This is a genomic window from Cupriavidus sp., assembly GCF_057315035.1.
Genome location: NZ_DBHKYV010000044.1, coordinates 1 through 57,004, shown reverse-complemented (window position 1 = coordinate 57,004; position 57,004 = coordinate 1). Strand labels below are relative to the sequence as shown.

Annotated in this window: 51 protein-coding genes and 1 pseudogene (1 of these 52 cut by a window edge); 28 read left to right on the top strand and 24 right to left on the bottom strand. The window is 64.0% G+C overall.

From position 1 onward, the window contains the following. Both ACO550_RS33585 and ACO550_RS33580 read left to right on the top strand, forming a co-directional pair. Positions 1-148: pseudogene (locus ACO550_RS33585) on the top strand (hemerythrin domain-containing protein); its annotated part reaches 308 nt to the left of the window's first position; the annotation flags it as partial. 25 nt (positions 149-173) lie between these two features. Next, positions 174-2,459, top strand: coding sequence for a cbb3-type cytochrome c oxidase subunit I (locus tag ACO550_RS33580; RefSeq protein WP_315596855.1), 2,286 nt, complete (start codon positions 174-176; stop codon positions 2,457-2,459). 82 nt (positions 2,460-2,541) lie between these two features. Here the strand turns inward: ACO550_RS33580 and cobA are convergent, their stop codons facing one another. Both cobA and mltA read right to left on the bottom strand, forming a co-directional pair. Then, the gene (cobA, locus tag ACO550_RS33575) at positions 2,542-3,345 is read right to left on the bottom strand and encodes a uroporphyrinogen-III C-methyltransferase (RefSeq protein WP_315596854.1); all 804 of its coding nucleotides are present in this window, start codon (positions 3,343-3,345) and stop codon (positions 2,542-2,544) included. Positions 3,346-3,510: 165 nt separating this feature from the next. Then, entirely contained in the window at positions 3,511-4,650 is a 1,140-nt protein-coding gene (mltA, locus tag ACO550_RS33570) for a murein transglycosylase A (RefSeq protein ID WP_315596853.1), read from the bottom strand. Between the two features lie 53 nt (positions 4,651-4,703). Here mltA and ACO550_RS33565 point away from each other — a divergent pair, with 53 nt between their 5' ends. Further along, positions 4,704-4,901 carry a hypothetical protein gene (locus ACO550_RS33565; protein WP_315596852.1) on the top strand — a complete coding sequence of 66 codons (198 nt, stop codon included), beginning with the start codon at positions 4,704-4,706 and terminating at the stop codon, positions 4,899-4,901. 48 nt (positions 4,902-4,949) lie between these two features. Here ACO550_RS33565 and apaG read toward each other — a convergent pair whose 3' ends face one another. Then, a complete protein-coding gene (gene apaG, locus ACO550_RS33560; protein WP_315596851.1) occupies positions 4,950-5,324 on the bottom strand; it encodes a Co2+/Mg2+ efflux protein ApaG in 375 nt (124 codons plus the stop codon). Positions 5,325-5,516: 192 nt separating this feature from the next. Here apaG and rpe point away from each other — a divergent pair, with 192 nt between their 5' ends. From rpe to ACO550_RS33520, 8 genes are all read left to right on the top strand, one after another. Next, positions 5,517-6,218, top strand: coding sequence for a ribulose-phosphate 3-epimerase (gene rpe / locus ACO550_RS33555; RefSeq protein ID WP_315596850.1), 702 nt, complete (start codon positions 5,517-5,519; stop codon positions 6,216-6,218). A 10-nt stretch (positions 6,219-6,228) separates the two neighbouring features. Continuing rightward, entirely contained in the window at positions 6,229-6,969 is a 741-nt protein-coding gene (gene gph, locus ACO550_RS33550; RefSeq protein ID WP_315596849.1) for a phosphoglycolate phosphatase, read from the top strand. A 493-nt stretch (positions 6,970-7,462) separates the two neighbouring features. Then, entirely contained in the window at positions 7,463-8,983 is a 1,521-nt protein-coding gene (gene trpE, locus ACO550_RS33545; protein ID WP_315596848.1) for an anthranilate synthase component I, read from the top strand. 17 nt (positions 8,984-9,000) lie between these two features. After that, positions 9,001-9,570: an aminodeoxychorismate/anthranilate synthase component II gene (locus tag ACO550_RS33540; protein ID WP_315596847.1), complete on the top strand. Its 570-nt coding sequence runs from the start codon at positions 9,001-9,003 to the stop codon at positions 9,568-9,570. A gap of 62 nt (positions 9,571-9,632) precedes the next feature. Continuing rightward, positions 9,633-10,661, top strand: a complete 1,029-nt coding sequence (gene trpD / locus ACO550_RS33535; protein ID WP_315596846.1) for an anthranilate phosphoribosyltransferase — start codon at positions 9,633-9,635, stop codon at positions 10,659-10,661. A gap of 6 nt (positions 10,662-10,667) precedes the next feature. Beyond that, complete coding sequence (gene trpC / locus ACO550_RS33530) at positions 10,668-11,471, top strand: indole-3-glycerol phosphate synthase TrpC (protein ID WP_315596845.1); 804 nt, start codon at positions 10,668-10,670, stop codon at positions 11,469-11,471. An 18-nt stretch (positions 11,472-11,489) separates the two neighbouring features. Then, the gene (locus tag ACO550_RS33525; protein WP_315596844.1) at positions 11,490-12,125 is read left to right on the top strand and encodes a CYTH domain-containing protein; all 636 of its coding nucleotides are present in this window, start codon (positions 11,490-11,492) and stop codon (positions 12,123-12,125) included. Then, positions 12,125-12,895: a uracil-DNA glycosylase gene (locus tag ACO550_RS33520; RefSeq protein WP_315596843.1), complete on the top strand. Its 771-nt coding sequence runs from the start codon at positions 12,125-12,127 to the stop codon at positions 12,893-12,895. Before ACO550_RS33525 ends, ACO550_RS33520 begins: the two co-directional genes overlap by 1 nt. Here the strand turns inward: ACO550_RS33520 and ACO550_RS33515 are convergent. Further along, positions 12,892-13,179, bottom strand: a complete 288-nt coding sequence (locus ACO550_RS33515; protein WP_315596842.1) for an acylphosphatase — start codon at positions 13,177-13,179, stop codon at positions 12,892-12,894. The two genes, ACO550_RS33520 and ACO550_RS33515, sit on opposite strands and share 4 nt — an antisense overlap. 229 nt (positions 13,180-13,408) lie before the next feature. Between ACO550_RS33515 and ACO550_RS33510 the strand changes: the two genes are divergently transcribed. Further along, positions 13,409-15,154, top strand: coding sequence for an ABC transporter permease subunit (locus ACO550_RS33510; RefSeq protein ID WP_315596841.1), 1,746 nt, complete (start codon positions 13,409-13,411; stop codon positions 15,152-15,154). Positions 15,155-15,164: 10 nt separating this feature from the next. Continuing rightward, the gene (locus ACO550_RS33505) at positions 15,165-16,511 is read left to right on the top strand and encodes an ABC transporter ATP-binding protein (RefSeq protein WP_315596840.1); all 1,347 of its coding nucleotides are present in this window, start codon (positions 15,165-15,167) and stop codon (positions 16,509-16,511) included. A 160-nt stretch (positions 16,512-16,671) separates the two neighbouring features. Here ACO550_RS33505 and ACO550_RS33500 read toward each other — a convergent pair whose 3' ends face one another. The 5 genes from ACO550_RS33500 to ACO550_RS33480 all read right to left on the bottom strand — a co-directional run bounded on the left by ACO550_RS33500 (position 16,672) and on the right by ACO550_RS33480 (position 24,254). Continuing rightward, entirely contained in the window at positions 16,672-19,041 is a 2,370-nt protein-coding gene (locus ACO550_RS33500; protein WP_315596839.1) for an FUSC family protein, read from the bottom strand. Positions 19,042-19,122: 81 nt separating this feature from the next. Next, entirely contained in the window at positions 19,123-20,937 is a 1,815-nt protein-coding gene (locus ACO550_RS33495; RefSeq protein WP_315596857.1) for a M61 family metallopeptidase, read from the bottom strand. Between the two features lie 64 nt (positions 20,938-21,001). Continuing rightward, entirely contained in the window at positions 21,002-22,003 is a 1,002-nt protein-coding gene (gene acuI, locus ACO550_RS33490) for an acrylyl-CoA reductase (NADPH) (RefSeq protein ID WP_315596838.1), read from the bottom strand. 102 nt (positions 22,004-22,105) lie between these two features. Beyond that, positions 22,106-22,864 carry a thioredoxin fold domain-containing protein gene (locus tag ACO550_RS33485; protein WP_315596837.1) on the bottom strand — a complete coding sequence of 253 codons (759 nt, stop codon included), beginning with the start codon at positions 22,862-22,864 and terminating at the stop codon, positions 22,106-22,108. Positions 22,865-22,982: 118 nt separating this feature from the next. After that, positions 22,983-24,254 (bottom strand): UbiH/UbiF family hydroxylase, encoded by a 1,272-nt coding sequence (locus tag ACO550_RS33480; protein ID WP_315596836.1) that lies wholly within the window; start codon positions 24,252-24,254, stop codon positions 22,983-22,985. 185 nt (positions 24,255-24,439) lie between these two features. Between ACO550_RS33480 and ychF the strand changes: the two genes are divergently transcribed. Next, positions 24,440-25,531: a redox-regulated ATPase YchF gene (gene ychF, locus ACO550_RS33475; RefSeq protein ID WP_315596835.1), complete on the top strand. Its 1,092-nt coding sequence runs from the start codon at positions 24,440-24,442 to the stop codon at positions 25,529-25,531. A gap of 433 nt (positions 25,532-25,964) precedes the next feature. Here the strand turns inward: ychF and ACO550_RS33470 are convergent, their stop codons facing one another. From ACO550_RS33470 to ACO550_RS33460, 3 genes are read right to left on the bottom strand one after another with little or no spacing between them, the layout of a single operon-like run. Continuing rightward, positions 25,965-26,465, bottom strand: a complete 501-nt coding sequence (locus tag ACO550_RS33470; protein ID WP_315596834.1) for a GDYXXLXY domain-containing protein — start codon at positions 26,463-26,465, stop codon at positions 25,965-25,967. Next, positions 26,462-27,589 (bottom strand): DUF4401 domain-containing protein, encoded by a 1,128-nt coding sequence (locus ACO550_RS33465; protein ID WP_315596833.1) that lies wholly within the window; start codon positions 27,587-27,589, stop codon positions 26,462-26,464. The genes ACO550_RS33470 and ACO550_RS33465 overlap by 4 nt, the downstream gene beginning before the upstream one ends. Next, positions 27,586-28,599: a DUF2157 domain-containing protein gene (locus ACO550_RS33460; protein WP_315596832.1), complete on the bottom strand. Its 1,014-nt coding sequence runs from the start codon at positions 28,597-28,599 to the stop codon at positions 27,586-27,588. The genes ACO550_RS33465 and ACO550_RS33460 overlap by 4 nt, the downstream gene beginning before the upstream one ends. Positions 28,600-28,780: 181 nt before the next feature. Between ACO550_RS33460 and ACO550_RS33455 the strand changes: the two genes are divergently transcribed. Continuing rightward, positions 28,781-29,548: a 5'-methylthioadenosine/adenosylhomocysteine nucleosidase gene (locus ACO550_RS33455; protein ID WP_315596831.1), complete on the top strand. Its 768-nt coding sequence runs from the start codon at positions 28,781-28,783 to the stop codon at positions 29,546-29,548. A gap of 50 nt (positions 29,549-29,598) precedes the next feature. Here the strand turns inward: ACO550_RS33455 and ACO550_RS33450 are convergent, their stop codons facing one another. Beyond that, entirely contained in the window at positions 29,599-29,841 is a 243-nt protein-coding gene (locus ACO550_RS33450) for a hypothetical protein (RefSeq protein WP_315596830.1), read from the bottom strand. Positions 29,842-29,996: 155 nt separating this feature from the next. Between ACO550_RS33450 and hemA the strand changes: the two genes are divergently transcribed. The 6 genes from hemA (at position 29,997) to ACO550_RS33420 (ending at position 35,059) form a co-directional block, all read left to right on the top strand. Next, positions 29,997-31,301: a glutamyl-tRNA reductase gene (hemA, locus tag ACO550_RS33445; protein WP_315596829.1), complete on the top strand. Its 1,305-nt coding sequence runs from the start codon at positions 29,997-29,999 to the stop codon at positions 31,299-31,301. A 115-nt stretch (positions 31,302-31,416) separates the two neighbouring features. After that, positions 31,417-32,499, top strand: a complete 1,083-nt coding sequence (prfA, locus tag ACO550_RS33440) for a peptide chain release factor 1 (protein WP_315596828.1) — start codon at positions 31,417-31,419, stop codon at positions 32,497-32,499. 170 nt (positions 32,500-32,669) lie between these two features. Continuing rightward, positions 32,670-32,993, top strand: a complete 324-nt coding sequence (locus ACO550_RS33435) for a hypothetical protein (RefSeq protein ID WP_315596827.1) — start codon at positions 32,670-32,672, stop codon at positions 32,991-32,993. A gap of 147 nt (positions 32,994-33,140) precedes the next feature. Next, complete coding sequence (gene prmC, locus ACO550_RS33430) at positions 33,141-34,004, top strand: peptide chain release factor N(5)-glutamine methyltransferase (RefSeq protein WP_315596826.1); 864 nt, start codon at positions 33,141-33,143, stop codon at positions 34,002-34,004. Between the two features lie 114 nt (positions 34,005-34,118). Next, entirely contained in the window at positions 34,119-34,430 is a 312-nt protein-coding gene (grxD, locus tag ACO550_RS33425) for a Grx4 family monothiol glutaredoxin (RefSeq protein ID WP_061953372.1), read from the top strand. 14 nt (positions 34,431-34,444) lie between these two features. Next, positions 34,445-35,059 carry a UbiX family flavin prenyltransferase gene (locus ACO550_RS33420; protein WP_315596825.1) on the top strand — a complete coding sequence of 205 codons (615 nt, stop codon included), beginning with the start codon at positions 34,445-34,447 and terminating at the stop codon, positions 35,057-35,059. A 129-nt stretch (positions 35,060-35,188) separates the two neighbouring features. On the opposite strand, the gene ACO550_RS33415 is transcribed toward ACO550_RS33420, so the two are convergent. The 3 genes from ACO550_RS33415 to ACO550_RS33405 all read right to left on the bottom strand — a co-directional run bounded on the left by ACO550_RS33415 (position 35,189) and on the right by ACO550_RS33405 (position 38,278). Beyond that, positions 35,189-35,419, bottom strand: a complete 231-nt coding sequence (locus ACO550_RS33415) for a hypothetical protein (RefSeq protein WP_315596824.1) — start codon at positions 35,417-35,419, stop codon at positions 35,189-35,191. A 145-nt stretch (positions 35,420-35,564) separates the two neighbouring features. Continuing rightward, the gene (gene amaB / locus ACO550_RS33410; protein WP_315596823.1) at positions 35,565-37,088 is read right to left on the bottom strand and encodes an L-piperidine-6-carboxylate dehydrogenase; all 1,524 of its coding nucleotides are present in this window, start codon (positions 37,086-37,088) and stop codon (positions 35,565-35,567) included. Further along, complete coding sequence (locus ACO550_RS33405; RefSeq protein ID WP_315596822.1) at positions 37,085-38,278, bottom strand: saccharopine dehydrogenase family protein; 1,194 nt, start codon at positions 38,276-38,278, stop codon at positions 37,085-37,087. Before ACO550_RS33405 ends, amaB begins: the two co-directional genes overlap by 4 nt. Before the next feature lie 140 nt (positions 38,279-38,418). Here ACO550_RS33405 and ACO550_RS33400 point away from each other — a divergent pair, with 140 nt between their 5' ends. Together ACO550_RS33400 and dapB are read left to right on the top strand one after the other, a co-directional pair. Continuing rightward, positions 38,419-38,868 (top strand): Lrp/AsnC ligand binding domain-containing protein, encoded by a 450-nt coding sequence (locus ACO550_RS33400; RefSeq protein WP_315596821.1) that lies wholly within the window; start codon positions 38,419-38,421, stop codon positions 38,866-38,868. 127 nt (positions 38,869-38,995) lie between these two features. After that, complete coding sequence (dapB, locus tag ACO550_RS33395) at positions 38,996-39,805, top strand: 4-hydroxy-tetrahydrodipicolinate reductase (protein WP_315596820.1); 810 nt, start codon at positions 38,996-38,998, stop codon at positions 39,803-39,805. Positions 39,806-39,832: 27 nt separating this feature from the next. Here the strand turns inward: dapB and ACO550_RS33390 are convergent, their stop codons facing one another. From ACO550_RS33390 to ACO550_RS33370, 5 genes are all read right to left on the bottom strand, one after another. Continuing rightward, positions 39,833-40,603, bottom strand: a complete 771-nt coding sequence (locus ACO550_RS33390; protein WP_315596819.1) for a hypothetical protein — start codon at positions 40,601-40,603, stop codon at positions 39,833-39,835. A gap of 101 nt (positions 40,604-40,704) precedes the next feature. Continuing rightward, complete coding sequence (locus ACO550_RS33385; protein ID WP_315596818.1) at positions 40,705-40,965, bottom strand: hypothetical protein; 261 nt, start codon at positions 40,963-40,965, stop codon at positions 40,705-40,707. 227 nt (positions 40,966-41,192) lie between these two features. Further along, the gene (locus ACO550_RS33380; RefSeq protein ID WP_315596817.1) at positions 41,193-42,644 is read right to left on the bottom strand and encodes a chloride channel protein; all 1,452 of its coding nucleotides are present in this window, start codon (positions 42,642-42,644) and stop codon (positions 41,193-41,195) included. Positions 42,645-42,768: 124 nt separating this feature from the next. Further along, entirely contained in the window at positions 42,769-43,740 is a 972-nt protein-coding gene (locus ACO550_RS33375) for a tripartite tricarboxylate transporter substrate-binding protein (RefSeq protein WP_315596816.1), read from the bottom strand. Positions 43,741-43,862: 122 nt separating this feature from the next. Then, positions 43,863-45,356, bottom strand: coding sequence for an acyl-CoA synthetase (locus tag ACO550_RS33370; protein ID WP_315596815.1), 1,494 nt, complete (start codon positions 45,354-45,356; stop codon positions 43,863-43,865). A gap of 136 nt (positions 45,357-45,492) precedes the next feature. Here ACO550_RS33370 and ACO550_RS33365 point away from each other — a divergent pair, with 136 nt between their 5' ends. The 5 genes from ACO550_RS33365 (at position 45,493) to ACO550_RS33345 (ending at position 50,953) form a co-directional block, all read left to right on the top strand. After that, positions 45,493-46,413 carry a LysR substrate-binding domain-containing protein gene (locus ACO550_RS33365; protein ID WP_315596814.1) on the top strand — a complete coding sequence of 307 codons (921 nt, stop codon included), beginning with the start codon at positions 45,493-45,495 and terminating at the stop codon, positions 46,411-46,413. A gap of 173 nt (positions 46,414-46,586) precedes the next feature. Beyond that, the gene (locus tag ACO550_RS33360) at positions 46,587-47,537 is read left to right on the top strand and encodes a hypothetical protein (RefSeq protein ID WP_315596813.1); all 951 of its coding nucleotides are present in this window, start codon (positions 46,587-46,589) and stop codon (positions 47,535-47,537) included. 818 nt (positions 47,538-48,355) lie between these two features. Further along, entirely contained in the window at positions 48,356-49,012 is a 657-nt protein-coding gene (locus tag ACO550_RS33355; RefSeq protein ID WP_315596812.1) for a C39 family peptidase, read from the top strand. 74 nt (positions 49,013-49,086) lie between these two features. Next, a complete protein-coding gene (locus ACO550_RS33350) occupies positions 49,087-49,599 on the top strand; it encodes a winged helix-turn-helix transcriptional regulator (protein ID WP_315596811.1) in 513 nt (170 codons plus the stop codon). Continuing rightward, positions 49,586-50,953, top strand: coding sequence for an MATE family efflux transporter (locus ACO550_RS33345; RefSeq protein WP_315596810.1), 1,368 nt, complete (start codon positions 49,586-49,588; stop codon positions 50,951-50,953). The genes ACO550_RS33350 and ACO550_RS33345 overlap by 14 nt, the downstream gene beginning before the upstream one ends. Here the strand turns inward: ACO550_RS33345 and ACO550_RS33340 are convergent. From ACO550_RS33340 to ACO550_RS33330, 3 genes are read right to left on the bottom strand one after another with little or no spacing between them, the layout of a single operon-like run. Next, positions 50,939-52,417 carry an efflux transporter outer membrane subunit gene (locus ACO550_RS33340; RefSeq protein ID WP_315596809.1) on the bottom strand — a complete coding sequence of 493 codons (1,479 nt, stop codon included), beginning with the start codon at positions 52,415-52,417 and terminating at the stop codon, positions 50,939-50,941. The genes ACO550_RS33345 and ACO550_RS33340 overlap by 15 nt on opposite strands. Continuing rightward, positions 52,414-55,581 (bottom strand): multidrug efflux RND transporter permease subunit, encoded by a 3,168-nt coding sequence (locus ACO550_RS33335; protein ID WP_315596808.1) that lies wholly within the window; start codon positions 55,579-55,581, stop codon positions 52,414-52,416. Before ACO550_RS33335 ends, ACO550_RS33340 begins: the two co-directional genes overlap by 4 nt. Positions 55,582-55,594: 13 nt before the next feature. Next, positions 55,595-56,788 carry an efflux RND transporter periplasmic adaptor subunit gene (locus tag ACO550_RS33330; protein ID WP_315596807.1) on the bottom strand — a complete coding sequence of 398 codons (1,194 nt, stop codon included), beginning with the start codon at positions 56,786-56,788 and terminating at the stop codon, positions 55,595-55,597. Positions 56,789-57,004: the final 216 nt, after the last annotated feature.

Below are 57,004 nucleotides of genomic sequence, written 5' to 3'. Positions count from 1 at the left end.
TCTCGCGCTGCCGCAATCGGCCTGCAACACGTGGCGCACGCTCTACCTGGGCCTGCGCACGTTCCGCGATGACCTCAGGGAACACATCCAGTTGGAAAACGACGTGCTGTTCGAGAACGCCGTGCGCCCCACCGCGCGCACCCACTGACCCCACTGTCTGCTGAGCCACCATCATGGGCCCCTACAAGAAACTATGGTTCACATTGATCGCCGTGCTGGCGATCACGTTCTCACTGCTTGGCTACTACGGTTCCGAGGTCTACCGACAGCAGCCGCCAATTCCGGCAAAGGTCGTTACCACCGACGGCACCACGCTCTTCACATCCGAAGACATCCTCGACGGACAGACCGCATGGCAGTCCGTCGGCGGCATGCAGCTTGGCTCGATCTGGGGTCACGGTGCCTATCAGGCGCCGGACTGGACCGCTGACTGGCTGCATCGCGAACTGACCGCGTGGCTGGACCTCGCCGCGCACGAGCAGCATGGCAAGGATTTCACCGCGCTCGATTCCGGCGAGCAAGCCGCACTGCGCGCGCATCTGAAGGACGAATATCGCGGCAACCACACCGATGCGGCTGCCAACGTGCTGACAGTATCGCCACGGCGTGCCAGGGCTATCGAGATCACGGCCGACTATTACCGGCGCCTGTTCTCCGATGCCCCTGAACTGCATAAGAGCCGCGAGAATTTCGCGATGAAGGAGAACACGCTGCCCTCGTTCGAACGGCGTACGCAGCTCACGCATTTCTTCTTCTGGACCGCCTGGGCGGCCGCCACGGAGCGGCCCGGATACCTTGCCACCTACACCAACAACTGGCCGCATGAACCGCTGATCGGCAACCATCCCACCGCGGAAAACGTGGTCTGGTCGATTGCCAGCGTGGTGGTATTGCTGGCAGGCGTGGGCCTGCTGATCTGGGCGTGGGCATTCCTGCGCGGCAAGGAAGAACCTCTGCCGCCCGCACCGGCGCGCGACCCGTTGTCGACGTTCGCGCTCACGCCATCGCAGCGTGCGCTTGGCAAGTACCTGTTCCTGGTGGTGGCGCTGTTCGCGTTCCAGGTGCTGATCGGCGGTTTCACCGCGCACTACACGGTTGAAGGACAGAAGTTCTACGGCATCGATTTATCGCAGTGGTTCCCGTACGCACTGGTGCGCACTTGGCATATCCAGAGCGCCCTGTTCTGGATCGCCACGGGCTTCCTGGCCGCCGGCCTGTTCCTGGCACCGCTGATCCACGGTGGCAAGGACCCGAAGTATCAGAAGCTTGGTGTCGATGTCCTGTTCTGGGCGCTGGTGGTGGTCGTGGTCGGGTCCTTCGCGGGCAACTACCTGGCCATTGCGCAGAAGATGCCGCCACACCTGAACTTCTGGCTCGGCCACCAGGGTTATGAATATGTCGACCTGGGGCGCCTGTGGCAAATCGGCAAGTTCGCCGGCATCGTGATCTGGCTGGTGCTGATGATGCGCGGCATTGCTCCGGCGCTGCGCGCACGCGGTGCCGGTGACAAGAACCTGCTGGCACTGCTGACATCGTCGGTGGTGGCCATCGGCCTGTTCTACGGCGCGGGCCTGTTCTATGGCGAACGCACCAGCCTGACCGTGATGGAGTACTGGCGCTGGTGGGTGGTGCACCTGTGGGTGGAAGGCTTCTTCGAAGTATTTGCCACTACGGCGCTCGCCTTCATCTTCTCCACCTTGGGACTGGTGTCACGACCCATGGCCACCGCCGCCAGCCTGGCATCCGCGTCGCTGTTCATGCTCGGCGGTATTCCGGGAACGTTCCACCACCTGTACTTCGCCGGCACCACCACGCCCGTGATGGCCATTGGCGCCACGTTCTCCGCGCTGGAGGTCATGCCGCTGATCGTGCTCGGCCATGAAGCCTGGGAGAACTGGCGTCTGAAGACCCGCGCACCATGGATGGCCAATTTGCGCTGGCCGCTGATGTGCTTTACCGCCGTCGCGTTCTGGAACATGCTCGGCGCCGGGGTATTCGGCTTCATGATCAATCCACCGATCTCGCTCTACTACGTACAAGGCCTCAACACCACCCCGGTTCATGCGCATGCCGCGCTGTTCGGCGTCTATGGCTTCCTGGCGCTGGGCTTTACGCTGCTGGTGCTGCGCTATGTTCGTCCCGCCCATGCGTTGAATCCGCGCCTGATGTCGATCGCGTTCTGGGGACTCAATGGTGGCCTGGTGCTGATGATCGGTACGAGCCTGCTGCCGGTGGGCATCATCCAGGCGCTGGCCAGTATCAGCGAAGGCCTCTGGTATGCCCGCAGCGAAGCGTTCGTGCAGCAACCGCTGCTGCAGACGCTGCGCTGGGTACGCACGTTCGGCGACATTGTTTTCCTGGTAGGCGCGCTGACGTTTGCATGGCAGGTGGTGCTGGGACTGTTCACGCGTGGTCCGGCAAGGGAGGTTCGGGAGGGTCGTGCGGCAATGCCCTCTTGATTCACCGCTGCCTGGCTCCCCTCTCCCGCAGCGCGGGAGAGGGGTTGGGGGTGAGGGCATGAGGTTCGAGTTGCGACCTGTCTCAGTTTGAACCGCTGGCCCTCTCCCCCGCCCCTCTCCCGCCATGCGGGAGAGGGGAGACAACCGACGGCATGCAAACGGTCCCGACGACTTCGCCGATCAGGATGATTGACGGGCTGCACAAGCCTTCGGCGACGGCGTCGGTCAAGGTGGCCAACGTGCCGGTCCAGTGACGCTCATCGGCACAACTCGCATGCATCACCACGCCGGCCGGCATGTCCGGACGCATACCGGCCCGCAACAGCGCATCACGTATCGCCGCGATACGGCGCATGCCCATGTAGATCACGAGCGTGGTGCCGCCGGCGGCCAGTGCATGCCAGTCCGGATCGCCGTCGTCACACGTATGCGCGGTCACGAAGGTCACGCCGTGGCAATGCGCGCGATGCGTCAACGCGATGCCCAGCGCCTGCGCCGCGGCCATGCCACTGCTGATGCCATTGACCACTTCGACTTCAAGCCCGTGTGCGCGCAGAAACGATGCTTCCTCGCCACCGCGCCCGAACAGCAACGGATCGCCGCCTTTCACGCGCGCCACGCAGCGCCCCGCGCGCGCATGGGCCAGCGCCTGCGCGTCGATGCTGGACTGACTTGTGGAAAGGTGTCCGCCGCGCTTGCCGACGGAAATCATCTCCGTACCGGGACGCGCATGGCGCTGCATGGTGGCGGGCACCAGATCATCGATCAGCCAAACCTGGGCCTCGGCCAGTGCGCGCGCAGCCTTGACCGTCACCAGGTCCGGATCGCCAGGTCCCACGCCTACCAGCCACACCTTGCCCAGCCGCCGCATGTCGTGGTGTTCCATCGTCTCACCTGTCAGTTCGATAGCGCGTACCCAAGGAATGCGTAGTCAGAACTTCGGGTTGCCATCATCGTGAAGAACCACGATTTTGCACTTGACGACAGTCAACCGTTGCGAGATCGCATAGAACTTTTCCGATGCGGCGTGGAAGCAGTCCGTGAGCAAGACTCAGCTGCGTGGCATCAGCACCCACATGCGGCCGCCCTGCTTCATGCGGCCAGCCGTTTCACCGGCCGCGTCGCCAGCGCCCCAGAAGAAGTCGGCACGCACGCCGCCCTTGATGGCGGAGCCCGTGTCCTGCGCAAACATCAGGCGCTGGATTGGCTCGGTCGACAACGGGCGCGTGGTGGACAGGAACACCGGCACACCCAGCGGGATCGTGGCCGGGTCGACGGCAATCGAGCGTTCCGCCGTGAGCGGTACTCCAAGCGCACCGACCGGTCCGTCGTTATTGGGCGGCAGTTCGCGGAAGAACACGAAGCGCGGGTTCACGTTGAGCATCTCGTCCACGCGGCCCGGGTTGTTGCGCGCCCAGGCCTTGATGCCCTGCATGGTGGCCTGCGCCGACGTGAGCTCGCCACGATCGAGCAGCCATTTGCCGAACGAGCGGAACGGCTGGTCATTGGTACCGCCAAACCCGACCCGCATCAGCGTGCCATCGGGCAGGCGAATACGCCCCGACCCCTGGATCTGCAGGAAGGCTGCCTCCACCGCGTCATCCACATAGACCAGTTCGTTGCCGCGCATCGCAGGGTTCTGCAGCAGTTCGGCACGCGCCGGCAGCGCGCCACGCCCCAGCTGGGCCGGACGGCGATACAGCGGCACCTGGTATTGCCCCTGCCGGGTACGCGACCCGTGCAGGATCGGCTCGTAGTAGCCCGTGATCAGGCCGCTATCGGTACCGTCCACGTTGATCACGCGATACGGCTGGAAATTGCTTTCGAAGTAGCTGCGCATGGCGCCGAGGTCGCCGGCATCGACCATCAGGCCGACCGCGCAAACCCGGTTCCATTCCGGCTTTTTCTTCAATGCCTGGCAGCTGGCCTGCAGCGCCGGCCACGCCGCGCGCACATCGTCCTGGCTCCAGCCACCGATCTCGGCCCAGCTGGCCGGTTGCAGGCGCCCTGCGGTGGGCGAAGTGGAAGGCGCGGTGGTGCCAGTGGTACCTGGACCCTGGATGCGCGGCGGCGGCCCGCTCATGCAACCGGCCAGCAACGCGGCGCCCACTGCCGATGACGCGAGCGCCAGCCAGCCGTGCGAATTCTCGCGGGGCGCGCGGCGCGCGCGCATGAAGTCCTGATATGCCATCTTGTCCGTTTTCTCTACAATCTCAAGCCGATCCGTCGACTGCCCCCATCGCGATGAGCCAGTTCTTCGAAAACCATCCCACCCTGCTGCTGGCCGCCGAGGCCGGCGTGGCGCTGTTGCTGTTGATCTTTATCGTGGTCTGGACCATGGGCACGGCAAAAAAGCATCCGCGGCCCACGCGCGCACCGCAAGACCACCCGTCGCGCGCCGGTGAGGCTCCGAAGGACGCAGACCGCCCGCCGGAGGCGTAGGTTCCCCGGCCCGCGCGCTACAGGCGCGACGGTTGGGTGACCAATGGCTCAATGCAGCATGCGAGGCAGTACCAGCGCGAATTCGGGGATCGGTACCTCGAAGCGATGGCCGTCTTCGGCCACGCAGAAGTAATCGCCCTTCATTGATCCAACCGGGGTCGAGATCGTGGCCCAGCTCGAGTATTCGAAATGCTCGCCCGGCTTGAGCAGCGGCTGATGGCCCACCACGCCAAGCCCCGCAACCTCCTGCGTGGCATTTTCGCTGTCGGTGATGACCCAGTGGCGCGAAATCAGCTGCGCGGCCACTTCGCCGGTATTGTGGATGGTGATGGTGTAGGCAAACGCGTAGCGCCCGCGGTCCGGGTCCGACTGGTCGGCCATGTACTGGGTGCGCACTGCCACGGAAAAAGCGTACTCGCTCATTTTTCGACGGATGAGGATGGTCGGCGGACCGCGCCCCGCTGAGGGGGCGCGGCCGGGGTGTCCGCATTGTGCGGCAAGCCCTTGGCAGCGGCAAGCGGGCAATCCGGGATTGCCCGGCACACGACAGGGGTAAAATACGCGCCATTCCTGAGGAATCACCCCGCATCCGCCGCCTTCAGAGCCTGAAACGCCATGAGCCAGCCCACCTACCGCATCGCCCCGTCCATCCTGTCCGCCGACTTTGCCCGCCTGGGCGAGGAAGTGCGCCGTGTCACCGAAGCCGGCGCCGACTGGATCCACTTCGACGTGATGGACAACCACTACGTGCCCAACCTGACCGTGGGCCCGCTGGTCTGCGAGGCGATCCGCCCGCACGTGACGGCCCCGATCGACGTGCACCTGATGGTGCGCCCGGTGGACCGCATCATCCCCGACTTCGCCAAGGCTGGCGCCAATATCATTACGTTCCACCCGGAAGCCAGCGACCACGTCGACCGCTCGCTGGCACTGATCCGCGACCACGGCTGCCAGGCCGGGCTGGTGTTCAACCCGGCCACGTCGCTGCATCACCTGGACCATGTGATGGACCGTCTGGACGTGATCCTGCTGATGTCGGTGAATCCCGGTTTTGGCGGACAGTCGTTCATTCCCGAGACGCTGAACAAGCTGCGCGCCGTGCGCCAGCGCATCGATGCCTACACGGCGCGCACCGGCCGCCAGATCCTGCTGGAAGTGGATGGCGGCGTGAAGGTGGACAACATCGCCGAGATTGCCGCCGCCGGCGCCGATACGTTCGTGGCTGGCTCGGCCGTGTTCGGCAAGCCTGACGCCGATGGCGGCTACAAGGGCATCATCGGCGCGCTGCGCGGCGAGCTGGCCAAGGCTGGCAAGTAAGGACCGGCCGATGAGCAACGAAATCCTGCGCCGCACGGACTGGAGCGGCATCCAGGCGGTGATCGTCGACCTGGACGGCACCATGGTGGATACGGCCGGCGACTTCCATGCGTCGGTCAATGCAATGCTGCTGGCACTGGTCCACCAGCATCCGAACCTGGGTCCGGTGGAGCCGATGTCCGCGCAGGAGATCGTCAACTTCGTCGGCAAGGGTTCGGAAAACCTGATCCGCCGCGTGCTGGACGCCCGTTTCAGCCCGCTGCACGCCAACGGGCTGTTTGCCGACGCCTATGCGCTCTACGACCGCGAATATGTGCGCATCAACGGCCAGTTCTCGAATGTCTACCCGAACGTGCGCGAAGGACTGGCGGCGCTGAAGGGCCTGGGACTGCGCATGGCCTGCGTGACCAACAAGCCCTGGAACTTCACGGAACCGCTGCTGGCCAAGACCGGCCTGGGGCAATACTTCGAGCTGGTCTACGGCGGCGATGCGTTTGCGCTGCGCAAGCCCGACCCGCACCCGCTGCTCAAGGTGGCCGAGGCATTCCACCTCGATCCGGCGGCGGTGCTGGCCATCGGCGACTCCGAAAACGACGCCCGCGCGGCCCGCGCGGCCGGCATGGGAGTGCTGCTGATGCCCTATGGCTACAACCATGGCAACCCTGTACAAGCCGTCGACGCCGATGGTATAGTCGCCGACATTGCCCGCGTGGCGGCACTTCTTGCCGCATCCCGGTCAAAACCACGTTGAAACACGCTGAACAACGCTGAATCCACAAAAACTCAGCCGAACACCATCAATGTTCCTCAACCGCAAACGCATCTTTTCTGGCAGTGATCGGCAGGCTTGGCCCTGGCGTCGCTGGCGCGCCTCTGAACAGGCGTAAAGTGCGTTCGCGAGTTTCCTGACGGGCTTGCCGGGATACCGGATTTCGCAATCTTCCGCGGAACCCTTCCCCCAAGCTCCGCCGGACCGGTCCCGACGACCGGTTTCCCGGCAGATCCTTCCGCCAGCGCCGTAGCTCCGGTTGCAGCTGATTGCCGCTGTGCTACGGTTAGCCTCATGAACGTGCCGCACGCCACCCTCTGGCCGTGTGCGCGCTTGTGCGCAAACTCCGCAGATCCTGCGTGACACGGTCCGCCTTCGGGGCGGGTTGCCGCAACATAGCGCCCTCCCCCGCCGACGACATCACGGTGCCGCCTGACCCGACCATACTGGCCGGCACCGCAAGAAGAGAATCGACATGACCGAACTGGAATTCAAATCGCTGGCCGACCAGGGCTACAACCGCATTCCGATCATGGCCGAGGCACTGGCCGATCTGGAAACGCCGCTGTCGCTGTACCTGAAGCTGGCCCAGTCGCAAACGCGTGGCGTGAACACGTTCCTGCTGGAATCGGTGGTGGGCGGCGAACGCTTTGGCCGCTATTCGTTCATCGGCCTGCACGCCCGCACGCTGATCCGCGCCTACGGCCAGCGCGCCGAGGTGGTGACCGACGGCAAGGTCGTGGAAACCCACGAGGGCAACCCGCTCGACTTTATCGCCAGCTTCGAGAAGCGCTTCAAGGTGGCGCTGCGCCCGGGCCTGCCGCGTTTCTGCGGTGGCCTGGCTGGGTATTTCGGCTATGACGCGGTGCGTTATATCGAGAAGAAGCTCGCCGACACGCAGATGCCGGATGACCTGGGCCTGCCCGATATCCAGTTGCTGCTGTGCGAAGAACTGGCCGTGATCGACAACCTGTCCGGCAAGTTGTACCTGATCGTCTACGCCGACCCGACCACCCCGGAAGCCTACTCCCGTGCCCGCCAGCGCCTGCGCGAACTGCGCATGAAGCTGCGCCAGCCCGTGGATGTGCCGGTGACGAGCCCGTCGGTACAGACCGACGTCTACCGCGAGTTCGCCAAGGCCGACTACCTGACCGCCGTGCACAAGGCCAAGGAGTACATCATGGCCGGCGACATGATGCAGGTGCAGGTGGGCCAGCGCCTGATGAAGCCGTATCGCGACTCGCCGCTGTCGCTGTACCGTGCACTGCGCTCGCTGAATCCGTCGCCGTACATGTACTTCTACAATTTCGGTGACTTCCAGGTGGTAGGCGCCTCGCCCGAGATCCTGGTGCGCCAGGAAACCCGCAAGGTCGGCGGCACCAATGGCGACGCCGAAACCGCCCGCATCGTCACGATTCGCCCGCTGGCCGGTACCCGCCCGCGCGGCAGCACGCCCGAGCGTGACGCCCAGTTGGCTACCGAACTGCTCAGCGATCCGAAGGAGATTGCCGAGCACGTGATGCTGATCGACCTGGCACGCAACGACATCGGCCGGATTGCCGAGACCGGCTCGGTCAAGGTCACCGACAAGATGGTGATCGAGAAATACTCGCACGTGCAGCATATTGTCAGTTCCGTGGAAGGCACGCTGCGCGAGGGCATCAGCAACCTCGACGTGCTGCGCGCCACGTTCCCCGCCGGCACGCTGTCCGGTGCTCCCAAGGTGCACGCGATGGAAATCATCGACGAACTGGAACCGCGCAAGCGCGGCATCTACGGTGGCGCGGTGGGCTACCTGTCGTTCGGCGGCGAGATGGACCTGGCCATTGCCATTCGCACCGGTGTGATCAAGGACGGCAATCTCTACGTGCAGGCCGCCGCCGGCATCGTTGCGGATTCGGACCCCGAATCCGAATGGAAGGAAACCGAGGCGAAGGCGCGCGCCGTGATCCGTGCCGCCGAACAGGTCCAGGACGGCCTGGATGCCGACCTCTGAGCCCCGGGAGAGATGACATGCTGCTGATGATCGACAACTACGACTCGTTCACCTACAACCTCGTGCAGTACTTCGGCGAGCTCGGCGCGGACGTGCGGACCTATCGCAACGACGAGATCACGATCGACGAGATCGAGGCGCTCAAGCCCGACCATATCTGCGTCTCGCCGGGGCCATGCAGCCCGCGCGAGGCCGGCGTTTCGGTCGACGTGCTCAAGCATTTCGCGGGCAAGATCCCGCTGCTGGGCGTGTGCCTGGGCCACCAGGCCATTGGCGAGGCCTTTGGCGGCAAGGTGATCCGCGCCAGGCAGGTGATGCACGGCAAGGTCAGCACGATCGAGACCACGCAGGAAGGTGTGTTCGCCGGTCTGCCGAAGCACTTCGACGTGACGCGCTATCATTCCCTGGCCATCGAGCGCGAGACGCTGCCCGAATGCCTGGCAGTCACGGCCTGGACGCCGGACGGAGAAATCATGGGGGTGCGCCACAAGACGCTGAATGTGGAAGGCGTGCAGTTCCACCCCGAGTCGATCCTGTCCGAGCATGGCCATGCGCTGCTGGCCAATTTCATCCGGTCGCCACGATGAGGCGCGCCGATTTTTCAGCCTACGCCGCCCACCATACCGAACGTTCCGCCGAAGAGACCGCCATGTCCATCACGCCGCAGGAAGCGCTGACGCGCTGCATCGAACACCGCGAGATCTTCCATGACGAGATGCTGCACCTGATGCGGCAGATCATGCAGGGGCAGATCAGCCCGGTCATGGCAGCCGCCATCCTGACTGGCCTGCGCGTGAAGAAGGAAACGATTGGCGAGATCTCGGCCGCCGCACAAGTGATGCGCGAGTTCGCCAACCACGTGACCGTGCAGGACCGCGCGAATTTCGTCGATATCGTGGGTACCGGCGGCGATGGTTCGCACACCTTCAATATCTCGACCGCATCGATGTTCGTGGCTGCCGCCGCTGGCGCGAAGATCGCCAAGCACGGCAATCGCGGCGTGTCGTCGAAGTCTGGCAGTGCCGACGTGCTGGAAGCGCTGGGTGTGAACATCATGCTGACGCCCGAACAGGTGGGCCAGTGCATCGAACAGACCGGCATCGGCTTCATGTTCGCGCCGACCCACCACCCGGCCATGAAAAACGTGGCGCCGATCCGCAAGGAAATGGGCGTACGCACGATCTTCAATATCCTGGGCCCGCTGACCAACCCGGCCGATGCGCCGAACATCCTGATGGGCGTGTTCCATCCGGACCTCGTTGGTATCCAGGTACGCGTGATGCAGCGCCTTGGTGCGCAGCATGCGATCGTGGTCTATGGCAAGGACGGCATGGACGAGGTCTCGCTGGGCGCCGCCACGCTGGTGGGCGAGCTCAAGGACGGTGAAGTACGCGAGTACGAGATCCATCCGGAAGACTTCGGCCTGTCGATGATTTCCAACCGTGGCCTGAAGGTGGCTGACGCCGCCGAATCGAAGGAGATGCTGCTCGAAGCACTGGGCAATGTCGCCGGCACGCCGCGCGAGATCGTCTCGCTCAATGCCGGTACCGCCCTCTACGCGGCCAATGTGGCCAGCTCGATCGAAGATGGCATCCGCCGCGCGCGCGAAGCCATCGCCAGCGGCGCCGCGCGCGAGAAGCTCGACCAGTTCGTGCGCGCCACGCAGCAATTCAGGTAACCAGTCATGTCCGACATTCTCGAAAAGATCATGGCCGTAAAGGCCGATGAAGTGGCCGCCGCTCGCAAGAAGCGCGACCTGCCCAGCCTGCGGGCCGAAGCCGAAAGCCTGCGCAGCGAGCCCGGCCTGGCGCCGCGCGGCTTTGAACGCGCGCTGCGCGAGAAGCTGGCTGCCGGGCACGCAGGCGTGATTGCCGAGGTCAAGAAGGCATCGCCATCGAAGGGCGTGCTGCGCGAGAACTTCGTTCCCGAAGCTATCGCCGAAAGCTACGCCACGCATGGCGCGGCCTGCCTGTCGGTGCTGACCGACGTGAACTTCTTCCAGGGCCACGCCGACTACCTGAAGCGTGCGCGCGGCGCCTGCCCGTTGCCGGCACTGCGCAAGGACTTCATGATGGACCTGTACCAGGTCTATGAAGCGCGCACCTGGGGTGCGGACTGCATCCTGCTGATCGTGGCCGCACTCGATCACGGCCTGATGGGCGAGCTCGAGGCGTGCGCGCATGAGCTGGGCATGGACGTACTGGTCGAAGTGCATGGCGACGACGAACTCGACGCGGCACTGCGCCTGAAGACGCCGCTGGTGGGCGTGAACAACCGCAACCTGCGCACGTTCGAAGTCTCGCTCGACAATACGCTGAACCTGTTGCCGCACATGCCTGCGGAACGCCTGGTGGTCACTGAATCGGGCATCCGTGGACCGGACGACATCAAGCGCATGCGCGATGCCAACGTCAACGCCTTCCTGGTTGGCGAAGCGTTCATGCGCGCGCCCGAACCGGGCGTGGAGCTGGCGCGGCTGTTCGGCTGACCAGCGCCCCGAGACACCATGGCGAAAGAAATCGAACTGAAGCTGGCCGTACCCGACGCCGCACTCGCGGCGGTGGCGGCGTGGCTTGATGCCAATGGCGAGGCGCGCGGCGAAACTACGCTGCTGAACGTCTACCTCGATACGCCTGCGCGCGATCTGGCGCAGGCGCGTGCCGCGCTGCGCTTGCGCAAACGCGGCGCGCAATGGCTGCAGACGCTGAAGACCGCTGGCAAGAGCGCCGGCGGCCTGGCAGCGCGCCATGAGTGGGAAACCGAAGTGGCGGGAGAAGCCATCGAGTTGAAGCGCTTCGCCGACGATGCCCGTGCGGTGCTGGCCCCGCTGGCTGACCGCCTCGGCCCGGTGTTCCGGACCGATTTCGTGCGCCGCACGTGGATCGTCGAGCAGGATGGTGAAACGATCGAGGCCGCGCTGGATATCGGCACGATCAGCGCGCCGGGCACCTCGATGACCGAGCGCATCCAGGAACTCGAACTCGAATGGCTGCCGCATGAAGGTACCAATGAGGGTGCCAGCGAAGCCGTTGCCGAAGCGGCGCTGCGCGCGTTCGGCAAGCGCATTGCGCATGTGGCGCCACTGACACCATCCGATCTCAGCAAGGCCGCTCGCGGCTACCGACTCACCAGTGCCACCTGATGCAAGCCGACCTGTTCGCCCCTGAAGTCCCCCAAGCCACCCAAGCCACCCGATCGATCGATACCCTGCAAGCGCAGGTCGATGCCCTGCCCGCCGCGTGGCGCGAGTTGCTGGCGCCCTGCCTTGGCAATGCCGACTGGGATTCGCTCTGTGCATTCGTCGACGGCGAACGCGCCGCCGGCAAGCCGGTGTTTCCGCACACGGTGTTCCACGCGCTGCACCTGACGCCGCCAGACGCCGTGCAGGTCGTGATTCTTGGCCAGGACCCGTATCACGGTACCGGCGTGGTCGGCGGCGCCGAGATCCCGCAGGCGCACGGCCTCGCATTCTCGGTACCCGACGGCGTCAAGGTACCGCCCAGCTTGCGCAATATCTTCAAGGAAATCGGCGCCGAGTATGGTGCCGAGCCGGTGCGTGCCTCGGGCAATCTCGAAGGCTGGGCCCGTCAGGGCGTACTGCTGCTGAATACCGTACTGACCGTCGAGCAGGCCAATGCGGCCAGCCACGCCAAACGCGGTTGGGAAGCGGTGACCGATTGCCTGATCCACGCACTGGCCATGTCGCGTCCCAATCTGGTCTTCATGCTCTGGGGCAGCCATGCGCAGGCCAAGCGGGCGCTACTGGAAGGCCAGACCCATTGCGTGCTCGAGGCGCCGCATCCGTCGCCGCTGTCGGCCCATCGTGGATTCCTGGGTTGCGGGCATTTCAGGCAGGCCAATGACTGGCTGGAGCGGCATGGGCGCACCGGTATCGACTGGATCGGCAACTAGGCGGTCGGACGCCACTCGAACTGGCTGAATTGCTCGGGCGGGGCTGCGCTCACTTCCACCTTCGATACGTGAGCGGCAGGCGGGCCGGCCTCCATCCATTCCCTTAGCGCTTCCAACTGCGCAGACGAGCCGCTGGCCAGGACTTCGACCGTTCCGTCGACGCGGTTCCTTACCCAGCCACCCAAGCCCAGCGCAGTGGCCTGATCTGCACATGCAGCGCGGTACCCGACGCCCTGTACGCGGCCATGGGCAAGCAGATGCCAGGTTTCGGTCGGTACGGTCATGAATTTCTCCCTTACTAGGTAAACTACCTAGCCCGTTCGGGCGTTACTTCGGCGTTAGGTTGTCAGCATACGATGCCTTTGCCCTCTCCCCCGCCCCTCTCCCGCACGCGGGAGAGGGGAGAACACCACGAGCATTTCAAACCCTGACGGTTTGCTCCCCTCGCCCGCATCGCGGGAGAGGGGCCGGGGGAGAGGGCGCGGCGTATCAAATTAACCGGAGGTCGCGCCCATGCCACCAACGCCCTTCCAGAAGCAAGCGCCCGGCTATGTCGGCCCGCTGCTCACCGCACCGCCGAACCGGTTCGACTTCGCGCTATTGCCGATCATCCTGGCTGCCATTGTGATCGTGGCCTATGCCGCGCGCCAGATGCATGTGCCTTACCAGCCCGGTGAGACGTTGGCTGTCCACCTCGATATTGCCTGGCTGCCCTATTACCTGATGCGCACCAGCATCCGCATGCTGGCGGCACTGCTGGCGTCGCTGCTGTTCTCGTTCGCATTCGCCGCGCTTGCATCACGCAGCCGCACCGCTGAAAAAGTGATGGTGCCGGCGCTGGATATCCTGCAGTCGATTCCGGTGCTCGGCTTCCTGTCGATCACGGTCACCGGCTTTATCGCGCTGTTCCCGGGCAACCTTGCGGGCGTGGAATGCGCGGCCATCTTTGCGATCTTCACGTCGCAAGCCTGGAACATGGCCTTCAGCCTGTACCAGTCGTTCCGCACCATCCCGGGCGACCTGCTCGAAGCGGCCGCGATGTTCCGGCTCTCGCCCTGGCAACGCTTCTGGCGGCTTGAAGTCCCCTACGCCATGCCGGGCCTGCTCTGGAACATGATGATGTCGATGTCCGGCGGCTGGTTCTTCGTGGTGGCGTCCGAAGCCATCTCGGTCTCGGGCCACGATATTCGCCTGCCCGGCATTGGCTCGTATATCGCGCTGGCGATCCAGCAGCAAGATCTGGCCGCCATTGGCTGGGCCATCGTGGCGATGCTGGTTGGCATCGTGATCTACGACCAGTTGCTGTTCCGCCCGCTCGTCGCCTGGGCCGACCGATTCCGCTTTGAAACGCTGGCGCAGGACACCGTGCCGCAGTCATGGCTGCTCAACCTGTTGCGTCGCTCGGCCTGGGTCCATGCGCTGCTCAAGCGAACCGCCGCACTGGCCGGCCACACGCTGGCCTGGAGTGCGCGCCATCGCGGCACGATGGCCTTGCCCGAGGCGCCGGCACGCTGGAGTTCGCGCTTCGATCGACTGCGCGACGCCATCATCATCGCCATCGCATTGCTCGCGCTGTATCGCGTGATCCATTTCGTGCACACCGAAGTCGGCTGGGCCGAAGCCGCGCATGTGTTGTGGCTCGGCACATTGACGATGGTGCGCGTGATCGTGCTGATCGGGCTGGCTGCGCTGGTATGGGTGCCGATCGGCATCCGCATCGGGCTCAATCCGTCCGTGGCCCGCATTGCCCAGCCCGTGGCACAGTTCCTGGCCGCGTTCCCGGCCAACCTGATGTTTCCGCTGGCCGTGATGGCCATCGTGAAATTCGGCCTCAACCCCGAGGTCTGGCTCAGCCCGCTGATGATTTTTGGCACGCAGTGGTACATCCTGTTCAATGTGGTGGCCGGTGCGTCGGGCATCCCCAGCGAGCTGCGGCTGGCGGCGCGCAACTTCGGGCTCAAGGGCTGGTTGCTGTGGCGCCGATTCCTGATTCCCGCGGTATTCCCGAGCCTGTTGACCGGTCTGGTTACGGCGGCGGGTGGCTCGTGGAACGCGAGCATCGTGTCCGAGTACGTGACCTGGGGCGACCGCACATTGGTCGCCACAGGACTGGGCAGCTACATCGCCGAGATGACCGCGCGTGGCGACTTCCCGCGCATTGCACTCGGTATCTGCGTGATGGCGCTGTTCGTGGTGGGCTTCAACCGGCTGCTGTGGAACCGGCTTTACGACCTCGCGCAGGCGCGCACCCGCCTTTGAGGCACACAAGATGGCACTGCAAGACAACTCCAAACCGGTGATCGACCTGCGCGGCGTAGGCAAGATGTTCCGCACCGCCGATCACTCCGATCGCGCCGTACTCGAAGGGGTGAACCTGACGCTGCGCGAAGGCGAGATCGTGGCCATGCTGGGCAAGTCCGGCTCGGGCAAATCCACCTTGCTGCGGATCATGGCCGGCCTGGTCGGCGCCGATCGCGGCGAAGTGCACTTCCGTGGCCAACGGCTGACCGGCACCGCCGAGGGCATCGCGATGGTGTTCCAGTCCTTCGCGCTGTTTCCGTGGCTGACGGTGCAGCAAAACGTGGAACTCGGACTCGAAGCCCAGGGCGTGGCCAAGGGCGAGCGCGCGCGCCGCGCCGAAGCGGCCATCGACATGATTGGCCTGTCCGGCTTCAACAGCGCGCTGCCCCGTGAACTGTCGGGCGGGATGCGCCAGCGCGTGGGCATTGCACGCGCGCTGGTGACCGAGCCCGACCTGCTGCTGATGGACGAAGCATTCTCCGCGCTCGACGTGCTGACCGGCGAAACGCTGCGCGATGAAATGCTGGATCTGTGGGAATCAGGCCGCGCCAACATCAAGAGCATCCTGATCGTGTCGCACAACATCGAGGAAGCGGTGATGATGGCGGACCGCATCGTGATCCTGTCCAGCGATCCGGGCCGGGTACGTGCCGAAGTGCGCGTGCCATTTCCGCGCCCGCGCAACCGCGACGATGCACAGGTGCGCGCGCTGATCGACGAGGTCTACATGCTGATGACTTCGCCCGCCGCAGTCGGTCCACGCGTGCCGGCGATGGCCGCCGCGCAGCAGATTGGCTACCGCCTGCCCGATGCCGACATCAGCCAGATGGAAGCCGTGCTTGACCTGCTGCATGAATCGCCATTCTTCGGCCGCGCCGACCTGCCGCACCTGGCCAACGAAGCGGGCCTGACCGACGATGACCTGCTACCCGCGTGCGAAGCCATGCAACTGCTGGGGCTGGCCACTATCGAACGCGGCGACATTACGGCCACCGCGCTGGGACGCAGCTATTACGAAACCGAACCGCCCGAGCGCAAGGTACTGTTCGGAGGACAACTGCTGACGCACGTGGCACTGGCCGCCCATATCCGCCGCGAGCTCGAACAAAGTCCCGATGGCGAGGTCGGTGAAGAAGCCGTGCTGCGCGAGCTTGCAGTATTCCTGAAACCGGAAGAGGCCGAACGCGTACTGAAGATTGCGATCGACTGGGGCCGCTATGGCGAGGTGTATGGGTATTCGTTCAACAGTGGGATGCTGACGTTGCCGGAAGCGGAAGTGGCAGCGATGCACTCCCCGCTACCGCCGGCCGAGTAACAACTGCACGCGTTGCTTTGCTCCCCTCTCCCGCACCGCGGGAGAGGGGTTGGGGGAGAGGGCATGAGGTTCAAATTGCGACTTGTCCCAGATTGATGCGCCGGCCCTCTCCCCCGCCCCTCTCCCGCTCGCGGGAGAGGGGAGAAAGACATCGATATTTTTAGCTTTTCAACGGCGTGCGGATCGCCCTGCCGATCGCACCAGTCCGCAGTGCGATCTTTGCCGCGTCTTCGCGCAATGCGCGCAGACGCCGCTCCAGCAGTGCATTGGCCGCGCGGCCTGACGAACTGGCGGCGGTCGCGGCGTGCTGCTCCTGCGTTTTCTGCAACGGCTCATTCGCGCCAATTTCGCCAGCTGCTGCCGCTTGCGCCAGCACGTCGGCCTTACGTCGATCCGCCGAATCGGCGATGCGCGCGCGACGATCGCTGGCTTCGTCATCCGCCTGCGCCACCGTGGCCGGCACACTTTCATGGACCAAGCCCACGCCGGCTACGGCTGCCTCGGCGGGTGATCGGATAAACCCGGCACCGCGCGGGCCATGGCGTTCCTCGCCGGCCAGCCGTTCGCTGGCCAGTGTCAGCGAACGCACCGCGGCATCGGTCGCCTGTACGATTGCCGCTTCCGCGGCGGGGATATCGAGCTCGCCATAGTGCTGCCGCACCTGGATACGGGCCGCCGCCACGTGCGCTGCCACCAGGTAGTTCTGCACGATAAAGCGGCTCAGGTTGTCCACCGCGCGGTGCCGGCTGCGCGGTTCGTCGAGCATGCGCTGGAACGACGAGATCAGCGCCGACAAGTTGTCCATGAACTGCTTGCGCTGCACACGGTACGCGAAATCATCCTTGGCGGTACGCACCAGCAGGTCACGCGTGGCCGCGATATAGCGTCGATTGGCCTGCAGCACATTCTCGACCAGCTTCGGAATCGCGCGGTATTCCCAACTGGGCAATACAAAGCTGAAAATCGACGCGATGATGCCGCCAATCACGGTATCCACGAGCCGCTCGCCCACCACGGTCTGGCTGCCGGGAATCAGCAGGTTGATCTGGATTAGCACCTGGATACACGCCGCGATTGCGGTGTAGCGGTACTTGATCGTCACGAACGCGGCACTGGCCACCAGCGCCAGATAGAGAATGCCCAGCAGGACCAGCGGCTCGTGAATCCAGCGCAGGATGCCGACGCTGACGATGCAGCCGATCAGCGTACCAATCAGGCGATCGTTATAGCGCTGCTTGGTCATGCTGAAGTTCGGCTTCAGGATCACCACGATGGTCAGCAAGATCCAGTAGCTGTGCGACGCATAGGGCAGCCGGTCACCGAGCCACAGCCCCACCGCCACGGCCATCGTGATGCGCATGGCAAAGCGGAAAGCCGGCGAGCGCCAGTGCAGGTTATCGCGCACCACGCCGAATTCGTACTTCTGGCGCGTCAGGAACGGCGTCATGTCGGAGCCGGGCAAGACCTGAGCCGGTTCCACTGGCGTGCGCGATGCCTCATGCATTTGCCCGACCAGCGTGATCGCACCGCGGATCATCTCGAGCGTATCGCTCAGCGCGGTCATCGCAGTGGCGGAAACATGATGGTGGCGCAGTTGCGCAATCTCATCCTCTACCCGGCGCAGATCGGGCCGATAGTCGATCGCGCTGTATGAGGGACGCCCGCGCGTAACGTCGTAGGCGATCTCCTCAAGATCCTTGCACAGCCCCAGCACCAGTCGGCGCAGGCCGTCGAGCACCGGGGTGCCGCCGAATGTCTGGCGCAACGTGGCGTAATCGGTATTGGTCGACAGAAGGTACTCGTAGAGATCGAGCATGCGCAGGTGCACCCGCACCAGCAGCCCGTCATGCCGCGTCTTGTTGCCGCGCAGCACCATGTCGCGTGCGGCCTGCTGCCGTTCGGCCACCACGATCTGCTGGCGTACCAGGCGATTGAACTGTTCGTCGTAGTCGGTACCCGCATCGTAGAAGGCGGCCTTGATCTCAAGGTAGCCCGCCATCTCGTAGAGCGATTCAGCCAGGATCTGCTGCCGCGTGCGGCGCTCCATGATCCAGCTGACCGTCATCGCATAGAACAGGTAGCCAAACGCGCCGACACCGAACAACGCCGCGTGCGACAGCGCCTTGCGCACCACGAAGTCCTCGTTGACCGTCAGTGTCATGACGAACAGCATCGAGAACTGCAGCGGCATGGTCTTGTTGCCATAGACCGTCATCATGCCGGCCAGGAACGTAACCAGCACCAGGACGAACGGCAGCACGCGCGGAAACGGCGTGGCCAGTGCCACCAATGCGGTGACCGCGGTGCACAGCAGCACGCTGGCCAGCATCTCGTTGAACTTGTGCGACAACGGGCTGGGCAGGTCCATCAGGCTCGTGCACAGCGCCCCGACCGACACCACCATGGCGCTGGGCAGGTCCATGAACTGCATGGCGATCAGCGTCAAGCCAATTACGCCCGTGGCCGAGCGCAGGCCACGATAGATATAGTGCGAGTAGAGGAATGTGCGAGGATCGTGCGCGTATTCCATGACGTGTCCGACGTGCCGAAACGATGAAGGCCAACCCCGTCACCATGTCACCATGCCGGCGACGGGGCCATGACAGACGGATTACTGGCCAAGCCAGCGTGTACGCCCCGCATGCTTGCCCGGATCAAGCGATACCTTGTACTGCGTGGCTGGCTCCCTTGCCAGCGTCACTGGCAGCACCTGCAGTTCGTCGCGCCGGAACACGTGCAGCTCCGCACGATCACCAGGCCGGTAGCGCGACAACATCTTGTCGAGCTGGCCCGGCGCCACGCGCAGCCCGTCCACCGCGGCAATCAGGTCGCCCGCCGACACGCCGGCCTGCTGGCCCGCGCCACCATCGAGCACCTGGCTGACACGCACCCAGCCTTCGTCGGTGCGGGTCTTGATACCCAGCGCGGCCGCGCCCGCCGGCTTCTGTGGTTCGGCATGAATGCCAAACGCGCGGAACAACGGCACCAGACCGATTTCGCCCGTGCCTTCTGTCAGCGCGCGCAACAGGCTGCCAAGGCGCAGGCCCGTGACCTCATCGAACAAGGCATGGACCTCGGCCTCGGTCACGCCGCGCTGGTGGGTGCCCGGCGCATAGAAATCGCGACCGTAGCGCTGCCAGAGCGCACGCATGATGTCGTCGAGCGATTTGCGGCCGCGCGTCTTCTCGCGGATGGTCAGGTCCAGCGCCAGCGCCACCAGCGAACCCTTGGTGTAGTAGCTGACAATCGCGTTGGGCGCGTTCTCGTCCTGCCGGTAGTACTTGGTCCACGCATCGAAGGCGCTGTCGGCCACGCTCTGCTTGGTGCGGCCGTTGCCGCGCAATACGCCATTCCAGGTCTTGGCCAGCATCTCCACGTATTGCTGCCCGCTCACCAGTCCGGTACGCACCAGGATCAGGTCATCGTAGTAGCTCGTAAAGCCCTCGAACAACCACAGCAACGGCGTGTAGGTTTCCTCCGCGAGCTGGTACGGTACATAGACGGCCGGCTTGATGCGCTTGACGTTCCAGGTATGGAAATACTCGTGGCTGCACAGTCCCAGGAAGGTGCGATAGCCTTCGCTGGTTTCGCTGCTGCCACGCACCGGCAGGTCATTGCGTGCGCACATCAGCGCCGTGCTGGCACGATGTTCAAGCCCGCCATAACCATCGGTCGTAACCATCGTCATGAACACGTAGCGGCGGTTGCTGTCGAGGAATGGCGCACGCTCCGAACGCGGTTCGAACAGCCTGATCTGCGCCTCGCAGATCTGCTTCAGGTCGCGGCATACGCGTTGCAGGTCAAGTTGCGGCACCTTGCCGGTAAAGACCACATCGTGTTGCACACCGCAGGCGCGGAAGCTGGCCAGCGCGAACGTGCCCATCTCCACGGGATGGTCGATCAGTTCGTCGTAGTCGGTGGCCTGGTAGCGGCCAAAGCCGTAGCGGCGCGCGCCACCGGGACCACGCGCTTCAGGCAGCGCAGTAGCCACGCGCCAGTCGGCATAGGCTTCGCCGGCAGGCGGATGGATATCGACCGTGCACGGACTATCGTCCTGCCCCACCACGCGCAGGAAAACCGAACTGCCGTTGTAGAAGCCATGGGTCGTATCGAGATGCGCGCTGCGCACCGACAGGTCCCATGCATAGACCTCGTAGCTCAGGGTCAGCGGACCAGCCTCCACCGGCAACGGCGCGGCCTGCCAGGTCTGCTTGTCGAGCTTGGTCAGCGGCACCTGCACGCGTCCCGCATCGGCACGGATGCGGACGATATTGCGTGCGAAGTCTCGGATCATGTAGCTACCCGGAATCCACGCTGGCAGCGTAAAGACCTGGCCGGCGGAATCGGGAGCATCCACCGTCACGGTAACGGCGAACAGATGGGCTTCTGGATGAAGCGGGGCGATGGCGTAGCGGATCGGCGTCATGGTCACGATTGTAGCGTCTGGTCCCGGGGCAGCCCGGGACACCAGGTTGCGGCAACCGCCCGCGTCAGGCGTTCACGTCGACCACCACGCGACCGCGCATGCCTCCTTCAACAATCCTGTGGCCCGCGTCGACCGCTTCGGCCAACCTGATTTCACGTGTGATGGCCTGCAGGCGATCGGGAGCCAGATCCTGGGCCAGACGCTTCCACGCGGTCTCGCGCAGCGCCATCGCCGCCATCACGCTATCGATGCCGGCCAACGTCACGCCACGCAGGATAAAGGGCGCCACCGAGGCCGGGAAATCCATGCCCTGCGCCAGTCCGCACGCCGTGACCACGCCGCCGTAGCGCACCTGCGCACAGGCATTGACCAGCGTATGCGAGCCCACCGAATCGACTACTGCCGCCCAGCGTTCCTTCTGCAATGGCTTGCCCGGCGTACCCAGTTCGGTGCGATCGATCACCTCGGCCGCACCCAGCGCGCGCAGGAAGTCGGATTCCGATGTCTTGCCGGTCGATGCCGTCACGCGATAACCGAGCTTGGAGAGAATCGCGATGGCCACCGAGCCAACCCCGCCCGATGCGCCGGTTACCAGTACTTCGCCATCGCCGGGACGCACCGGCCCGTTGACGCCGCCGCGTTCCAATGCCAATACCGACAGCATCGCGGTATAGCCGGCGGTGCCGATCGCCATGGCCTGGCGCGTGGTGAACGCATCTGGCAGCTTCACAAGCCACTCGCCCTTGAGCCTTGCACGTTGCGACAGGCAACCCCAATGCGTTTCGCCCACCCCGTAGCCGTTCAACACCACGCGGTCGCCAGTCTTCCAGCGCGGATCACCGGATTCGAGCACCGTACCCGCACCGTCGATACCGGCCACCATTGGCCACTTGCGCACCACCGGCGAGCGCCCCGTGATGGCCAGCCCATCCTTGAAGTTGATGGTCGAGTAGTCGACGGCCACCAGCACATTGCCATCGTCCGGCAACTGGCTTTCGTCGAGTTGCGCCACTTCCGCCTGGGTCTTGCCATCGGTCTGGGACAGCAGCAAAGCCTGGAATGTCATGTCGGTGTCTCCCGTTGTTCTGATCGGATGGATGGCTGAAAAGCAAAGCGGCCGGACTATGCCGGCCGCTTCAGACAGCCGGGGCGAATCCGGCGTCCTGTGTTACTTCTTGAGGCTTGCGAGTTTGCGCTCCAGCGTGGCCACGTCCGCCGCCCCCGGGATTCGCGAACCATCGGTGAAGAACACCGCCGGCGTGCCGTTGATGTTCAGGCTCTGGCCCAGTGCCAGGTTCTCGTCGACCGGCGTCTTGCAGCTGCCATTGCCCACCAGTGCCACATGGTTCAGCATCCAGTCGCGCCAGACCTTGGTACGGTCGGCCGAACACCAGACCTGCTTGGCCTTGACCGACGAATCGGGCGACAGGACCGGATACAGGAACGTGTAGACCGTGATGTTGTCCATCTGCTGGAAGGTCTGCTCGATCTTCTTGCAGTAGCCGCAGTTCGGATCCGAGAAGACCGCCACGCTGCGGCTGCCATCGCCCTTGGTCCACTTGATGGCACGCGACAGCGGCAGGTCAGCCCATTTGATCTTGTTGATCTCGGCCAGACGCTCTTCGGTCAGGTTGGTATTTGTCTTGGTGTCGATCAGCTCGCCATTGATGATGTAGCGGCCGGTGACGTCGGTATAGACCAGTTGGCCGCCCACGTTGACTTCATAAAGACCCGGTACCGGCGCCTTGGTCACGCTCTTGACCTCGGCGCGGCCGCCCAGCATCTTCTGGATCGATGCCTTGATCTTGTCCGTACCCGGCTCATCCGCGGCCAGCGCGTGAATGGCATAACCCGCGGCGGCCACGCCGCCGGCAAAGGCGACAATCGCAGCAGCACGGGCGGATCGGCGGCGGAACAGTTGCAACATATTGACTCCAGGTATCGGTATGCCGGTCAGTGTGCCGGCTTGAATGTAATCGGTAAATCGTTGAACGTGGGATTGGCCGCGCTCGCATTCGGCCGCGACCTTGACCTTGATTGTCCGCCTATCCGAGCGCGCGGCTGATCAGAAACCGCTTGAGCAGCCCCTGACTGCCTACCGCGCGCATGCCCAGGTTGCGTACCAGCCGGGCAGGCGTTCCCGGCAGCGAGAACAGCCGGTGCAGCCCATCGGTAGCAGCCGTCAACGAAAGCAGGTCGGTGGCACGAGCGCGCTCGTAGCGGCGCAGCAGGCGCAGATCGCCCTCGGGGCGGAACGATTCTTTGTCGGCCATCACGCGCCCAAGTTCCACCACATCGCGCAAGCCCAGGTTCATGCCCTGGCCGGCCAGCGGATGCACTACATGTGCCGCATCGCCAACCAGCGCCACATGCGGCTGCACAAACTGCTCGGCGCGCTGCAACACCAGCGGAAATCCCTGCGCCGGCGTAATGCAATGGAGTGCGCCAAAACGCGCCCCGACCGCCCCATTGGCCACCTGCGACACCGTGGCGGCCAGCGCTTCCGGGGACAGGGCCAGCAGGTCACGTGCGTGCGCCTCGTCGGCGGACCAGACCATCGACACGCGATTGCCCGGCAGCGGCAGCATGGCCAGGATCTCGCCATTGGCGGCTTCCTCGTCGGCCATCAGCTTTTCCGGGGCGCCAAGGAACCACTGCCATGCGGTTTCCTGGTGCGGCAGCTCACAGCGGAAGTTAGCCACCACACCCAGTTGGCGATAGCGCCGCTGCGTGGTGCCGATATGGCATTGCTGGCGCACCCAGGATCGGGCGCCATCGGCCCCTACCAGGCAGTTGGCCCGCACCCGCGTGCCGCCGGCCAGCGTCAGCGTCACGCCATCGAGATCGCGCTCGAGCACCTCGGCGGTGTCATCGAACCATTTCACCTGATGCTGGAAACGCAGCGCGGTGTCGAGCACCCGTTCAACGTGTCCCGCTTCGATAATCCACGCCAGTTGCGGAACGGCGGCGGCATAGGCGGAGAAATGCAGGTCGCCATGCGGCGACGGATCGGACTCGCCAGCGCTTTCATCGCCAAAGATGCGCATGTCACGCACCGGCTGCACGCGCGCGGTATCGAGCGCTTCCCAGACCCGCAGTTGCTCCAGCAAAGCCTGCGAGCTGGCGGAGAATGCATAGATGCGACCGTCCCAGACGTCGTCGGAAGCATGTGCGCCCTGCGCGGCCTGATCAGCCGGCCGCGGCGCCACCAGCGCCACCTGCATGCCCTGCTGCGCCAGCAACAGCGCACAGGCCTTGCCGACAATGCCACCGCCAACGACGGCAATCTGGAAGCGGGAAGAAGGATTCGACGACATTTAGAAGGCAGCGGCGCAACGCGCCGGCGCGGCAGGTCCGGACATGGCTCGATTATAGCGACGTGATGGGGACGCCATTGGCGGAGTTGGCGCCACGCCCGAGGCGGCCGGATCCCCCGCAATCGCCCTCGGCTCGCGCCGCCCTTCCGCTAGAATACGGGATTCGCAATTTTCCGCCTGACACCATGAGCCTCAAATGCGGCATCGTCGGCCTGCCCAACGTCGGCAAGTCCACGCTGTTCAATGCCCTGACCAAGGCCGGCATCGCCGCCGAAAACTATCCGTTCTGCACCATCGAACCCAATGTGGGTGTGGTGGAAGTGCCGGATCCGAGGCTTGCCAAGCTGGCCGAGATCGTCAAGCCCGAGCGCATCCTGCCGGCGACGGTCGAATTCGTCGATATCGCCGGCCTGGTGGCCGGTGCCTCGAAGGGTGAAGGCCTGGGCAACCAGTTCCTGGCCAACATCCGTGAAACCGACGCCATCACGCACGTGGTGCGCTGCTTCGAAGACGACAACGTGATCCACGTGGCCGGCAAGGTCGATCCGCTGTCGGACATCGAAGTCATCAACACCGAACTGGCGCTGGCCGACCTGGCCACCGTTGAAAAGGCCGTGGCCCGCTACGTCAAGCCGGCCCGCGCCGGCGACAAGGAAGCGCAGCGCCTGGTAGCCGTGCTGGAAAAGGCCCAGGCCGTGCTGGACCAGGCCAAGGCCGTACGCACGCTGGACCTGTCGCCCGAAGAATGGGAGGCACTGCGCCCGTTCTGCCTGATCACCGCCAAGCCAACCATGTACGTGGCCAACGTGCGTGAAGACGGCTTCGAGAACAATCCGCACCTGGACGCCGTGCGCGAGTACGCCAAGACGACCGGCTCGCCGGTGGTTGCCGTGTGCGCCGCCATCGAAGCCGAGATCGCCGACCTGGAAGACGCCGACAAGGCCGAATTCCTGGCCGACCTGGGCATGGAAGAACCGGGCCTGGACCGCGTGATCCGCGCCGGCTTCAAGCTGCTGGGCCTGCAGACCTACTTCACCGCTGGCGTGAAGGAAGTGCGCGCCTGGACGATCCACGTGGGCGACACCGCCCCCAAGGCCGCCGGCGTGATCCACACCGACTTCGAACGCGGCTTCATCCGCGCACAGACGATTGCCTATGACGACTACATCGCGCTCAAGGGCGAGAACGGCGCCAAGGAAGCCGGCAAGATGCGCGCCGAAGGCAAGGAATACGTGGTGCACGATGGCGACGTGATGAACTTCCTGTTCAACGTCTAAGTCAACGCACAAGGCGCTGCGCACCAGTTGCGCCAAGCCAACGAAAGCCCGCTGCAGATCGATCTGCAGCGGGCTTTTTTTGTGAACTTTTGTGCCGAATTGCTGTATTGCTGTTGCACTCCCCGATCTGCCATGGACGGCGCTTTTCGGCATGCGTAGGCTGCTCGCCGTGAGCTATCGCCACGCATGAAAAGGAGGGCAATGTGTTCTACGACGCGAAGTCAATTGCAAACTGCTTTCTTGAACTTGCCGCGGAGTCCGGGCATGAGAGAAACGGCGCAAGGAATGAAAACGGCTGATATTCCGTTTGCGCTGATAGCCGATCATTTTCGTCCCATGGCGGAGGCAGTCAGGCAAGGGAGTGCACAATGAGTGTCAGACAGGCAACACCACTGCCCAGCGTGGACGGCAACGGGGCAAGTCCGACAGCCGCTCACATCTTGCCCAAGCCCTCATCGCGCATCCCAACCAGCAGGGCCTGCCCGTTGGCATCGACGCGGAACTCGCCGAACCTGGCCTTGGCGTAGCGCTCGGCCTGCCCTTCCTGGAAGAACCACGCGTCGGTGGAGACCTGTACGGCATTGCCGCCCCAGCGCGATGGCACGTTCTGTACGCGTAGCAGTTGCTCACCGGCAGCCAGCGCTTCGCCCTGGTAAAGACGCACGAAGTGCCCTTCCTGGCTGGCGTCGCGGCGGATCACGATCACCTCCTCCCGCGTCAATCTGGTCTGGTCGTTGCCGTGCGCGACGCGCACTTCGTTGGCGATCGAGAAATTCAAGGCCATGTAGTCGCCCTGCATCAGCGACCTCGGGTCCACGGGCGCCAGGCGCAGGTAGACCACCTCGCCATTGGCCATCAGCCGTTCCTTGCCGATGATGCCGGTCAGCGCGATGCCGATGGTCAACAGCCAGCCCACCACGATCCAGCGTTTCATGCGTTGACCTCCCGGCTCGACATGCGGTGCAGTCCTGCCCGCGCAACCAGCAACAATATGCCGGCCGCAACCAGCGTGGCTGACTTGGCCAGCAGCGTCCACTGCAACGTGCTGTAGTACCAGACAAACCCGATCAGCACCGTGGCTACCGCCATGCCTAGCCACGGCAACGACGCGCGTCGCATGGCCATGGCCAGTGCCAACACACCGGCGGTCACCGCAGGGGCATGGACCATCAATGCGCTGAACGCGATCGTCACCACGAGTATTGCGGCACTGGTTCGCGTCTCGCAATCGAGCCGTTTGCATTCGATCAATGCGAACGCCACCAGCGCGGCGCCGATCAACGCGCCGGCAAGCCAGCCGCCGGGCGCATGCCACGGCGTTGCGGTTCCGAACAGGAGATCGGCTGGATGCGCGAGGCCGGTAACGACCAGCGCGCTGCTCAGCGCGAACACCAGCGTTGCATCGGCTGCCGGCTCCCAAAGCGCATGGCGCGCTGACGCAGCGGGCTTCTCTTCATTGAGGACGAAGACCAGCACCACCGCGAATGCCGCAGCCGCCAACAGCCCCAATGCGACCGGTATCGAGGTCCAGCGTGGCGCCACCAGATTGCCCAGCGCGACGCACGCGGCAATGGCCAGCGCCGTCCATGCACCCAACGCCATCAGGAATCGGTGCAGGCGATCCGGCACCAGTGCAAACAGCAGCATTTCAAGCAGCGCCACGCCCAGCCAGAACGACGCTGTTTCAAGAAACCGGCTGAAGCCAAGCGTCTCGCCAATGCCACCGATCAGCATGCCCTGTCCGCCCAGACTCAGCGCCAGTGCAAACTGCCCCAGCGCGATGCGCCCGCCCTCCTTTGCCGTGATGCGATATAGCGCGATGGCAATGCCGATCATCACCACGCCTGTCAGCGCCATCGCGACACCATTGCCGCGCGCGGTAGCGAACACGGTGCCAACCAGAAACAACTGGAAGAACAGTGCGCCAAGCCATCCCGCCCCACCCATCAGCAAGCGGATTGGCCATGGCGTCCGCAGCGCGGCAGTGTAGTCACCTTGCACCGCGCCGCGTGCGGCCAGTTGTTGCCAGAGCGAGCGCTCGACTTGATCGTGGTTCATGCCGCGCTCCCCGTTGTAGCGCGCCAGGCGCGCAGCAGCCATGTGGCAGCCGCCACGGCCAGCCCGATGGTAAGCAGGGCCAGCAGCAGGAATGCACCGAAGTCACCGTGGAAATCCACCAGCCAACGCCCCACTGCGGCAATGATGACGCCGATGCCGGTCAGGCATACGAGACTCAACACCACGATATCGAACGCGCGCCAGCGGAACCATGCACCGAGGCCGAGCAGCGCCGCGGCACTGGCCAACAACGCCAGCGGCTCGACCCGATCGGTCAATACGCTCATCATCCCGAGCCATCCCGCATAGCCGCAGGCCAGCACGCCAATCAGGCGCGGGCCGGTCATGCCCCGGAAGCCCCAACGGCTGGCGCGTGCGGCCAACACATGCCAGACCGCCAACTGGATCACCGAGGCGCCGAGCAGGAACAACATCGTTTCACGGGCCTGCCGGGCCGAGAACAGCAATTCGAACATGCCACCGATGCCCAGCCGTACGCTGCAGTAGCGCAGCAAGGCAACGTTGCCCACTACCAGCACGATCCACCAATGCGGCGCCGCACGCGCAGCCAATGCCCATGGCATCGCCAGCAAGGTCCAGAGCGCGAACAATTGCCACGCATCGGCACCGGTCTGGTACGTCTGGCCGATCACGGCCAGCAGCACCCCCGATACGATCTGTGCGCCAGCCAGCGCGGCCCCGCCAGCCATGTCGCCCGCGGAACGCAGCGCGGCGAAGCCTGCCAGCAGCGTCAGCAGTCCCGCGAGCAATCCGAACTTGGTGAACTTGTGAAGCTCCGCCCAGTTGAAGGCGAAGAAGACGATGACACCGGCACAGAGCAGTGCGGTGCCCAGGATCAACAATGCGCGATCAAGCCAGTGGTGCCAGTTACCACGGTCAGGGCGCGTTGACTCCCAGGCAGCCAGCAAGTCATCGGCACCCAGGCGGCCTTGCGCGCGCCAGTCGGCCAGCGACTGCTGGATGGCGCGGCGATTCGAAAAGGATTCCAAGCGGAGGTCCCCCTGAGAGTCGGCATGGACTGCAATGTAGCAAAGCGGCCTGCCGAAGTCTCGCAGGCGTCGCATGACGGTACTGCTTTGGCGCAGCCTTACTGCTTTCCACCCGGCGAGGTCATCGGTATGCTTGGCGCCGGTTTCCATTCCTGCGCCTGCCCCCTGGCCCCCAAGCACCATGACCCTAGGCATCCTTGCCGCCCTGCACGATGAAGTGGACGGGCTGATCAGCGCGATGCGCCACGAAGACGCGCGCGCCACCCGGCAAACCATCGGCATGCGCGACTACTACAGCGGCACGCTGCACGGCCAACCCGTGGTGCTGGTACTGGCGCGCGTGGGCAAGGTGGCGGCGGCGGCCACCACGGTGACGCTGATCCGCGAGTTTGGCGTGGACGAAATCGTGTTCACCGGGTTGGCCGGCGGCGTGGGGGCCGGGGTCAAGGTCGGCGATATCGTGGTGGCCGACCGCACCGTCCAGCACGACCTCGATGCGCGGCCGCTATTTCCGCGCCACGAGGTTCCCCTGCTGGACCAAGCGGAATTCCCGGCCGATCCCACCCTTACCGCGGCATTGCGTGGCGCGGCCGAGGGTTTCCTGCGTGACGACCTGGCGACCGAGGTTCCGGATGGCGTGCTGGCGCGTTTTGGCGTGCATCAGCCGCGCCTGCATGTCGGAATGATTGCCAGCGGCGACCAGTTCATCAACGCGCCGTCGGCGGTACAAGCGCTGCGCGAAGCCTTGCCGACGCTACAGGCCGTGGAGATGGAAGGCGCCGCGCTGGCGCAGATCTGCTACGAGTATGGGGTGCCGTATGCGCTGATGCGCACGGTGTCGGACCGTGCCGACGATACCGCGCATGTCGATTTTTCGTCGTTTTTGCGCGACGTGGCCAGCCACTATTCGAGTGCCATCCTGCGCCGATTCCTTGACGCCAGGGCCTGAATCACCACGCAGACGGTCACCAATTCCTGACTTTTTTGTCGTTACTGAAGTTACCGGCGCGGGCGCGCCACGCCCCAGATGCCCACCAGCAACGCGGCCCCGACGATGGCGGCGCCCCAGCCAAGCAGCTGTCCATCCGTGAACAGATGCGCCGCGCGACCGGCATAGAACGCCAGCATGGCGCCCACAATGCCCAGTAATAGCGCGGCCGGCACGGTGACCACGCGCCCCGCCGGATGCAACAGGCCACCCGCCAGGCCCACGACCGCTCCCACTACCACCAAGCCGAACATAAACCGCTCCTGTGTCCTTTGGACCACTTTGATATGACCACCGCGTAACAATACTGCAGTTGGAACAAAACACCCCGGTCCCCTGCAACTTTGGCGCCCGGCGGTATAATAGCCAGCGCTTCCGGCACCGATCCGGATGGCAACGAACCCCACAAATGCAACTGCTCGCGATCGGCATCAATCACACAACGGCACCCGTCTCGCTGCGCGAGCGTGTGGCGTTTCCGCTTGAGCAGATCAAACCCGCGCTTGGCACGCTGCGTACCCATCTGGCTGGTCGCAACGGTACCGAGGCCGCCATTCTTTCCACCTGCAACCGCACCGAAATCTACTGCGCCACCGATGTGCTGCAGCCGGGGCAGGATGGTTTCGAGCACACGTTGCGCTGGCTAGCCCAGCATCACAACGTGCCCGCCGGCGAGCTGGCCCCGCATTTGTATGCCCTGCCCCAGTCCGAAGCCGTGCGTCACGCGTTCCGCGTGGCCAGCGGACTCGATTCGATGGTGCTCGGCGAAACCCAGATTCTTGGACAGTTGAAGGATGCGGTGCGCACCGCTGGCGAAGCTGGCGCGTTGGGCACCTACCTGAACCAGCTGTTCCAGCGCACCTTCGCGGTGGCCAAGGAAGTACGCGGCCAGACCGAGATCGGTGCGCATTCCGTATCGATGGCTGCCGCCGCGGTGCGTCTGGCGCAACGGATTTTCGAAAGCGTGTCGACGCAGCGCGTGCTGTTTATCGGCGCCGGTGAAATGATCGAGCTGTGCGCCACGCACTTCGCCGCGCAGCAGCCGCGCCAGATCGTGGTGGCCAACCGTACCGTCGAACGCGGCGAGAAGCTGGCCGAACAGCTGGCCGAACAGGGCCTGACCACGCAGGCCATCCGCCTGCAGGACCTGGGCGAGCGGCTGCATGAATTCGATATCGTGGTGTCCTGCACCGCGAGTTCGCTGCCGATCATTGGCCTTGGTGCCGTGGAGCGCGCGGTCAAGCGCCGCAAGCATCGGCCGATCATGATGGTCGACCTGGCCGTGCCGCGCGATGTGGAACCCGAGGTCGCGCGCCTGAACGACGTGTTCCTGTACACGGTCGACGATCTCGGCGCGGTGGTCCGCGAAGGCAACGCGTTGCGCCAGGCTGCCGTGGCGCAAGCCGAGGCGATCATCGAGTCGCGCGTGCAGAATTTCATGCACTGGCTCGAAACACGCAGCGTGGTGCCGGTCATCCGCGACCTGCAGTCCGCCGGCGAAGCCATCCGCCAGGCTGAACTGGAACGCGCGCGCCGCATGCTGGCGCGCGGCGACGATCCCACCGCGGTGCTCGAAGCCCTGTCTGGCGCCCTGACCCGCAAGTTCCTGCACGGCCCGACCCACGCACTGAACCACACCCAGGGCGAAGACCGCGAGGCGCTGCTGCGCCTGGTACCGGGTCTGTTCCGCCACAGCAGCCACTCCGAACGCTAGCCGCGTTCGCGCACCCGCGTCGGCGCGAGCGTGCGCCGGCGATGCCTCCGGCATTGAACTGCCGATCCCGCGCAACCCACCGCGTTGCGCCCCGAGACCCCGAATCCCGCTACCGATGAAAGCCAGCATGCTCAACAAGCTCGACCAACTGGCCGAGCGACTCGACGAAGTCAATGCCCTGCTTGCGCACGAAAACGCCACGGCAGACATCAACCAGTACCGCAAGCTGTCGCGCGAACATGCCGAGCTGTCGCCGGTGGCCGAGCAATACGGCCAGTATCGGCAGGCACAGGACGACCTGGCCACGGCCCAGGCGCTGCTCGACGATCCGGAAATGAAGGAGTTTGCCGCCGACGAAATCGACGCGGCGCGCACGCGTCTGGAATCGCTTGAGAAAAGCCTGCAGACGCTGCTGCTACCCAAGGATCCCAACGACGACCGCAACCTGCTGCTTGAAATCCGCGCTGGCGCCGGTGGCGAGGAAAGCGCGCTGTTCGCGGCCGACCTGCTGCGCATGTACACGCGCTACGCCGAGCGTCAGCGCTGGCAGGTGGAAATCATGAGCGAATCCGAGTCGGACCTGGGCGGCTACAAGGAAGTGATCGTGCGTATCGCCGGCGATGCCGCCTTTTCGAAGCTCAAGTTCGAATCGGGCGGCCACCGCGTGCAGCGGGTGCCGGCCACCGAAGCGCAGGGTCGCATCCACACTTCGGCCTGCACGGTCGCCGTGATGCCCGAAGCCGATGAAGTGGGCGAAGTCGAGATCAATCCGTCCGACCTGCGCGTCGACACGTTCCGCGCCTCGGGCGCCGGTGGCCAGCACGTGAACAAGACCGACTCGGCGGTGCGCCTGACCCACCTGCCTACCGGCATCGTGGTGGAATGCCAGGACGACCGCAGCCAGCATCGCAACAAGGAAAAGGCCATGAAGGTGCTGGCCGCGCGCATCAAGGACATGCAGTTGCGCGCCGCACAGGCCAAGGAAGCCAGCACGCGCCGCAACCTGATTGGCACGGGCGACCGTAGCGACCGGATCCGCACCTACAATTTCCCGCAAGGCCGGGTGACCGATCACCGCATCAACCTGACCCTCTACAAGATCGACATGATCATGGATGGCGACATGGACGAACTGGTCTCCTCACTGGCCGCCGAGCACCAGGCAGACCAGCTGGCAGCGCTTGGCGACGACGCCTGAAGCTTTGTAACCGAGGTAAATGCTTGCAACAGCACTAGCTTGTAAGAATGCGCTGTCTATAATCGATTTCGACCAGACCACCCCGATACGTCACTTTTCAGGCCAAGGCTGAGGGGGTATCGAAGTCTGGATGGATGTCACTCCTCCAACAGATACTCAAGGATGAAATCATGAAAAAACTGCTCGCCGTTCTGATGATTGCCGCTGCCGTTACCGCCTGCAGCAAGAAGGAAGAAGCACCGGCCACCAACGCCGACAGCGCCATGCAAAACGCTGCCGAGTCGGCCAAGGCCGCCGCCAGCGACGCCGCTGCCGCTGCCGCGAACGCTGCCGACGCCGCCAAGGCTGCCGCCAGCGGTGCAGCCGCCGATGTGTCCGCCGCCGCCGACAAGGCCAAGGTGGATGCGGGCAATGCCATGGCCAACGCCAAGGAAGCCGCCAAGGACGCCGTCAACACGACCGCCGACAAGGCCAAGGACGCCGTCAACAAGTAATAGCCCTACGCGGACAGACGCCGAAGGCAGGCCGAAATCGGCTTACACTAGCCGTCTGTTGCGAAGCAGCGCCAGGAAACCCCGTCGAGCCGACGCCCGACGGGGTTTTTTGCAAGCGCGCTTCCGGTATTTCCAAGACGTACTGCAATGTCATCGACTGCACCGGGCACCATGCCGCCCGATCCCACGCTGCGCGAAGCGCTGACCCTTGCGGCCATGGCGGGCCTGCCACCATTGGAGGCCCGCATGCTGCTGTCCCACGTGACCGGGTTCACGCGCACCCAGCTGATCACGCGTGACCACGAACACCTCAACACGGCACAGCGTGATGCATTTTCCACATTACTGGCACGGCGGCTGGCCGGCGAGCCAATGGCCTACCTGCTCGGCGAGCGCGAGTTCTTCGGACGCACATTCCGCGTTACACCCGACGTACTGATTCCGCGCCCCGACACCGAAGTGGCCGCCGAAGCGTCGCTGACGCGGCTGGCCGGAATCCATAACCCGCGTGTACTGGACATGGGTACCGGATCGGGCATCCTGGCCGTGACGATTGCGCGCGAGCGGCCCGATGCCGAGGTCTGGGCCACCGATATTTCCCCTGGCGCGCTGATGGTGGCGCAGGACAATGCCCGCGCGCTGCAGGCCGACAATATCCGCTTCATGGTGTCGGACTGGTATCAGGCCCTGCCCGACGGCCTGCGTTTTCACCTGGTCGTGAGCAATCCGCCCTACATTGCCGAGGGCGATCCGCACCTGGTGGAAGGTGATCTGCGTTTCGAACCGATCGACGCGCTGACCGATCACGACGATGGCCTGTCGGACCTTGCAGCCATCGTGGCCGGCGCGACCGGCCGCCTGCTGCCCGGCGGCTGGCTGCTGATGGAGCACGGCTACGACCAGGGCTACGCCACCCGGCATCTGTTGACCGGCGCCGGCTTTGCCGAGGTGTTCACCGCACGCGACCTGGGCGGTAACGAACGTTGCAGCGGGGGCCGGCTGCCAGATTGATACACGTCAAATCGGCCCCATCTGAAGCAATGACGCGATTCCGGTAAAATCCGGACCATTCCCCCATTTCAGCGATGCCGGCCTGGCATCGCGCGCAACCGGAACGTTTTCATCATGAGTGACGTACAACAGAAGATCGACCAGATCGTGAAGGGCAGCCCCGTGGTCCTGTTCATGAAGGGCACCGCCCAGTTTCCGATGTGCGGCTTTTCGGGTCGTGCAATCCAGATCCTGAAGGCCTGCGGCGTCGATGCACCGACCACGGTCAATGTGCTCGAAGACGACGGCATCCGCCAGGGCATCAAGGAATACGCCAACTGGCCGACCATTCCGCAGCTCTACGTCAACGGCGAATTCGTCGGCGGCTCGGACATCATGATGGAGATGTACCAGAACGGCGAACTGCAATCGCTGCTCAAGGCCTGAGCCTGAGCTCGACCATGCCTGTGCAGAATGGCGGCGTGCCGCAACGGCTGATCGTCGCCATCACGGGCGCTACCGGCGCCATCTACGGCGTGCGGATCCTGCAGGTGCTGCAAAACGTGAGCGGTGTGGAAACACACCTGCTGATGTCGCCTGCGGGCGTTATGAACCTGCAGCACGAACTCGATATTGGCCGCGCCGACGTGGAAGCGCTGGCCGACGTCGTGCACAACGTGCGCGATATCGGCGCAACCATTGCGAGCGGCTCGTTTCGCGCCAACGCCATGATCGTGGCCCCGTGTTCGATGCGAACGCTGGCGGCCGTAGCCCACGGTCTATCCGACAACCTGATCACGCGCGCGGCCGATGTCACGCTCAAGGAACGGCGCAAGCTTGTGCTGATGGTGCGGGAAACTCCGCTGAATCTGGCTCACCTGCGCAACATGACAGCCGTGACCGAAATGGGCGGCATCGTGTTCCCGCCTGTGCCGGGCTTCTACCAGAAGCCACAGACCATCGCCGAACTGGTCGACCATACGGTAGGCCGCGTGCTGGATCTGGTGGATCTACGCGAGGTGGGTGAAACGCTGGCACCTGGGTGGGGCGGTTTGAAAAACTCCCCTCTCCCGTGAAACGGGAGAGGGGCAGGGGGGGAGGGCCAGCAGTTCAAACTGCGTTATCGCCAGCTTGATACGCCTGCCCTCTCCCCCACCCCTCTCCCGCGCGCGGGAGAGGGGAGCCTGCTTCATGCGTTCTCGTTTTTACCAGTGCCGGTAGCGGCGGCCGTAGTAACCACCGCCGTAGTAACCACCACCGTAGTAGCCATAGGGTCGCACCACCACGGCCGGCGGGCCGACGTACACCGGCGCGGGCGCCACTGCCACGGGAGCTGGTGCCACCGCGGGACCGTACGGCGTGGGATAGACCGCGCAGCCGCCAAGCATCGCCGCGCCAGATACTGCCAAGCCCAACAACACCAGTTTCGATTTCATTTTGACGTCCTTAATGTCACAGGCATCGCGACACGGCAATGCACTGCCCTTAAGAACGTTATACGGGTGGCTTTGGTAATACAGCGTCAAGGCGCTGTAACCATTGTTACGATTCGCAACGTCTGTGCGAACGTAAGTGCCGCCCTTAGATATCGAAACGGATCCCCTGGGCCAGCGGCAACGTGTCTCCATAGTTGATCGTATTGGTGGCCCTCCGCATGTATCCCTTCCAGGCATCGGAGCCCGATTCGCGCCCGCCACCGGTTGCCTTTTCTCCGCCAAATGCCCCGCCTATCTCCGCGCCGCTGGTGCCGATATTGACGTTGGCGATGCCACAGTCGCTGCCCGCGGCGGACACGAACAGTTCGGCCTCGCGCAACGATTCCGTGAAGATGCACGACGACAGGCCGTGTGAAGCGGCGTTGTTCAGCGCGATGGCTTCATCGAGCGATGTGTATGGCATCAGGTAGAGGATTGGCGCAAAGGTCTCGGTCAGCATCGTGTCGTGCTGGGTGTCGGTCAGCACCAGCGCCGGCCGCACGTAGCTGGCATGCGGGAACCGATCGGCAAGCAGCCGTTCGCCGCCATGCACGACATTGCCTTGCGCGCGGCAACTGGCCAGTGCATTGGCCATCGAATCGCCGGCGGCGGCATCGATCAACGGACCGACCAGCGTACCTTCCTGCAGCGGATCGCCCACCGGCAGCCGTGCATAAACGCGGCGCAGATGCTGCGTCACGCTCTCGATCAAATCCACATGGACGAACGCGCGCCGCAGCGTGGTGCAGCGTTGCCCCGCGGTGCCCGCCGCGGCAAACGTCATGGCCCGGATCGTCAGTTCCAGATTGGCCGAGGGCGCCACGATGGCCGCATTGTTGCCACCGAGCTCCAGGATCGCGCGCTTGAAATGCGCGGCGCAGGCCATGCCCACTTCGCGCCCCATGCGCGTGGAACCGGTGGCACTCATCAGCCGGACCGACGGGTGTTGCACCAGCGACTGGCCAAGCTGACGCCCGCCGGTCAGCACGCAGCAGAGGCCCGCGAACTGCGGCGCATGTTGATCGATCACGCGATCGAGCAGCCCTTGCACGGCCAGCGCACAGAGCGGGGTCTTCTCCGACGGCTTCCACACCACGCCATTGCCGCACACCAGCGCCAGCGCCGCGTTCCATGCCCAGACCGCTACCGGGAAATTGAACGCCGAGATCACGCCACACAGTCCGTACGGATGCCAGGTCTCGCGCATGGCATGCGACGGCCGCTCGGAGGCAATGGTCAAGCCATGCAACTGCCGCGACAAACCCACCGCGAAGTCGCAGATGTCGATCATCTCCTGCACTTCGCCCAGGCCTTCCTGCAGGATCTTGCCCGCTTCCAGCGCCACCAGCCTGCCCAACGCCGGCTTGTGCGTGCGCAACACCTCCCCGAAACGCCTGACCACTTCGCCACGCGCCGGCGCGGGGGTCAGTGCCCAAAGGCTCTGCGCCGCATGGGCGCGTGCAATGCGCGCGTCGGCATCGGCGGGCGCGCATACCGGTAGCTGGCCGAACACCTCGCCATCGATCGGTGAACGCACGGCCAGCGTGCCCGGCGCGGCCTGGGTGGTTGCAGCCCAAGGCGGCGGCAGGCCCAGGGCCTGCCAGCAACTGGTGAACTCTTGCGCTTTCATGCGAGCGTCTCCTGTAGTGGGTGTCGCGCATAGTGCTGGCCAAAGCGGTTGGACAGGAAGCGCTCCAGCGGCATGGCTTCCTGACGCACAAAACCGGCCTGCGGCAAGACACCCGTGGCCACCAGGTCCAGCGCGGTACAGATGCCGGCGGCCGTGGTCAGCTGGATGGCATTGACATGGCCGATGCCGGCGAAATTCTCCATGCCCCCGATGCGCGTGGAAAACGACGCCTGCGTCAGCGGCCCGCGCCGTCCCTCTCCTTTTACACCCGGCGGATGACCGGTGGCGCTGGCGAACACGATCACCACGTCCTGCTCGGTTACCGGGATTGCATGTTCGAAGATATCGCGCAGCCAGTCGCGCCGTTCGCGCATACGCAGGTCGTTCAGCAGCAGCTTCATCTGGGCACAGTGACCGGGATACCGGATCGACTTGTAGTCGACCTGGCGCGCTCGCCCGGCCAGCGTGTCGGGCAATGTGCCAAGGCCTCCCGAAGTATTAAACGCCTCGTACTCCACGCCGTCCAGTGCAAAGGTTTCATGCCCCTCCAGCGCGGGCAACTCCACGCGGCGCCCGTCAACAATGGCTTCGCAAGGGTTGCAGTATTCATTGATCAGCCCCTCGGTGCTCCATGTGAGGTTGTACTTGAGCGCATTGCTTGGATAACGCGGCAGCGCGCCCACGCGCATGCGCAGGTCAAGCAGATCGCCGCCACCCCGCAGGAAGCGCTGCGCGAGATCGTGGCCCACTACGCCGATAAAGCCGGGCGCCAGGCCGCACTGCGGCATCAGCACCGAGCGCGCGCCGTTGGCCAGCGTCTGGATGGCATGGGTGGCAGCCACATCCTCGGTCAGGTCGAAGTAATGCACGCCAAGCCGCGCGGCCACGGTGGCCACATGGATGGCCGCATGGAACGGCAACGCATTGAGCACCGCGTCGGCACCGGCCAGCAGTGCCGCGCAGGTACCTGGTTCAGTCGGATCCCCGGCGCGTACGGCGATACTGCGCGGCAGGCCATCGAGCCGGTGCGCGTCATGATCGACCAGGCAAACGCGGTAGTCGCCGCTGTCGGCGAGCATCGTGGCAATCACGCGTCCGATCTTGCCCGCGCCAAGGACGACCACTGAAAGCGGACGCGGGGCGAGCGTCAGGTCACGCACGGTGGCGGGTCCCAGCGTGGAGGGTTGCATGGTGAACTCCGTCAGAAACAGATTGGGGATGTCTTAAGTATGGGCAGCCGCACGCACGTTTTGTAGCGACAAGATTGACGAAAGCCCTGCATAATCGGACATATCGACAAGCTAATCTGACGATTCGTCAGGACATGACCATGGCCGACCTCGACCAGACCGACCGGCATCTGCTGGCCCTGCTACAGGGCAACGCACGCGAAAGCGCGGCCAACCTGTCGCGCACCCTAGGTATCGCACGCACTACCGTGGTGGCACGCATCGCGCGCCTGGAGCGAACCGGCGTGATCGCCGGCTATGGCGTACGGCTGGGCAGCGAGATGGAGGACAACGCCATCCTGGCGTTTTGTGGCCTGTCGGTTCAGCCCAAGGCAGCACCGACGGTGGTGCGCGCGCTGCAGCGCTTGCCCGAGGTGGAGGAACTGAACTCGGTCAGCGGCCCGGTCGACTATATGGCCGTGATCCGTTGCGACACCCATGCGCGACTGGACAAGCTGCTCGATGAAATCGGCATGCTCGATGGCGTGAACCACACCACGACATCGATCGTGCTGGCACGCAAGATCGATCGGCGCCGAGCAGCCGGCTAGGCGGTTGCATTCTCCCCTCTCCCGCACGCGGGAGAGGGGCCGGGGGAGAGGGCAAGCGCGTGATCCGCGAGCGCGCTATGCTTGCCATCCTCAATATCCAACTCAGTATCCAGATCAGGAGTTCACGATGAGCCAGAACATTCGCGTTGCCGTAGGTGGCGTCACAGGCTGGGCCGGTGGCGAACTGGCGCGTGGCGTGGCGCACGCTGCCGACATGACACTGGTTGCCGGGCTCTCGCGCGGCGCGGCAGGGCAGACCCTGGCCAGCCTGACCGGCCACAAGGACACCCCGGGCGTGGCCGCCGCCAGCATCGAGGAGCTGGGCCAGACCCCGTACGACGTGTATGTCGAATACACCAAGCCAGTGATTGCCAAGCACAATATCCTGCAGGCGCTGGCACATGGCGCGCATGTGGTGGTGGGTACCTCGGGACTGTCAGACGAAGACTATGCGGAGATCGATGCCGCTGCACGCAAGGCTGACCGTGGCGTGCTGGCGTGCGGCAACTTTGCGATCACCGTGGTGCTGCTGCAGAAGTTTGCCGAAATGGCCGCGCGCCATCTCGACCACTGGGAAATCATCGACTACGCCAAGGCCGGCAAGGTCGACGTGCCATCAGGCACGGTGCGCGAACTGGCGTACCGGCTTGGCCAGGTCAAGCAGGCCACGCAGGCCGTACCGGTGGACCAGGTCAACGGCCCGCGCGAAACGCGCGGCGCGACGATGTCGGGCACGCAGGTGCACGCGGTGCGGCTGCCCGGGTATCAACTGGGTGTCGAGGTGATTTTTGGCGCCGATGGCCAGCGCCTGCACCTCAAGCATGAAGCTGGCGACGGCTCCAAGCCGTATGTGTCGGGCGCGCTGCTGGCCATCCGCAAGGTCCACACACTGCGCGGCGTGGTGCGTGGGCTGGACAAGGTGATGGAGGGGCTCTAAGCAGTTCAAGCCCCTGCCTCCAGCGCCTTACCAACTGCCGGGATTGACCGGCTTGGCGGGCGCCTTCTTCTCGGCTTTCTCTTTTTCGGCTTTCTCGGCTTTTTCCGCCTTCTCTGCCTTGTCGGTCTTCTCGCCCTTCTTTGCGGCGGCGGCCGACGCCGGCGGCGGTGCCAGCGACTTCTCCACCTCGGCGTCGCGATTGGCCATCAGTGCGCGCGCCTGCGGCAGCAGCAGTTCGATCGTGCCTTCACTGGGATCTTCCGGAATTGCATAAAGCTCAACGGTCAGCGGCTTGCGCATCCAGCCGGCGTGAATGGTCTTCACGCCCTTGCCAGCCTTGTCTTTCATATCCACCATTTCCTGGCGGAATGGCTTGCCATAGCGTGCGTTGAGCGCCTGTGCCGCGGAATCCTGCGAGCGGATGCCGTCGGTTGGCACGATCAGTCCCACCAGTGCATTGCCGTCCACCAGCGCCACCAGGCGCGGGCCATCCATGAATGTGGGACGCTTGTCGCGAGGCACGCCAACCTGGCGCATCACACCATCGCCGCGCAGTTCCACACAGTACGCGGTGACATCCTTGCCATCGGGCGTCCGGTGATCGGCGCAGTCAGGCAGGCCCGGTAGCGGACTGCCAATCTCGAGCGTGTCGAGCATCGTCGAGAACTGGTCCTTGCCGTCGATGATCGCAGCAGCGGTGGCATTGGCTTTGGCATTGGACTGCACCGCCGGTGCAGCGTGGGCGACAGCAGTCGCCAGCAGGGCGGCAGCGGCCAGCCCGGCAAAAGGAAATCTCAAAACACACTCCTGAAAACGGCTCCGCATTGGAGCCCGCTCCGTGCCGAGGGTTCCTGCCGGGTAGGCGCGGCGTCATCGGAGTGACGCCGGATCGACAGGATCTATCGGAGCATATGCTTCACGGCATTGAAGCATACCAGCGCGATGCCAATCAGCAGCGCCCACAGCATCAGCTTGGGAATCTGGCTCGGCGGCAATTGACGCGGTGGCGTGCGCTGGGCCAGCGGTGCGCGAAAGCGCGAGTTGGTCTGCAAGCCGCGTGTGTGCCAGATGGCGGTGTCGGCACCAAGATCGTGCACTGGCGTGCTGTCCTTGCGTGACGGCTGGTTTGGGCGCGTGCCGCCCGGTCGTTGCGTGGCCATTTCCTGCTCCCCCGAAATGCATCGAATGCCGACTTGCCCGACGAGAAAATGTGCCGCCGGTACACAATGCACGGCCGTCGATCTACTGCCAGTGGTCCGTGCGCGGCACATGGTAAGACATCGCAGTTCAGGCCGCCACAGGTCTGCGATGCCAAACCCACACTCAGGCGGTGCTGGCGCAACGTTGTTTGTAACGACTTGTTACGGCACGCCGTCCCGGCATCACACTAGGCACTGTTGCGCTGGATTGCCATGGCCTCGCGGCGGAAAGCGTGGCCCATATGGTGGTAGAACGGATGCGGATTGAACTGCCGCGACAGGAACGACGCCAGCAGCGAAGCTGCCAGCAGATAGATCGTCAGGTCCTGGGTGCGCGTCATTTCCATGACGATCACGCTTGCGGTGATAGGCGCCTGCGTCGCCGCTGCCAGGAAGGCCGCCATCGACACCAGCGCCAGTACGCGCGGCTCGGCCATGCCGGTCATAAAGTGCGCCACGTTTTCGCCAATGCCGGCACCGATGGCCAGCGCCGGCGTAAAGATCCCGCCCGGGATGCCCGCAAAATACGACACTACCGTGGCCACGAACTTGGCCAGTCCAAACCACAGCGTGCTGTGCGGTTCGCCGTTGATCAGGCCGGAAGCCTGCTCATAGCCGGTGCCGAACGTTGCACCTGCGGTAGCCCAGCCAAGCGCCGCCACCACCAGACCGCAGCAGAACGCCACCGCCACCGGATGCTCGGACGTCCAGCCACGCCAGGCGGACGGCACCAGGCCCGGCACGCCGCGAATCAATACCTTCGCGAACAGGCCACCCATCACGCCATTGACCACCGCGCACAGCAGCACCGGTCCCCAGGCGTCGTGCAGCACCAGCATCGGCACCTTGACGCTGAAGTAGGGGTTGTTGCCCAGCACCGCCAGCGACAGGAAGCCCGCGGTCAGCACGCCCGACAGCACCAGTCGATCCCAGCGCACCGCGGTGCCGCGCCCCAATTCCTCGATGGCGAACACCACGCCGGCCAACGGCGTATTGAATGCTGCTGCCAGACCGCCGGCCGCACCGGCGGCGATCAATGCATTGGGATGAAAGCCGATGCGGAAGCGCAGCTTTTCCTGGCACCACTGTCCCCACGCCAACATGGCCGCGGCACCGACTTGTACCGAGGGCCCCTCGCGCCCTACCGAGGCACCGGCCAGCAGCGCGCCGGTGGTCAGCAACACCTTCCACATCGATTGCCGGAACGACACCAGCACCGTCTGCGCGACACCGGCCGGCGGCAAGGTCACGGCCGCGATCACCTGCGGAATCCCGCTGCCACGTGCCTGCGGCGCAAGCCGTATCGTCAGCCAGCGCAAAGCGGCCAGACCAAACGGCAGCATCACGAATGCCAGCCACGGCGTGGCCGTGGTCAGCTTCATGTTCCAGCTCAGCGCCACCTCGGCGATATAGGCGAACACGATGGAAAACGCGGCGACAAATCCCGCGCCACACATAAAGACCGCGTAGCGCATCGAGGTGCGCGAGATGCGGCCCACCTGACGCGTCTTGCGATGCGCGGCACGACGCGCGCGCAAGCGCAAATCACGTAGTCGACCTGGATGTGAAGCGGGCGAGGCGGGCGAAGGGGACGAATCGGATGAAGCAGGCGAATCAGGTGGCTCGGCGGGATCGGTCATGGCATCGATGCGGGAGCGGATGGGGGCTGGTTGACGACAACGTTGGCATCGACACGACCGCAACCGGCCGTATCGAAAGACCCTCAACTATACGCCCCTCATCGAGCGGACTATCCCGCAGCGCTCAGTCGAGGCTGATGCGATTGTCGCGAATGACCTTGCCCCAGTTGTCGCGATCCGCTGCCACATAGCGATCGATCTCGGCCTGCGTACGCGGGCTCTGCACCAACAATCCCAACGCGTTGAAGGTGTTGCGGAATGGCGTTTCGGTTAGCACATGCGAGGCTGCGGCCTGCAGTTTTGCAATGGCGTCCGCCGGGGTCTGCGCGGGCACGGCAAGTCCGAACCATGTGGCGGCGTGGAAGTTCGGATAACCGCTTTCGGCAACAGTCGGCACATTGGGCAGCACGTCGAGTCGCGTGCGGCCGGTCACCGCCAGTGCCTTGAGCTTGCCAGCCTTGATATGCTGCAACGAGGTGCTGACCACGTCGACCATCATCTGCGTGTCGTTCGCCAGCAGCGCCGACAAAGCTGGCGCGCTGCCGTTGTACGGCACGTGCGTCATCTCGATGCCGAGTTCCGACTTCAGCATCTCCGAGGCCAGTTGCAGCGGATTGCCAAGCCCGACCGACGAATAGTTGAGCTTGCCGCCCGCAGCCTTGGCATATGCGGCAAAGTCCTTGATGTTGTTTGCCGGTACCTGGTTGTTGGTGACCACCACCAGCGGCACCTCGATGCCGATCAGGATGACCTTGAAGTCCTTCGGATCGTAGCCGGTCTTCTTGTACAGCATTGGGTTCAGCACCATGCTGGCGCTCGAACCCATCAGGATCGTGTAGCCGTCCGGCTGCGCACGCGCCACGCTCTGCGTACCGACCATCGTATTGGCACCGGGACGGTTCTCCACCACCACGGGCTGCTTCAACTCACGTGCCATGCCTTCGGCCATGGCGCGACCAAACTGGTCGGTCGAGCCGCCCGGGGTGTACGGCACCACCAGCTTGATCGGACGCTCCGGGTATGCGGCGAATGCGGATGACGTGTTGGATGCGATGCCAAGTGCAACGGCTGCGAGCAGCGCGGTTCTGCGATGCATGGTGTCTCCTTGTTTTGTCTTATGTATCTGTGTTGGTATCGCGATTTGATGCGCTGGCCCTCTCCCCCAGCCCCTCTTCCGCGTGCGGGAGAGGGGAGCGAACCGGCAGTGGGCGTTGACACTCAAACCCGCCGCTGCCGTCCTGCCCAGTGCTGGTCGCGCAGTCGGCGCTTGGCGAGCTTGCCGGTTTCGTCGCGCGGCAACTGCGCCACGATCTCGATCGTGCGCGGTACCTTGAAGCCCGACAGTCGACCGCGCAACCACTCGATCACGGCTTCCGGTTCAACGGCTGCACCGGCTACGGGTTGGATCACGCCGTGCAGGCGCTCGCCGTACTCGTCATCGGGCACGCCAAACACCACGCAGTCCGCCACGCCCGGGTAGCGCACCAGTTCGTGCTCGATCTCGGCCGGATAGATATTCACGCCGCCGGAAATCACCATGTCCGAGGCGCGATCGCAAATGAACAGATAGCCGTCCGCATCGACATAGCCCATGTCCCCGAGCGAGACCCGGCCATCGATATCGATCTTGCCGCGCGCCGCTTCGTTGTTGAGGTATGTGAAATCGGGATACGCGGGCTGACGAACATAGACCAGTCCCACCTCGCCCGTGGCGCACGGCTTGCCCGATTCATCGATGATGCGCACGCTGCCTTCGTCTACCGGACGCCCCGCCGTGCCGGGCCGTGCAATTGCATCTTCGGGCGTGGCCACGGTAATCATGCCGGCTTCGCTCGACGCGTAGGTTTCATGGATCACCGGGCCGAACCAGTCGAGCATCCCGCGCTTGACCTCGGGCGAGCACGGCGAACCGGTCGATGCGACAAAGCGGATCGACGACAGGTCATATCGGGCGCGCACTTCGGCTGGCAGCTTCAGCAGCCGCACATACATGATCGGCACCAGATAGAGCACGTCGATGCGATGCTGTTCCACCAGTGCCAGCACCTGCTCGGCGTCGAAGCGCGGTGTCAGCACCAGCCGTTCCGCCATCTGCAACGCGTTCTGCACGAACACGCTTGGCGCGCTGTGATACAGCGGCGCGGACATCAGCGCGCGACAACCTGGCACGATGCCGATGGACTGGGCCACCACCGAGCGCATGCGCGCGAGCTGGTCGTCGAGCTCGGCCAACGGCACCGCCTGACGCAACACGCCCTTGGGACGCCCCGTGGTGCCCGAGGTATAGGCCAGATGCCCACGCGGCGCCACGCGCGGACCGTCGTACGGTGCCTGCGCGGCGAGCCACGGTTCGTATTCGATTGCATCGGCATGGCTGCCATTGACGGCCAGTATCGCCACGCCATGCGGCACCACAGCCTGCACGGCTGGCAGCAGATCGGCTTCGATGATCAGCACGCGTGCGCCGCTGTCTTCCAGCAGGAAACGCACTTCCTCGGCCGTGAAGTGCCAGTTGATCGGGCAGTAGTAGGTTCCTGCGGTACGGCATGCATACACCACGTCGGCAAACACCGGATCATTGCGCAGTAGAACCGCCACCACCCCGCCTTCGGCAAGTCCAAGCCGCCGCAGCCCACCGGCGAGCCGCGTGCCACGCTCGAGCACCTGTGCGCCAGGACGATGCAACGATTCGAACCATAGGTCTGCGGCCATGCGATGTCTCCTTGTCTAAACCTTTTAACCACACAGCGGAACACTGTAGCGAGACGCACCGCAATCGACAATCCCGCCTTAACGCACCACAATGTTGCGCAATACTCGACATTGCTTGGTGTTTCGGAATCGTCGTATGGATCTCAATCTCGTGCAGGCCTTCGTGGATATCGTGGAATCGGGCAACCTGGCCGAAGCTGGCCGCCGGCGCGGTGTGACGCGCTCGCAGATCAGCCGCCAGTTGGGACAGCTCGAAGAACAGGCCGGGGCGATGTTGCTGCGGCGCACCACGCGCCGGCTCGAGATGACCGATGCCGGCCAGTCGCTCTATGAACACGGCCTGCGCATCCTGCAGGAAGTGGCCGCCGCGCAGGCCGAAATCGACAGCCTCGGCAAGACGCTGCGCGGTCATGTCCGCGTAAGCGTACCCACCGGCCTTGGCGATGCGTTTATCGCGCCGCTGCTGCTGCAGTTCGCCGAGCTGCATCCCGGCATCTCGATTCGCGTGTTCTTTGCCAACCGCGTGACAGACCTGATCGCCGCCGAGATCGATGTCGCACTGAAGGTCACCTCGTTGCCACCGCTCGATACCGTGGCACGCGAGGTCTGCGCGATCCAATGGCAGTTGTGCGCATCACCCGAATATCTCGCTCGTATCCCGCCGCTGCAAAAGCCATCGGACCTGACCAGCTGCCGCTTCCTCTGTCCGCCCTACACGTCGCGGCGCTTCCTGCTGACGCTCGGGCGCGACTCGTCCTGTGGGCCGGAGCGTCAAGACGTCGAAATCACGCCGTATCTGCAATCCGAACACTTTCCATTCCTGATGAACGCGGTGCGTCGGGGACACGGCGTCAGCCTGTTGCCACGCTATATGGGCTGGGAAGACGTACGCCGCGGCACGCTGGTACCGGTGCTGCCGGACTGGACCCCCGAAGGACTCGGCAATCGGCTGTACATCATCACCACACCGAATCCGCACCTGTCGATGGCCACACGAGCCTTGATCGCATTCCTGCGAGAAGGTGTCGCGGGGCTGGAGGTGTTTTCCGGGGAGTAGTGATCTCCTGCAACGCGCCAGACTTCAAGTGCAACAAAGCACCTTAATTTCAAGACGGTTTCGTACAACTATTTCACCCGAAACGCACTACCATCTCGTGCGTTAGCCAGCCAGGCCCATCGCCGCGCAAGCCAATTCAGATTGCTGCTTCACGTGGACGCATCACAGCGCCCATGTCAGTCAATGAGTTGGATAAACACTCGAAAAAAGGTGCGCGAATGCAATGGGCCAACAAACGCTTTCAACACGCCGCTCCGGCGTTTCTTTCCTGTCTTGCCTTGCCATGCACTGCCAGCGCGGACGAGATAAGGAGCTCTGATTCCCCGTTCAAAATAGAGGACTTCGCACCGAAGAAGGGTCGCGCCACGTTCAGCGCAGGCATCGGCTATGCGGCATCAGACTCCCGCAATGTCAGCGTATCGACGATTGCGGTACCGATCTCCTACAGCTATGCGCTGCTGATTCCCGACGTCACGCTCAACAACCGACGACGCGACGCGATCTACACGCGCCTGGGCGTGCGCTATGCGTTCGGCAACCGGTTCAATATCAGCGCCGGATTGAAGGCCGATGCCGAAAGGAACCTTGTTCGGCAGAACCATGGCCATGACACCCAGTACAGCGCGGGATGGCGCAATCTGACATTGGGCACCGACTACCGGATCACCTCCCCTTTTTCGCATCCATTTGTACTCGGCTTCGCCGAACTCGCGCTGGCCGAGAACACCTCGGACCATGTCACATACGGCTCCGCCGCCACGGTAGGGGTCGGCAGCCATTGGGCATTCGATCCGGTCATTGCCTCGCTCACGGCAACCTACAGCTATCTCGGAGCACGGCAAAGCCAGGGCAAGCGCTACAACCCCGGCGATGTCGTGGCCATCGCTGGATCGTTCGGCGTAGCAATGAACCCTGAAATCACGCTGCGCTCCGGCATCGTGCAGAGCTTCCGGACCGCAGACACCGGCACACCAAGACACGGAGAAGCCACCACCTTAACGGCCTTCACGCTCGGATACACGCAACGGCTTTCGTCATTGCTGGTGATGAACATCGATGCGCAGGCAGGCGTGGCGGGCAACGAGGTCGCGCAGGTGTGGGTGAATTTTACGTGGCGGTTGTGAGGAAGCTAGGTAAAGGAGAACACAATGACTCGACTACCTTTGAGATGCGTGTGTGCGTCAACATCAGCACTGCTATTACTTGCTCCAACCACGGCAATGCCGGAAGCACAGGCGATCCACACGGGATCAAGCGACAAGCCAGCGGCTTCGACAAAGTTGCTCACCGAGGAAGAGGTGGAGTACCTGACTGGATCGCTACCAGCAAGCACATTCCCGGCCGAGCGCCTAGGCAGCCAGGAGATGGCTAGCGCCAGTGGGCGATTTGGTCCTGTCGGCGCGGCTGTCGGCGCTATCACCGGGGCAGCGGGATACTTTGGAGAAGCAATCGTATCCGGCAACGGTTCCGCGAGCGGCTTGATAATCGCGACCACCGTGGGTGCGGCTGCTGGCTTCCTTACCGGTGGTACAAGTTCGTTCGGCGCCAGTGCAATTGCCTTTGGATCGATTGCCTTTTACGGCGGCCTTGCCACGGGGATGCTGAATCGTGGATGCAGTAGTTGTCATGCAGCGTACCCGGTTAAGACAAACTGGAATGTCGCCCCACTCGTAGATTCCCCCCCGCTGTTCCAAAAGACCGTCGTCTTCCGACCAGGGGAGATCAGGCCATGATTTTCTCTTGCGAGACCGACATACAGATCTTCGGCAGCTTCTCTCTCTTTATGGGTTTTGCCTACGCACGAAAGCTACTTTTGCGCCTTCCCTCCATACAAATGACCGGCCTCAGCTTTCCACTGCTGATTGTGCTCTCCCAATGGCTATGCAGACTCTTGAGCGTCCGGGTCTGCGCCTGATGGCAAAACAATAGGTGCAAGATGCGGATGCACCTCCTTCGCCCTCTCACCACCGCCATCACCCTCCTGCTGTTCACCGGCCAACTCGCCACTGCCTCCGGCATCGTCACTCCTGCTCCAAACGCTGTTGAGGCGATGCCGATCCGTTCATGGACGGAGCTTCGCGATACAGGTATCACGAAACAGAAGTTCGACTATTCCTGCGGCGCGGCATCGCTGGTCACGCTGCTGAATGGTTACTTCGGCGCGAGCACGAATGAAGTGGATGTTATCGATCGCGTGGGCATCAAGCCGGCGTTCTCGATGCAGGACCTTGCGACGGTTGCCGACGCACTCGGTTTCGAGACGATTCCGATGGCCCTTAGTTACGCTGCCCTGCAGCGACTGCAGCGCCCCGTGATCGTCTATCTCGGATATTGGGATGACGGACATTTTTCGGTACTACGCAAGGCGGAGCAGGACGGAGTCTGGATGGCCGATCCGGCCTGGGGCAATGTACGCATGGCAAGAAAGCGCTTCGAGGCATTCTGGAACACGCGTAGCGATGCGTCGCTTCCCGGCCGTGTGCTGGCGCTGCGGCCAAAGCCCGACACGGTGATAACTATCGACGATACTTTCATAAAGCCACATGTCGCCACTGCAGCGATGATGCCCATGTTGCCCCTCCCCCTCGCGCTCCCCTGAAATTCCCCAGCAAACTTTCAATTCGCAAGCTATGATCCCGTTAACTTGCAATTCAAAAGTAAAAAGGGGAGGCCATGGCGCAAACCGATTTTGCCAATATGCCGTGTCCGGTCGCCCGTTCGATGGCGATGCTTGGCGAACGGTGGGCGATCCTGCTGATGCGCGAGGTGTACTACGGCAGTTCGCGTTTCGATGAGTTTGAGAAACATTTGGGCATAGCGCCCAACATTCTCAGTGCGCGGCTCAAGAATCTGGTGGAGCACGGTCTGCTTGAGAAGGTGCCGGCGCCCGGTGGCGGCGCGCGGCAGGTGTATCAGCTTACCGAGATGGGGCGCGATTTCTTTCCGGTGTATGTGTCGCTCAAGGCCTGGGCGGACCGCTGGCTTAGTGATGAGAAAGGGCCGCCGACCGTGCTGGAAGACAAGCGCGACGGCAAGGAGATCGTCGCAGGCAAATTGACGCGTGCCGATGGCAGCACGATCACCGTCGACGACCTGCGCGTACGGCCCGGTCCGGGTGCCGGACGCCATCTGCATGCGCGCTTCGGCGAGCAAGCTGCCGCGGAGGCTGTCGATGGGCAAGCCTGAGGCGATGACGCTCAACGGTTCGGCCACCACGTACGAACCGGTTCCATCGCCCGAGATCGCCAGGCGCATTGCGGTGCTGGCCGCGCCGACCAGTCTGGTTGCGTTTCTTCAAGCCGGTTCGCAATTGATTGAAACGTTGCTTGCGGCACGGCAAGGCACCGAAGCACTGGCCGGCTGGGCCGTGGTGCTGCCGTTTGCACTGCTGTTGCAGCAGATGTCGGCCGGGGCGATGGGCGGCGGCGTGGTTTCGGCCATCGCGCGTGCGCTTGGTGCGGGCAAGCGTGAGGATGCGTCGTCGCTGGTGATGCACGCCGTCATCATTGCGGTAACGGCGGGACTGCTGTTCGCGATTGCACTGGCCGGGTTTCCGCGCGAAGTGTTCGGTGCAGTGGCCGGTGCCACGGCGGCCGAAGCGGCTGCGGACTATGCGATCTGGCTGTTCGGTGCGGGTGCGGTGCCGGCATGGCTGGCGAATACGTTAGCGTCGGTGCTGCGTGGTGGCGGTCGCCATGCGCTGGCCGCGCGCGTGCTGGCAGCAATGTGGATCGCGTTTCCGATCCTGTCGTGGTGGTTTGCCGAGCGGCTTGGCATGGGCCTCGCGGGTATTGGTGCCGGCCTGGCCGTAGTGTCGTGGGCCGCGGCGTTGATGATGGCGTGGGTGGTGCTGCGTGGTGGCGCGGGCTTTGTGCCTACGCTGCGCATACGGCCTTCGGGCGCGCTGTTCTATCGGATCCTGTCGGTCGGACTGATCGCGTGTGCGCTGGCATCGGTGGCGAACCTGACCACTATCCTGGTCACGGCGCAGTTGCGCCATTTCGGCACCACGGCCGTCGCGGCGTATGGCATTTCAGCGCGGCTCGAATTCCTGATGATTCCGCTGGCGTTCGGTGTGGGTTCGGCACTGACCGCGCTGGTAGGAGGTTCGGTCGGTGCCGGTGACTGGCACACCGCGCGTCGCACTGCGTGGGTCGGCGCGCTGCTGGCGCTGCTGCTCGCCGGTTGCGTCGGCGCTGCCGTCGGACTGGCGCCCGCGCAGTTCGCCGGACTATTCACCAAGGATGCCGAAGTGGCCGCCATCGCCGCGCGTGCGCTGTCGTGGGTCGGTCCCGCATTTGGCGGATTCGGCCTCGGCATGGCGCTGTATTTCGCGTCGATGGGCGCGGGCCGCATGCGCTGGCCGATCGTGGCCGGCCTGTGCCGGATTGCGCTGGCGGCTGGCGGTGGCTGGCTGCTCGCCAACGTTGCCGGGATGGGGCTAGACGGCCATTTCCTGGGCGTCGCGCTCGGTATCACATCGTATGGCCTGGTCACCGCCATCGGTGTGCGCAAGGCCGAATGGTCACCGCGCCACTGAATCGCGCGCCGGCGTCGCCCTGGCGTCGCCGGCCAGCCCAGCATCGCGTACTTCATTCGGCACTGCTGGCCATCCGCCGCCAAGCGACTTGTATAGCGCGGCGGCACCAGTCAATACATCGACCTGCCCCTGGATCGCCGCCAGTTGCGCACTGAACAGTTTCTCGCGTGCGTCGGTCACTTCGAGATAGCTCGAATAGCCGCCCTCGTAACGCGCGTTCGACTGGTCCGCATAGACCAGCAGGCTTTGCTCCTGCTTCTTCAAACTGGTCAGCCGGTTGCGTGTTTCGATGCCATTGGCCAGCGACGTGTTCACATCGGCCAAGGCATTGAGCACGCTCACCTGATAACCAAGCATCGCCTGCTTGCTTACCGCTTCGGCTGCATTGACCTGCCCACGAATCGCCCCGCCCTGGAATACCGGCTGCGCCAGGCTGGCGCCGAATCCCCATACCTGTGAGGCGCTGTGCCACAACGCGGCTGGCGATGTCGCCAGCGCACCAAAGAACCCCGACAGATTGACCGATGGCAGGTACAAGGCAAGCGCCGCGCCAACCTCGGCATTGGCAGCCACCGCCTGTTGCTCGGCCTGCAGCACATCGGGCCTGCGCGCCAGCAAGGCGGCAGGCAAATCGGTACTGATCGGCGGCACTTGCAGATCCGCGAGTGGCTTGCCGCGTTCGATCGGACCGGGCTCGCGTCCCAGCAGCACCGACAGTGCATTCTCGGTCTGCGCAATCGAAGACCGTAGCGGAGGAATGGTGGCTTCCGTCGAGTAGAAATCGTTCTCCGATTGCGACAACTCCACCTGCGAGATCACGCCCCCCTGATAGCGCTGCTGGAAGATATCGAGCGCCTGTGCGCGCGTGGTCAGCGTTTGCTGGGCAACCTCGAGTTGTGCATCGAGTCCTCGCAAGGTCGCATAGCCTTGCACCACCGATGCCGCCAGCGACAGAACCACGCCGCGCCGGTTGTATTCGGCATTCCACATGCTGGCCTCGGCCGATTCGGCCTGCCTGCGGATACGTCCCCACAGATCGATTTCCCAGCTCGCATTGAGCAGTGCTTCGTAGGAATTGCGTGGTCCCCCGAGCGAAGCGAACGGGGTGCCGTTGAACGAACCGCTCTTCTGCCGCGCCGCCGATGCCGTGGCATTCAACTGCGGATAGAAACCCGAGCGCGCGATCATCAACTGTGCGCGGAACTCGTCGATGCGCGCCGACGCAATACGTGCGTCGTAGTTGTTGCGCATCGCGGTTTCCACCAGTGCCGTCAACACGGGATCATTGAAGGCGTTCCACCAGTCGCTATCGGCCGCCACGGTCAATACGCCGGTGTCGATCCGATAGGCTTCGGGTTGGGCGACTTCGGGCCGCTTGTAGTCGGGCCCGATGGCACATCCTGCGATCAGCGTCGATAACGTGGCCACCGTGGCCATGGTTGCGCAGCGATAGGTACGCGTCATGATGGTTCTCCGGCAGGCGGCGTGACCGATGCCGTCGTCGTGGCGGCCTTGCCACGACGCGCGGCCCATTTGTCCGCCGCAGTACCCACGATCCACGAGAACAGTGGCACAAACAGCAGCGCCAGTGTGGTGGCAGCAATCATGCCGCCGATAATTCCGGTACCAATCGAATGCCGCGAGTTCGAGCCAGCGCCCGACGCGATAAACAGCGGCACCGCGCCGAGAATGAACGCCAGCGAGGTCATCACGATTGGCCGCAAGCGCAGCTTGGCCGCTTCCACGGCGGCATCGGCATGCGACAAGCCTTCCTTGTGCTTCATCACCGCAAATTCGACGATCAGGATGGCATTCTTGGCCGCCAGCCCGATCAGCGTCACCATGCCGATCTGGAAATACACATCGTTCGAAAGGCCGCGCAGCAGGATGGCCAGCAACGCCCCGAAGATGCCGAACGGCACGGCCGTCAGGATCGATAGCGGCAACGACCACGACTCATACTGCGCCGCGAGGATCAGGAACACCATCACGATGCCGAACACAAACACGATGGTGGTGGTATTGCCCGACTTCTTCTGCTCGAAGGCCTCGCCACTCCACGCAAAGCTGTAGCTCGCCGGCAGCGTTTCCTTCGCCACCGCTTCCATGGCCGCGAGTGCCTGTCCCGAGCTATAGCCGGTGGCCGCATCGCCGGTGATCTTGGCCGCCGGGAAATTGTTGAAGCGCGATAGCAGATCGGGGCCGCTGCCATAGTGATTGAGCAGCAGGCCCGACACCGGCACCATCTTGTTGTCTCGCCCGCGCACGTACAGGTATTCCAGATCATTGGGCGTGCCGCGATACTGCGGCTCGGCCTGCAGGATCACCTGCCACACGCGGCTGTACTGCGAGAACTGGCTTATATAGAGCGAGCCGAACTGCGTCTGCAGCGTGCCGTAGACATCTGAAATCGGCACGCCCATGGTCTCGGCCTTTTCCTTGTCGACTTCCACCCGCATCTGGCGCGATGCCGACTGGATCGTGCTGGTCAGGCGCCCCAGTTCCTTGTGATTGGCCGCGGCCTTGATGAAGTTGCGCGTCACGCCTTCGAGTTCGGCAGTGTTGCCGGTGCCGCGATTCTGGATCCAGAATTCGAAGCCGCCCTGCGACCCCAACCCTGGAATGGAAGGCGGATTCACCGGAATGATGATGGCCTCCGGAATCGCGCGCAGCTTGCCGGTGATCTCCTTGAGCATCGCCGGCACGCCGAGGTCCGCCGAGTCACGCTTCTTGAAACTCTTCATGCCGACGAACACCGTGCCGGCGTTGGTCTTGTACTGGCTATCGATAAAGCTGTAGCCGGACAGCGCCGACGCATCTTCCACGGCCGGATGCTGACGGAACATCGACGCAACCTGCTCGGTCACTTTCTCGGTGCGATCGAGGCTGGCCGAGTCTGGCATGATCACCGCTACCAGGATATAGCCCTGGTCCTCGGCCGGCACGAACGCGGTGGGGATATGCGAGAACAACTGCCACACCGCCAGGATCATCACGCCGAACAACACCATGGCCAGCACCACGCGCCGCATAAAGCCGCGCACCCAGTTGCCGTAGTGATGCACCAGCCTGTCAAAGCGCTCGTTGAACCAGACGAAACCACGCCATGGCGTATGGTGCCCCGGCTTCAGGATCATGGCGGCCAACGCGGGCGACAAGGTCAGTGCGCAGAAGCCCGAGATCACCACCGACACCACGATCGTCAGCGCGAACTGGCGGTATAACTGACCCGTAGTGCCCGACACAAAGGCCACCGGGATAAACACCGCCGACAACACCAGCACGATCGCGATCACCGGCCCGGTCACTTCCTCCATCGCGCGCAAGGTAGCCTCGCGTGGCGATAGCTTGAACTCGGCCATATTGCGCTCGACGTTCTCGACCACCACGATCGCATCGTCGACCACGATACCGATGGCCAGCACCAGCGCGAATAACGTCAGCAGGTTGATCGAGAAACCAAGCGCCAGCAAACCCGCAAACGTGCCGATGATCGACACGAACACGGCCAGCACCGGAATCACCGTGGCACGGAAATTCTGCAGGAAGATAAACACCACCAGCACCACCAGGATTACCGCTTCCACCAGTGTGTGCACCACCTCCTCGATCGATGCGCTGACGAACTCGGTAGTATCGAGCGAGATCTTGTACGCCATGCCGGCCGGGAACGTCTTCGACATTTCGTCGAGCGTCTTCTTCACATCCTTGGCCACCTGGATCGCATTCGAACCCGGCTGCTGGTAGACCGCAATGATCGTCGCCGGCTTGCCGTTCAGTGCCGAACGCAGCGTGTATTGCTGCTGGCCGATTTCAGCGCGTCCCACGTCACGCAAGCGCACGATGGCCGCACCGTTATTGTCGGCACGCAGGATGATGTTCTCGAACTGCTCGGGCGTGGTCAGGCGGCCCGGCGTGACCAGCGGGAACGACAGCTCCACCGGCTTGGCATTCGGCGCCTGCCCGACGCTGCCAGCGCCGAACTGTTCGTTCTGGCTCTGTACGGCACGCTGCACATCTTGCGCCGTAATGCTCAATGCCGCCATGCGATCGGGCCGCAGCCAGATGCGCATGGCCAGGTCGGCCGAGCCCATGATCTGCGCCTGGTTGGCACCATTGACGCGCTTGATCGCGTCCAGCACATACAGGTTGGCGTAGTTGTTGATGTACTGCTGGTCGAAGCGGTTATCGGGCGAATAGACCGCGATCAGCAGCAGGAAGCTCGACGAGCGCTTCTGCACGTTGATACCGGTTTTCTGTACGGTGTCAGGCAACTGCGGCAGCGCCAGGTTCACGCGGTTCTGCACCTGTACCTGCGCGGTGTCCGGATCGGTACCGATATCGAAATAGACATTCAGCGTCATCGACCCCGTCGGTGACGAGGTGGACTGCATGTAGATCATGTTGTCCGCGCCATTGACCTGGGTTTCGATCGGCGCGGCCACGGTCTGGGCCACGGTATCGGAGTCGGCGCCCGCATAGGTGGCACTGACCGTTACCTGCGGTGGCGTGATGTCGGGATATTGGGCGATGGGCAGCGCGAACATCGCCACCCCACCGCCGATGACGATGATCAGCGAGATCACCATCGCGAAGATGGGCCGGTTGACGCAGAAGGCGGAAAGCATGGTCGACTCCCGGTCAGGGCTTGCTTGCCGCAGGTGCGGATGCAGCGGTCGGCGCGGGCTTGCTGCCTTCTCCCACGGCCGCGAGCGGAGCCTCGCCGATAACCTTGACCGGCGCGCCTTCGGTCAGCTTGCCCGCACCGTCGACCACCACCGTCTCGTCGGCCTGCAGGCCCTTGGCAATCCGCCACATCGAGCCCGACAGTTCGCCCACCATCACCGGGCGCGGCACGGCCTTGTTGTCCTTGTCGACCACGAATACGACATCGCCCTTCGGACCATGCATCACGGCGCGCTGCGGCACCACGATGGCATCAGGACGCTTGGCGCCATCCACCAGCACGCGCACGAACTGACCCGGGCGCAATACGCCTTCGGGGTTCGGCATCAGCGCGCGCACCAGGAACGTGCCGGTCTGCTGGTTGTAGGTGGCATCGGCAAACGTGATACGCCCCTTGTGTGGATACTCGCTTCCATCGGCCATGACCACGGTGACCGCATAGTGCTGGTCATCGGGCACGATCAGTGACTTGTCGAGCCGCTGCGCGCGGAACGACAACGTCTGCGGCTCCGAGATGCTGAAATTGATGCGCATCGGCTGCAATGTGGATACCGTGGTCAACAGGCTGTTGCTGGTACTGACATAGGCGCCTTCGGGCAACACCGCAAAACTCGACACGCCATCGACCGGCGACCTTACATAGGTATAGGACAGGTTGAGCGTCTGTGTCTCGACTTCGGCGATAGCCTGCTCCACGCCCGCCGATGCCTCATGGAAGTTGCCGGTAGCGTCGTCAAGATCCTTCTGCGACAGCGCGTTGCGCTCAGCCAGCGGCTTGACACGCGAGAGGTTGGCCCGCGCCACCTCGAGCCGGGCCTTCTGCTGCTGCAACTGGGCTTTGGCGGCGTCCAGCTGCGCCTGGAATGGCTTGTGGTCGATCTCGAACAGCAACTGGTTCGACTTGACCACCGCGCCTTCGGTGTAGTTGCGCTTGATCAGGAAGCCGGCCACACGCGCGCGGATATCGACGGCCTGGTCGCTTTGCGTCTGGCCGACGAAATCGAAGGTTACCGGCAGGTCCTGCGCGCGGGTCTTGAAGACCTGGACCGGAACGGCCTGCTGCGCCGCAGCGGGAGGTTCGGATTTGCCGCATGACGCCAGCAGGATGGAAATTGCAATAACTTGCGCTGTCTGAACCGACCGAGTCATCAACCACTCCCTGGCGATCCGGGCGCGCACCACGCCCGTGTAGTCGGCAGGTTATGACTGCGCAAGGACTGCGGCCACTGAATCTTTTCTTTCGGGTGTTAAGGGAATTCGTGTGATGTGCATTTCAAACCCTCCCGGTTTGCTCCCCTCTCCCGCATGGCGGGAGAGGGGCCGGGGGAGAGGGCCAGCGCGTCAATCACCACTACCGCCGACCAT

Excerpts from the sequence above, each read along its gene's own strand:
- ACO550_RS33580 (WP_315596855.1), top strand. The coding sequence starts at position 174 with ATGGGCCCCTACAAGAAACTATGGTTCACATTGATCGCCGTGCTGGCG.
- cobA (WP_315596854.1), bottom strand. The coding sequence starts at position 3,345 with ATGGAACACCACGACATGCGGCGGCTGGGCAAGGTGTGGCTGGTAGGC.
- mltA (WP_315596853.1), bottom strand. The coding sequence starts at position 4,650 with ATGGCATATCAGGACTTCATGCGCGCGCGCCGCGCGCCCCGCGAGAAT.
- ACO550_RS33565 (WP_315596852.1), top strand. The coding sequence starts at position 4,704 with ATGAGCCAGTTCTTCGAAAACCATCCCACCCTGCTGCTGGCCGCCGAG.
- apaG (WP_315596851.1), bottom strand. The coding sequence starts at position 5,324 with ATGAGCGAGTACGCTTTTTCCGTGGCAGTGCGCACCCAGTACATGGCC.
- rpe (WP_315596850.1), top strand. The coding sequence starts at position 5,517 with ATGAGCCAGCCCACCTACCGCATCGCCCCGTCCATCCTGTCCGCCGAC.
- gph (WP_315596849.1), top strand. The coding sequence starts at position 6,229 with ATGAGCAACGAAATCCTGCGCCGCACGGACTGGAGCGGCATCCAGGCG.
- trpE (WP_315596848.1), top strand. The coding sequence starts at position 7,463 with ATGACCGAACTGGAATTCAAATCGCTGGCCGACCAGGGCTACAACCGC.
- ACO550_RS33540 (WP_315596847.1), top strand. The coding sequence starts at position 9,001 with ATGCTGCTGATGATCGACAACTACGACTCGTTCACCTACAACCTCGTG.
- trpD (WP_315596846.1), top strand. The coding sequence starts at position 9,633 with ATGTCCATCACGCCGCAGGAAGCGCTGACGCGCTGCATCGAACACCGC.
- trpC (WP_315596845.1), top strand. The coding sequence starts at position 10,668 with ATGTCCGACATTCTCGAAAAGATCATGGCCGTAAAGGCCGATGAAGTG.
- ACO550_RS33525 (WP_315596844.1), top strand. The coding sequence starts at position 11,490 with ATGGCGAAAGAAATCGAACTGAAGCTGGCCGTACCCGACGCCGCACTC.
- ACO550_RS33520 (WP_315596843.1), top strand. The coding sequence starts at position 12,125 with ATGCAAGCCGACCTGTTCGCCCCTGAAGTCCCCCAAGCCACCCAAGCC.
- ACO550_RS33515 (WP_315596842.1), bottom strand. The coding sequence starts at position 13,179 with ATGACCGTACCGACCGAAACCTGGCATCTGCTTGCCCATGGCCGCGTA.
- ACO550_RS33510 (WP_315596841.1), top strand. The coding sequence starts at position 13,409 with ATGCCACCAACGCCCTTCCAGAAGCAAGCGCCCGGCTATGTCGGCCCG.
- ACO550_RS33505 (WP_315596840.1), top strand. The coding sequence starts at position 15,165 with ATGGCACTGCAAGACAACTCCAAACCGGTGATCGACCTGCGCGGCGTA.
- ACO550_RS33500 (WP_315596839.1), bottom strand. The coding sequence starts at position 19,041 with ATGGAATACGCGCACGATCCTCGCACATTCCTCTACTCGCACTATATC.
- ACO550_RS33495 (WP_315596857.1), bottom strand. The coding sequence starts at position 20,937 with ATGACGCCGATCCGCTACGCCATCGCCCCGCTTCATCCAGAAGCCCAT.
- acuI (WP_315596838.1), bottom strand. The coding sequence starts at position 22,003 with ATGACATTCCAGGCTTTGCTGCTGTCCCAGACCGATGGCAAGACCCAG.
- ACO550_RS33485 (WP_315596837.1), bottom strand. The coding sequence starts at position 22,864 with ATGTTGCAACTGTTCCGCCGCCGATCCGCCCGTGCTGCTGCGATTGTC.
- ACO550_RS33480 (WP_315596836.1), bottom strand. The coding sequence starts at position 24,254 with ATGTCGTCGAATCCTTCTTCCCGCTTCCAGATTGCCGTCGTTGGCGGT.
- ychF (WP_315596835.1), top strand. The coding sequence starts at position 24,440 with ATGAGCCTCAAATGCGGCATCGTCGGCCTGCCCAACGTCGGCAAGTCC.
- ACO550_RS33470 (WP_315596834.1), bottom strand. The coding sequence starts at position 26,465 with ATGAAACGCTGGATCGTGGTGGGCTGGCTGTTGACCATCGGCATCGCG.
- ACO550_RS33465 (WP_315596833.1), bottom strand. The coding sequence starts at position 27,589 with ATGAACCACGATCAAGTCGAGCGCTCGCTCTGGCAACAACTGGCCGCA.
- ACO550_RS33455 (WP_315596831.1), top strand. The coding sequence starts at position 28,781 with ATGACCCTAGGCATCCTTGCCGCCCTGCACGATGAAGTGGACGGGCTG.
- ACO550_RS33450 (WP_315596830.1), bottom strand. The coding sequence starts at position 29,841 with ATGTTCGGCTTGGTGGTAGTGGGAGCGGTCGTGGGCCTGGCGGGTGGC.
- hemA (WP_315596829.1), top strand. The coding sequence starts at position 29,997 with ATGCAACTGCTCGCGATCGGCATCAATCACACAACGGCACCCGTCTCG.
- prfA (WP_315596828.1), top strand. The coding sequence starts at position 31,417 with ATGAAAGCCAGCATGCTCAACAAGCTCGACCAACTGGCCGAGCGACTC.
- ACO550_RS33435 (WP_315596827.1), top strand. The coding sequence starts at position 32,670 with ATGAAAAAACTGCTCGCCGTTCTGATGATTGCCGCTGCCGTTACCGCC.
- prmC (WP_315596826.1), top strand. The coding sequence starts at position 33,141 with ATGTCATCGACTGCACCGGGCACCATGCCGCCCGATCCCACGCTGCGC.
- grxD (WP_061953372.1), top strand. The coding sequence starts at position 34,119 with ATGAGTGACGTACAACAGAAGATCGACCAGATCGTGAAGGGCAGCCCC.
- ACO550_RS33420 (WP_315596825.1), top strand. The coding sequence starts at position 34,445 with ATGCCTGTGCAGAATGGCGGCGTGCCGCAACGGCTGATCGTCGCCATC.
- ACO550_RS33415 (WP_315596824.1), bottom strand. The coding sequence starts at position 35,419 with ATGAAATCGAAACTGGTGTTGTTGGGCTTGGCAGTATCTGGCGCGGCG.
- amaB (WP_315596823.1), bottom strand. The coding sequence starts at position 37,088 with ATGAAAGCGCAAGAGTTCACCAGTTGCTGGCAGGCCCTGGGCCTGCCG.
- ACO550_RS33405 (WP_315596822.1), bottom strand. The coding sequence starts at position 38,278 with ATGCAACCCTCCACGCTGGGACCCGCCACCGTGCGTGACCTGACGCTC.
- ACO550_RS33400 (WP_315596821.1), top strand. The coding sequence starts at position 38,419 with ATGGCCGACCTCGACCAGACCGACCGGCATCTGCTGGCCCTGCTACAG.
- dapB (WP_315596820.1), top strand. The coding sequence starts at position 38,996 with ATGAGCCAGAACATTCGCGTTGCCGTAGGTGGCGTCACAGGCTGGGCC.
- ACO550_RS33385 (WP_315596818.1), bottom strand. The coding sequence starts at position 40,965 with ATGGCCACGCAACGACCGGGCGGCACGCGCCCAAACCAGCCGTCACGC.
- ACO550_RS33380 (WP_315596817.1), bottom strand. The coding sequence starts at position 42,644 with ATGACCGATCCCGCCGAGCCACCTGATTCGCCTGCTTCATCCGATTCG.
- ACO550_RS33375 (WP_315596816.1), bottom strand. The coding sequence starts at position 43,740 with ATGCATCGCAGAACCGCGCTGCTCGCAGCCGTTGCACTTGGCATCGCA.
- ACO550_RS33370 (WP_315596815.1), bottom strand. The coding sequence starts at position 45,356 with ATGGCCGCAGACCTATGGTTCGAATCGTTGCATCGTCCTGGCGCACAG.
- ACO550_RS33365 (WP_315596814.1), top strand. The coding sequence starts at position 45,493 with ATGGATCTCAATCTCGTGCAGGCCTTCGTGGATATCGTGGAATCGGGC.
- ACO550_RS33360 (WP_315596813.1), top strand. The coding sequence starts at position 46,587 with ATGTCAGTCAATGAGTTGGATAAACACTCGAAAAAAGGTGCGCGAATG.
- ACO550_RS33355 (WP_315596812.1), top strand. The coding sequence starts at position 48,356 with ATGCACCTCCTTCGCCCTCTCACCACCGCCATCACCCTCCTGCTGTTC.
- ACO550_RS33350 (WP_315596811.1), top strand. The coding sequence starts at position 49,087 with ATGGCGCAAACCGATTTTGCCAATATGCCGTGTCCGGTCGCCCGTTCG.
- ACO550_RS33345 (WP_315596810.1), top strand. The coding sequence starts at position 49,586 with ATGGGCAAGCCTGAGGCGATGACGCTCAACGGTTCGGCCACCACGTAC.
- ACO550_RS33340 (WP_315596809.1), bottom strand. The coding sequence starts at position 52,417 with ATGACGCGTACCTATCGCTGCGCAACCATGGCCACGGTGGCCACGTTA.
- ACO550_RS33335 (WP_315596808.1), bottom strand. The coding sequence starts at position 55,581 with ATGCTTTCCGCCTTCTGCGTCAACCGGCCCATCTTCGCGATGGTGATC.
- ACO550_RS33330 (WP_315596807.1), bottom strand. The coding sequence starts at position 56,788 with ATGACTCGGTCGGTTCAGACAGCGCAAGTTATTGCAATTTCCATCCTG.